This is a genomic window from Corynebacterium hylobatis (assembly GCF_003955685.1).
Taxonomy (GTDB): domain Bacteria; phylum Actinomycetota; class Actinomycetes; order Mycobacteriales; family Mycobacteriaceae; genus Corynebacterium; species Corynebacterium hylobatis.
Genome location: NZ_RXHJ01000002.1, coordinates 1 through 57671, shown reverse-complemented (window position 1 = coordinate 57671; position 57671 = coordinate 1). Strand labels below are relative to the sequence as shown.

The window sequence follows — 57671 nt, the reverse complement described above, 5'->3', positions numbered from 1 at the left end:
CAGGGGTCCTCCGGGGAGGTCGACGGGTTCGGCCGGGTCCGGGTCCTGCGGGCGCATGTCCAGGATCTCGGTGATCCGGTCGAGGGAGGCCAGGCCCATCTGGAAGGTGACGATCATCGAGGAGAGCATCCCGACGATCTGCGTCAGCGAGGTCAGGTAGACGGAGAAGGCGAAGAAGGTGCCCACGGTGATCTCCCCGCGCAGCACCAGCCAGCCGCCGAGCAGGATGTTGATCACCAGCGCGACCTGGGGCAGGTTGCGCAGCAGCGGCTGGAAGCGGGACTGCAGTTTCGCGGCCCGCATCTTCGCGGCGTAGAGGGTCCGGCCCAGGCCGTCCAGGTGGTCGGTCTCGCGTTCCTCCTGGGCGAAGGCCTTGACCACCCGCACCCCGGTGACGGTCTGCTCGACGTGCGTGGCCAGGTCGGCGGTGGCCTGCTGTGCCACCCACGTCGCGGCGTACATGGAGCGCCGGGAGGCCACCGCCACGCCGACGATGACGGGCATGAAGGCCAGGGCGATGACGGTGAGCAGCGGGGAGACCCACAGCATGACGCCGATGGTGATCAGCAGCTGCACCAGCATGCCCAGGGCCCAGGGACCCATGGCGATCATGCCCTGGGTGGCGTTGAGGTCGGAGATTGAGCGGGAGACCACCTGGCCGGTGACGATGCGGTCCTGGCCTGGGCCGTCGAGAAGCTGGAGCCGGTCGAGGATACGCACCCGCAGTGTGTGCTGGGTGTCGATGGACAACCGGCCCGCGAGATACCGGCGCAGGAACTGGGTGAGGTAGCGCGCCACCGCCACCCCGATGAGCACCGCGATGATGGCGTACAGGGGCTCGAACTGCGGCAGCACCCGGGTGGCGGGGGATTCTGTCGCCGCCCCGGTGGCCACGTCCACCGCGGAACCGGTCAGCAGCGGGATGAGCACCTCGAAGACGACGGCCGCGACGGTGGTGAGCAGGGTGACGGCGGTGATGCCGCGGCGCTCCCGCAGCGCGGCGGTCAGTTCGCGGACGCCGGAGTGGCCCGCCACCTACTTCACCGGGTCGGTGAACCGGGCGGGTACCACCCCGAGGGATTCGCGCACGTTGGCGATGACGGACTTCGCCAACTTCCGGTTGGCCACCGTGCCGGCGATCGCACCGATGCCCAGCGGCAGGATCTTGCCGAACCACGCGCGCCGGAACTTCCGGGTCATGTACTTCAGGGCCGTGCGGATGAGGCGGTTGTTCATCTCGGTGAGCTTCGGGGCGGTGAAACGGGCGACGGTGGTCATCGTGGGCACTCCCTTCGTCGCACCGACATCGCCCACGAACGTGTCGACGACCGCGGAGCCCTTTGCCCCGAGCAGTGCCACGAGGATGAGTGTCTTGCGCCGGTTCTCATCGGTGATGTCGATGCCGCGCAGTTGTGCGCTGGCCAGGGTGTACCAGGCGGCGGCGTCGAGGAAGACGAGGGATTCTGCGCCGATGGCCGCGGCCCCGAGGAAGAAACCGATGCCCGGGATGGTGGCGGCCGCTCCGGCACCCGCGCCGGAGCTGGTGGTCAGGCGCAGGAAGTGCTGGTCGATGGTCTCCTGGATCTCCCGGGGGGAGGCCTCCGGCCGCCTCTTGCGCAGGTGCTCGACATAGGCGGCGATGGCCGCGGACTGCACGGAGACGGCCTTCTCCAGCGCGGAGATGAACAGGCGCCCGGCGGGGCCGATGTTGGTCTCCAGCACCGAAGGGTCGGAGCCCAGGCCGTCGAGGATGACCTGCTGCCCCGAATCACCCCGGGAATTGATGGACTTGGCGAGGGCCATGGCTGCTCCTTTCAACTACTCCAGAATAAACGACCCGGAGCTGCGGATGGTTCCCTCCCCGCCGCTGTCCTCAGTCCAGGTTGGCGTAGGCCTCGGCCGCCTCGACCTGCTTTTGCGTGGGGCGCACCCCGGTGTAGAGGATGAACTGTTCGGCGGCCTGGAGTGCCACCACTTCGCCGCCGTTGATGGTGGGCACCCCCAGTCGCTCGGCCGCTTCGATCAGCGGGGTGCGCACGGGATAGGCCACGACATCGAAGACGAGCTCGGCCGCTGCGATCGAGTCATCGGCGAAGGCCTGCGCGCGTTCCTCGGAGCCGCGCATGCCCAGTGGGGTGACGTTGACCAGCAGGCGGGCCCCGGCGGGCACCTCCGCGGAATAGGCCCAGTCATGGCGCTCGGCCAGGGCCGGGCCGGTCTCGGCGTTGCGGGCGACGATGGTGCCTGTCATGCCGTGGTCGGCCAGAGCCGCGACCACCGCACCGGCCATCCCACCGGAACCGCGCACCGCGACCGGCAGATCCGGGTCCACCCCATGGCTCTTCAGGAGGGCGGCCACCGCCACGTAGTCGGTGTTGTATCCGACGAGTTCACCGTCGGTGTTGACGATCGTGTTCACCGCCTGGATACGCTCGGCGGAGGGGTCGAGCTCGTCGATCAGGGGGATGACATCCTGCTTATAGGGCATGGACACACCCGCCCCCCGGATCCCCAGCCCCCGGATGCCGGCGACGGCCGCCGTGATGTCGGTCGGGGCAACCGCCTTGTAGAGGTAGTTGAGGCCGAGCTCGTGGTACAGCCAGTTGTGGAACCGCACCCCGTGGTTGCTGGGCCGGGCGGCCAGCGAGATACACAGTATGGTTTCGCGGTCGACGTAGTTCACCATAGCTCACTACCGTAGTGGGTATGGGCACGTCTGACATCCCCGGACCTCAGGTCCGCACCACCGCCGGGGTGGTGCGGGGGCTGGTGGACCAGCAGCTGGGAATCCGGACCTGGCGCGGAGTGCCCTTCGGCGCGAGCACCGGCGGTGACAACCGCTTCCGCGCCCCCCGCCGCCCCCGGCACTGGCGCGGCGTGCGCGACGCGACGAATTTCGGTCCCGTCGCCCCGCAGCCGACCTACTCGTGGACCGACCGGGTCATCGGTTCGGAGAACTGCCTCCACCTGGACATCGTGCGCCCCGACACCGACGAGGAACTGCCCGTGGTGGTCTACCTCCACGGCGGCTCCTTCATCATGGGTTCCTCACACGAGCCGATGCTGCGCGGCTACCAGTTCGCCACGGCCGTCAACTGCGTCTACGTCTCCGTGAACTTCCGCCTCGGCGCGCTGGGCTACCTGGACCTGCGCAGCCTCGGCGAGGACTGCGTGGCCAACCCGGCCCTGCGCGACCAGCTGCTGGCGCTGCAGTGGGTGCAGGCGAACATCGCCCAGTTCGGCGGCGACCCCGGCCAGGTCACCCTCATGGGGGAATCCGCGGGTGGGGCGGCGGTGGCCACCCTCATGGCCGTACCGGCGGCCGAGGGACTCTTCCACCGGGCGATCGTCCAGTCCCCGCCGATGACCATGGTGCACTCGCGTGCCCAGGCCACCCTCTGGGCCCGGGAGCTGGTCTACCAGATGGCGCTGCCGCGGCAGACCACGCTCAAGGACCTGCGCGCCGAACACCCCCACGACCTGGTGCGCGCCGGGCAGTCGATGATGTGGCGCGGCCGGGAGCTGCAGCACCTGAACACCACCTACGCCCCCACGGTCGACGGCACGCTGCTGCTCGACCACCCGCTGAAGGTCTTCGACGCCGGCCAGCAGCTGCAGGTGCCGATGCTGGTGGGCACGAATTCGGATGAGACGAGCTTCTCCAAATTCTTCTACATGCGCACCTCCGCGCGTTCGCGCGCCGCCCTGCGCCTGCTCACCGCCTTCGACCCGGAGGAGGCCTCCTTCGTGCTCTCCGCCTACGACGGGGCCCTCGACCGCGCCCAGTTCGCCGACCTGCTTGCCGACGCCCTCTTCTGGGCACCGTCCGTACGTCTGGCCACCGACCACAACCCGCTCGCCCCGACCTGGATGTACCGCTTCGACTACGCCCCGGCCGCCCTGCGCTGGCTGGGTCTGGGGGCGATGCACTCGCTGGAGCTGTCGGTGATCTTCGGGGATCCGGGGGCGTCGAGAACCTCCGGGCTCTCCCGCTTCGGCGGGATGGAGGGCATGGCGGAGCTGACCGACGAGATGCAGCACCACTGGGGCCGGTTCATCCACCACGGCTGTCCCGGCGCGGAGTGGCCCGCCTACCGGCCCCCGACCGACACTGCCCCGGCACGGGCGACCATGGTCTTCGACTCGCCCTCGCATGTGGAGTTCGACCCGAAGGCCCGCAAGCGGCGTGCCTGGGTCGACTACGACATGACCGAATGGGGCAACGGGCGGCCGGAGCTGCTCGCGGAGCTGGGACTGCTCATCAGCGCCGAGCTGGGCCGTTAGCGTCGGCTTCTGTCCGCCAGTTCGCGCAGTGCCCGGGTGAAGACGGCGGGTTTCTCGAAGTGGATGTCATGCCCGGCTGTGACGTGGACGGTCCGGTTATCCACCAGCAGCTTCTCCACCTTTGCCAGGTCCTCCTCGTTGAGGGCGGCCAGCAGGACCCCGTCTGCGCCGTAACTGGTGCTCGCCTTGAGGAAGGTCGTGGGTGCGGTGACGGAGCGTAGTGCGGTGGCCTGATCGAAATCCTCGTGCCAGCTCCGGGAGAGGAAGAAGGCGTGCGACCACCAGCGGTCAAAAGGATGGGAGATCGACTCCCAGATCCGGTTGATCGCCGGGCCCAGGTACCAGATGTTCGGGGTGGCCTGCGGGTGCTTCCGCCGCTGGGCGATGACCTGCCCGGAGATGAACGGCCAGACGCCGCCGAAGAGTGTGCCGATGTAGGCGTGGGGCAGTGCGTAGGCGAGATAGTCAGCCTCCCCGTCCGGCTCCTCCACCTGGGCGAGGTAGCCGGCCAGCAGGTCCAGGTCCTGTCCGACGAAGGTGCCCGGCACGCGCCCGGGTTCGGTGGCGAAGAAGGGGGCGTCCTCGATGAGCACACCTGCGATGTCGTCCGGGTGCCCGGCCGCCATCTGTACGGCGATCAACCCGCCGGAGGAGTGCCCGGCGACGAGGAAGGGGGTGTCGAAAAGCTCCCGGCCGAGCAGAACGAGGTCAGCGGCGATGACGGTCGCGCAGTAGTCCGCCCTGTTCCAGGAGGAGCCGCCGTGCCCGTGGACGTCGACGGCGACGACATCGAAATCCGCGCTGAGGTCGGGCAGCACCCTGGCGTAGTCGTACCACAGCGAACCCTGCCCGGGAATGAGCAGCAGACCGGGCCTGCCGGTGCCGCTGGTGCGGGCGTAGTGGAGGACGGTGCCCGGGCGGATCTCCCGGCGGTGGGTGGCCACGCCGGCGGCGTATGCCTTGTTGACCGGCCCCCGGTAATAGTTGCGGGTGGTGCGGTGGAGGCGCGCGGCGGCCAGGCCACCCGCCAACAGCAGTAGTCCAGTGGCGGTGGGCAGCATGGCGTCTCCGGGGCAGGCGGAAGGGGGTCTGTGGGGCCAGTATGCCTGATCCGGCCGGGCCGGCAGCGGGAATTCGGGCGGGGCCGGGGGCGGGTCGTCGGCATGTCACCGGTCACGGGGCTAGGCTGGTTGCGGATTGCCTGCCGTTGGCGGTCGTCGATAAGAGAACCGGGTTCACATGGAAGGACACCTAACACTCATGAGCTTCTTCGAGGACATTGCCACCGCCCTGGACACTGAGGGAATCGAGTCGCGGGTACACGATGACACCATGTCCGTGCCCATCACCTCTGACCTGGAGATTCAGTTCCAGGAGATCGATCCCCACATGCCGGCCGCGAATGTCTACATCGCCGCCGCCGACGTCGACGAGGATGACGAGAACTTCGAGGCCGTGCTCGTCTCCGTGGTGTTCTCCGCTGAGGATGCCGTGGCCACCGTGGCCCGCCACGTCGCCACCGACCAGGTGGTCACCGTGCTGCGCGACCTCCTGGAGGGCACCGACGAGCGCATCGGCGACCTGGAGTTCTACCAGGACGCCGTCAACGCCAACCTGGTGTGCGCCGAAGTCGGCCAGAACTCCGAGCTGCAGGTCCTCGTCGAGGTCCTCGACGGCGTGCCCAGCGCACTCGTCCAGTTCGTCGCCGCCGGAGACTCCTTCGAGGACCTCATCGACGAGGCCATCGACGAACTGTGGGAATCGGACGGGGAAGCCCAGCTGAGTGAGGAGGACCGCCAGCGCATGTTCGCCGACATCTCCGCCGACGTGGAGTTCGCCAACGAGGAGGTCCTCGACCTCGGTGTGTTCACCGACTTCGACCGCCTCTTCGACGTCATCTCGCTCGCCGCCGACCATGCCGAGGACTGGGAGGAGCAGCTCGCCCCCTTCGATGAGGACGAGTTCGAGGAGCCTGACGTCTACGACCTCTACGGCGCGGACGACGACTCTGAGGACGACCTGGACGACGAGGATGACTTGGACGACCTCGATGAAGATGAGGACGACGACGTCCGCGACGAGTGACTGACACCGCAGATGGTGCTGTCCCGGGTCCGGGAGCGTGTCTCCCGGCTACGTGAGAGGCCGCCGTTGGCGGAACGCCTGGCGGCGATGGACGAGAAGGTCGACCAGCTGCCGAGGCTGGGTGAGGTCGCCGTGACGCTCGAGAGTGCCGACGGCACGCTGCGCCACACCCACACCACCGGTGCACTCGACCCCGATGCGCGTTTCGCCGCGGGTTCGGTGAGCAAGCTGTTCACCCACGCCATCATCTTCCATCTCATCGATGCCGGCCGGCTGAGCTACGACAGTCTCATCGCCTCCCGGGTGGCCTCAGGTTCGCTGGCGGGACTGCACGTCATCCGGGGTGAGGACTACAGCGCCGACCTGACGGTCCGGCACCTCATCGACCACACCTCGGGCCTGGCCAGCTGGGAGGACACCCGGGACCCCGGTGGACGCAGCCTGCTGGAGCAGATCGTGGACTGGGACCGGGTGGTCACCGTCGACGAACAGATGGAGATCGCCGCCCGCGCCGGTGCGAAGTTCCCACCCGGGCAGGGCCGGCGGGCGCACTACTCCGACCTCAACGCTGAGCTGCTGTCCCAGGTGGCGCAGCACACCACGGGCCGGACCTTCCAGGAGCTGGCCAACCGCTACATCATCACCCCGCTCGGCCTGGAGCACACGACCTTCGTGGTGCCCGGGATCCGCGACTACGCGGAGGTGCACACCCGGAAGCACCCGGTGTGGTCCTCGCGCTACCTGTCCAGCTCACCGGCCTCCGGTGGGGTGGTGTCCACCGCGCAGGACCTGATGACCTTCATCCGGGCCTTCCACACCGGGGAGATCTTCGACCTGGCGCATATTCAGGACCCGGTGCTGCGCCGGATCCAGCACCGGCCGCTGCGCTATGGCGCCGGGATGATGGCGATGGGGATGACCCGGCCATGGAGCCCACTGGTGCCGGCCCCGCTGATCCTCGGGCACACCGGTGTCCACGGGGCCTTCGCCTTCTTCTGCCCTGTGCGTTCGGCGTTCATCGCCGGTTCGGTCAATTCGATGGACGCGTCCCCTTTCGAAGTGATCTACCGGTACCTAGCCGCGCTGTAGTTTCTGTTGCCGGTCCCGTTGATCCCACCCAGCCCGCCGGGAACCCGCGATCAGAACCCCGTGAGGGCAAACCTGTGCTCACCCCCGGAAAAGACTGGAAACCCTGCGAGGAGTCCTGAAATCAGGGTCGTCGCAGGGTTGGCCTCACAGGTTCGTCCGCGCAGGGTTTCTCAGGCCGCCTGCGTGAAGCCGACGAACAGGGAGGCAGGGGAGGGGATGGGGACGAAGTGGCGGTCGACGAGCCAGACGAAGGTGGCGGCGTGCCCGCTGGGGACCTCGTGGACGGAGTCGATGAGCTCATCGTCGACCAACGCCCGGACCCAGCCCTCCGCGAGCACAGGGTCGACCGCGCGGTGTTGGTCGGTGATGCGGAGCGTGATCAGGTAGACGGGTTCGCGTTCCCCGCCGTAACCGAGGACCCGGGCCTTGGCGCGCTCGCCCACGCGGCGGCGGGTGAGCGTCATGGTCAGGTCCCCGCCCGGCAGTGCCTTGCTCGGTGGCCGCCAGTTGGCGGTCGGCCGGGCCAGGGAACGGGGGTGATGGAGAATGGAGTGGAGATCACGCAGCGTCTCGGCCTCCCGGGTGCGCAGGGTGGCGGCGACGGCGGGCGGGGTGTTCAGGTGGTTGATGTTCATGGGCTACAACCTAGGACTCGGGAACGACACATCTGTTCGATAACTCGAACAAGTATACGATAATGGCTGTTTGCCGGGGGAACAGATAGTCTCTATGGCGATATGACAGATCAACAAAAGGTGCAGCACAGGATCCCCACGGAGATCTGGGTCCTGGTGTCGGCCGCCTTCATCATTGCCCTGGGATACGGGCTCGTGGCGCCGATCATCCCGCAGTTCGCCGTCAGCTTCGACGTCTCCATGGCCGCTGCCAGTGCGGTCATCTCCATCTTCGCCGCCTCCCGGCTGCTGTTCGCGCCGGTCTCCGGCCGACTCATCGACAAGCTCGGCTCGCGCCGGGTCTATCTCACCGGCCTGATCACGGTCGCGGTGACCACCGCCGCCGTCGCCGCTGCCCAGGAATACTGGCACATCCTGCTGCTGCGCGGCATCGCCGGCATCGGCTCGACGATGTTCACCGTCTCGGCCATGGGCCTCATCATCCGGCTCGCCCCGCCGGAGATCCGCGGCCGGGCCTCCGCGGTCTACGGCACCGCTTTCCTCGTGGGCAACATCATCGGCCCCGTCGTCGGCGCCGCGCTGTCCATGATCGGAATGCGCGCGCCTTTCGTCATCTACGGCATTTCCGTGGGCCTGGCCGCCTTCGTGGTGTGGTGGAAGATGCCGCGCCAGGACGATATCTCCCGCCGCAAGTCCGAGGAACCGCCGATGCGTTTCGGCGAGGCCTTCCGCGACAGCGCCTACCGTTCGGCCCTGGTCTCCGGTTTCGCCTTCGGCTGGATCAACTTCGGTGTCCGGGTGGCCACTCTGCCGCTCTTCGCGGCCGTCGTCTTCGAGCACGGCGGTGCCATCGCCGGCCTGGCCATGGCGACTTTCGCCGCCGGCAACGCCGTGGTGCTGCAGTTCTCCGGCCGCCTGGCCGACACGGTGGGACGCAAACCCCTCATCATCACCGGCCTGGTGGTCAACGCGATCTTCACCGGCTCGATGGGCTTCGCCGACAGTTTCTGGCTGTTGCTGGTCGTCTCCGCGCTGGCGGGTGCGGGTGCTGGCATGCTCAACCCGGCGCAGCAGGCGGTGCTCGCGGATGTCGTGGGTAACCAGCGCTCCGGCGGCAAGGTGCTCGCCAACTTCCAGATGGCCCAGGACTTCGGCGCGATCACCGGCCCCATCCTCATCGGTGCGGTCGCCGAGACCTACGGCTTCACCACCGGCTTCCTCATCTGCGGCGGCATCGGCCTGGCCGCTGCCGTGGTGTGGGCCTTCGGCCGCGAGACGCTTGCTGACACCCGCCCCACCCTCCGCGAGGCAGCGCAGACGCAGGAGACCGCCAGGTGACGGAGAAAGCCCCAGGAACTCAGGCGCAGACACCCATCCCGGAGAAGCGGGCGTGGTGGGCCCTGTCGGCGCTGAGCATCGGACTCTTCGTCACCCTGCTCGACCAGTCCCTGGTGGCGGTGTCCCTGCCGCGCATCCGGGAGGAGCTCGACGCCAGCATCAACCAGGTCGTCTGGGTCTCCGCGGTCTATCTGCTCACCTTCGCCGTCCCGCTGCTGATCACCGGCCGGCTGGGTGACCGTTTCGGACAGCGCAACGTCTACCTGGTGGGCATGGCGATCTTCACGCTGGCCGCCCTGGCCTGTTCCATGGCCCCGACCATCGAGTGGCTCATCTTCCTGCGCGCCGTCCAGGGGTTGGGTGGATCGCTGATCAACCCGCAGCCGCTGAGTATCATCCACCGCATCTTCGCCCGCGACCGGCGCGGTGCCGCCACCGGCATCTGGAGCGCGGTGGCCAGCTCCGCGGGGCTCTTCGGTCCCGTCATCGGCGGCGTGGTCGTGGGCACGGTCGGCTGGCGCTGGGTCTTCTTCCTCTATGTCCCCCTCGGCCTGATCTCCCTGCTCATGGTGGCCCGCTTCGTGCCGCGTCTGCCCACCGGCGCCAGCCGCATCGACCTGCTCAGTGGACTTGTCTCCCTCATCGCGGTGCTCGGCGTGGTCTTCTCCCTGCAGCAGGGTCCGGAACTGGGCTGGACCTGGTGGCTGTGGCTCATCCTCGCCGGTGGCCTGGTGGCCCTGTGGCTGTTCATCCGCCTGCAGCGCACCGCCACTGCCCGCGGCACCGACGCTCTCGTCCCGCTCGAGCTCTTCCGCCACCGCAACTTCGCCCTCGGCATCACCGCCGTGGCCACCCTCGGTTTCACCGTCTACTCGGTCAACCTGCCGATCATGCTCTACCTGCAGGTCGGCCAGGGCATGCCCTCCGAACTCGCCGGGCTCATGCTCGTGCCCATGGGTGTGATCTCCGTGTTCATGGCGCCCGTGATCGGCCGGATGACCGACCGGGTGGAACCGGGACGCATCTCGAAGATCGGCTTCCTGTCCATGATCGCCGCGATGACGCTCTTCGGCGTGTTCATGCACCTGGATCTGAACCCCTGGTGGATGCTGCTGCCTGTGGTCGCGCTCGGCTTCGCCAACTCCATGTGCTGGGCCCCGAACTCCACCATCTCCCTGCGCGATCTGCCCGCGGATCTGGTGGGGGCGGGTTCCGGCGTGTACAACACCTCCCGCCAGGTCGGTGCCGTGCTTGGCGCCGCGGCCCTGGGCGCGGTCATGCAGATGGGTACCCAGAACCTCAGCTTCGGGGCGGCGATGGGCAACGCCCTGCTCCTGCCGGTGGTCTTCCTGGTCATCGGCCTGCTGGCGGTGTCGAGGTTCCGGTCGGGGACGCAGAGCAGCAGCCACTGACCAGAGCGACCTGATCGCCTTCCACCAGCCCTCATTGCCCCATTTCAGAGAGGCAGACAGCAGATCGGTCGCCAGTTCATCATTGTGGAACCGGCGGAACATGGTCGAACCCTGCCTCATCAGCCGGACGTTGAGCCGGTAGGCGCACTCCACCAGCAGGTCGAGATGAGGGAACTCGATTTCTCCCCGGAGGATTAACTCAAGATTCTCTCGTGGAAAATGCCAGGTGGTCACGTCCGTGAGGGAATAGCGGCCCTTCTCCACCCACCACATCCGATTCGGGTCCTGAAGTGGGGCGATATCATCGATGACATCGGTGTTGATGAAGATGTCATCCATCCATTGACCATCTTCTTTGCCCTGGTAAGCGACGAGTACCTCAAGATTTCCTGCGTTAACGACGAGCAACCGCCTGTGGTATCTGTTTTTGTTTGTGCTCGGCAGGCAGGTGCTCGTCCAGAGCTGACGGACCGTGTTGACCGGGTCGGGGATGGTCTCATAGAGGTACCAACCCACGAGGTCACGGAGGACCTCGTACTCCACGGTGCAGGCCAGCTCCGTGAATTTTCCGGCGCTGCTGGTGGCGGGTTCCTGGTCCGGTCGCACCCGGGCCTCCCTCTCCCAGGGCAGGGCGACGCTGAGCCCCTGCTCGGTGATGATCTCCAGCGGGGCATGGCCGTGGGGCCTGCGAGTATCCCGGATATTACGGACGCCGGCCGAAGCCTCTGTCCAGGTGATCAACTGCCGTTCGGGACCGTCAAGATCCCCCGTGGGCAGGGGGAAGAACTCAAAGGTGACGATGTCGTCCCAACGCTTTCGGTGACCGACGAACCTGGTGATGACGTTGACGGACTGGCCGACATAGGCTTCTCCGTCGTCGAAGCTCAAACGGTAGAGGCCGCGGGAGGTCTCCGCGTCGCTCAGCAGGATGGCGATCGAGTCCAGGTCCCTGACGTCGTAGATGCTGCCGCGTAGTTCGCGCAGGAATGGGGGAGAGGATGTCATCTTCACTTCTTTCCACAGAAACGGATTACCTTATTCTGGCAAATTTTCAATTCCTCCATTTCGGAACACGGTTTCTCCGTAGCGGTGGAAGGAGATTGACTGTCCGGCCGTCTACGCCGCCCGTGATCTTTCCTTGTGTCAACGGTGACTCAACTGATCCTCCAACTCCTCTGACAGGCCGATATCCGCGCGTAACCTCGGAGTCAAGTGCAGATCAAGCGCAGTCCGTGGGCAGTGGAGGCACCGGTGGAACAGTCGTACATCCTGTGGTTCGAGGACATCAGTCTGGGAGATCTTCCCCGGGTGGGCGGTAAGAACGCCTCGCTGGGCGAGATGATCGGCCAGCTCTCGGAGAGGGGGGTGCGGGTTCCCGGTGGTTTCGCGCTGACGGCTGACGCCTACCGGCTCTTCGTGGAGGAAAACGGTCTTGAGCACAGAATCCGGGACACGTTGCGCGGGTTCCGGGAGGAGGGCACACCCCTGGAGAAGGCGGGGCAGACCCTGCGGCGTGAGTTTCTCGAGGCCTCCCTCCCCGCCCCCGTCGAGCAGGCCGTCACCGAGGCCTACCGGGAACTTGCCCGACGCAGCAGTGGGGAGGCACCGGCTGTGGCAGTACGCAGCAGTGCGACGGCGGAGGACCTGCCGGAGGCGAGTTTCGCCGGGCAGCAGGAGACCTTCCTCAACGTGGTAGGGGAGGCGGCGCTGCTGCAGGCCTGCCGGGACTGTTTCGCCTCCTTGTTCACGGACCGGGCGATCACCTACCGGGCGCTGAAGGGTTTCGATGATCTCCAGGTGGCGCTGTCCGTCGGGGTGCAGCTGATGGTGCGTTCCGATGTGGGGGCCTCCGGGGTGATGTTCACCCTGGACACGGAGAGCGGTTTCCCGGACACCACGGTCATCAGCGCCACCTGGGGGCTGGGGGAGACGGTGGTGCAGGGCACGGTGGACCCGGATAAATACGTCGTCTACAAGCCCCTGCTCGCCGACGAATCCCTGGCCCCGATCATCGAGCGCACCGTCGGTGCCAAGAAGATCAAACTGGTCTATGACTCGGGTGGCGGGGCCGGCACGGAGCTGGTGGACACCGACGAAGGCGAACGCACCGCGCTGGTGCTCGATGATGCCGAGATGCTCGAACTCGCCCGCTGGTCCGTGATCCTCGAGGAACACTACGGCCGGCCGCTGGACATCGAGTGGGCCCGGGACGGGCTGAGCGGGGAGCTGTTCGTCGTGCAGGCGCGCCCGGAGACAGTGCAGTCGCGGCGCAGCGCCACGGAGTTCACCCTCTACCACCTGGAGGAGACGGGGAAGCGGCTCCTCTCCGGGTCGGCGATCGGGGACGCCGTCACCGCCGGTGAGGTGTGCGTGATCCGCAGTGTGGCGGACATCGGCAATTTCCGCGACGGAGCGATCCTCGTGGCGGAGATGACCGACCCGGACTGGGGGCCGGTGATGAAACGGGCCGCGGGCATCATCACTGATCACGGCGGGCCGACCAGCCATGCCGCGATCATCAGCCGCGAGCTGGGGGTGCCGGCCATCGTCGGGGCGGGCACCGCGACGAAGGAGCTTGTCGACGGCCAGCAGATCACCCTGTCCTGCGCCGAGGGCGAGCAGGGCCATGTCTACGAGGGGAAGCTGCGCTGGAGCACGGAGCAGGTGGATCTGGAGGCCCTGCCGGAGACCCGCACCCACGTGATGGTCAACGTGGCCAGCCCGGCGGCGGCCTTCCGCTGGTGGCGCCTGCCCGTGGCCGGGGTGGGTCTGGCCCGGCTGGAGTTCCTCATCGCGGATGTGATCAAGGTCCACCCCATGGCGCTGGTACACCCGGACCGGGTGGAGTCTGCGGAGGAGCTGGCGCAGGTCCGGGAGCTGACCGCCGGTTATGCGGATCCGCGAGAGTACTTCATCGACCGGCTGGCCACCGGGCTGGGCAAACTCTGCGCGCCGTATTATCCGCGCCCGGTGATCGTCCGTCTCAGTGATTTCAAGACCAACGAGTACGCCCACCTGCTCGGCGGGCGCGCCTTCGAGCCGGTGGAGGAGAACCCGATGCTGGGCTTCCGCGGCGCCTCCCGCTACGACGATGACCGCTACCGCGACGGCTTCGAGCTGGAGTGCCTGGCGCTGAAACGGGTGCGGGAGAAGCTGGGCTTCACCAACCTGGCGGTGATGGTGCCGTTCGTGCGCACCGTGCCGGAGGCCGAGCGGGTGCTCGCGGCGATGGCTGCCCACGGACTGGTCCGCGGGGAGAACGGCCTGCAGCTGTACATGATGTGCGAGGTGCCCTCCAATGTCATCCTCGCCGAGGACTTCGCCCCGCTTTTCGACGGCTTCTCCATCGGCTCCAACGACCTGACCCAGCTCACCCTCGGGGTGGACCGGGACTCGGAGATCCTCGCATCCAGCTTCGATGAACGCGACCCGGCGGTGACCCGCATGATCGCGGACGTCATCGCCCGGGCCCACACGGCGGGCATCACCGTCGGACTGTGCGGGCAGGGCCCGAGCAACTACCCGGATTTCGCGGCCTTCCTCGTGGAACAGGGCATCGACTCGATGTCGCTGAACCCGGATTCGGTGCTGAAGACCGTGCCGGTCATCGCAGAGGCGGAGGACGCAGGAGCGGGTGGATAAGCTGGGCAGCCATGACCCCTGTCCTCATCGACTGTGACCCCGGCATCGACGACACCCTCGCGCTGATCTACCTCGGTGCCCTGCACCACCTGGGGGAGATCGAACTCGTCGGGGTGACCACCACCGCCGGCAACACCACCGCCACCCAGGCGGCGGGCAACGCCCGGTGGGTGCTGGACCAGCTGGGCATCGACGTGCCTGTCGTGGCCGGCGAGTCCGGCCCGCGCCAGGTGGCGCTGACCACCACCCCGGAGACCCACGGGCCCACGGGCCTGGGCTACCTCGAGGTGCCGGAGGCGCCGGGCGGGGACTGGGAGGAGGTGTGGCGGGAGGGTGTCGATAAGCACGCGGACCTGCGGCTGATTGTCACTGGCCCGCTGACCGACCTCGACGCCTTCCGGCGCAGCCACCCGGAGCATTATGCGCGGCTGCGGCATGTCACGGTGATGGGCGGTGCCGTGAACTACCGCGGCAACACCACGCCCACAGCGGAGTGGAATTTCTGGGTCGATCCGCATGCGGCGGCGCAGGTCTTCGACAACCCGCCCGGCGCGCGCATCCGGTTGTGCTCACTCGAGGTCACCGAGCAGTTCCTGGTGGACCCGGACAGGTTGCTGCTGCTTATCGACGCCCTCGGAGACTCGCCCGTCGCCGCCCGGCTCGAGGACATCCTGCGTTTCTATTTCGAATTCCACCACGCACAGGGGGAGGGTTACCAGGCGCAGATCCATGACCTGCTCACCTGCATGATCGCGCTGGGGAAGATCGGCTTCGAGGATGTGGCGACGACCATCGCGGTGGAGGCGGACAGCCCGCTCATGCGGGGCACCTCGGTGGCGGATCTGCGCGGGCACTGGCACCGCCCGCAGAACGCGCGGCTGGTCACCGCCGCGGACATCGGTACAGCCCACGGGGAGCTTGACCGTGCCGCGCGTGCTTTGGCCGGGCCCGGGGCGGTCCATTAGACTCGGCCACGCTTGAGGCCTGCCCGAGGTGACATAGGGCGGGCGATCGTGTCCATCCTGAATGCCCCTAGAGGACCCATCCCCATGTCACAGCTGCCCATGACCCCCGCCCGCCGCGGCCTGGCCATCGCCGGAGCGGCCCTGGTCGCCGCCACCTGGCTCTGGCTGGTGCTCACCCGCCCCGCCGACTGGGATTCGGTCGGGGGATCCACCGAGGCCCTGATCACCCTCGCCGGTTATGTCGGCGGTGCCGTGCTCCTGCTGGCCGCGACCCTGCCCGCCCTGCCCGCACGCACCATCGCGGTGATTCCGGTGGCGCTGGTGCTCAACATCCTCATCGGCCAGATCGTCGGCTCGGTGGGTCTGCCCCTCTACCTGGATGCGGTGGGCACCGTGCTCGTCGCCGCCCTGGCGGGCCCGGTCGCCGGCCTGGCCACCGGCACGCTGAGCTCCGTGGTCTGGGGCCTGCTCAACCCGGCGGCCCTGCCCTTTGCGGCGGTGGCCGGGGCCACCGGTTGGCTGGCCGGCTGGCTCATCCGCGCCGGGGCCTTCCGGAAGATCTGGAGGCTGGTGGTCTCCGGGGTGGCGCTCGGTGTGATCTGCGGCGCGCTGGCCGCCCCGGTCGCCGCCTTCGTCTACGGCGGCACCGCCGGGGTGGGTACCGGCGCGGTGGTCTCGCTCTTCCGCGAACTGGGCAACTCCCTGCTGGCCTCGGTGACCTTCCAGTCCTTCATCTCTGATCCGCTGGACAAGCTCGTGGTCCTGGTTGTGGTCTACGCCGCGGTCAAGGCCCTGCCCGAGCGCACCCTGCGCTCCTTCCGGCCCGCGCCGGAACCTGCCGCGGAACCGACCCCGGCGCCGGTGGGCTGATGGGCAGCGCGCGGGTCACGGTCCACCCCTTCAGCGCTCTGGTGGCCGGGGCGAGTGCGTGGATCCTGGTCCTGGGGATCAACACCTGGCAGTTCTCCCTGGCCGTGACGGCCACGGCCTGGGCGCTGGGGACCTGGCACACGCGCAATGCCTCGGTGATCGCCACGACCGTGCTGCTCGCGGCACCGACGGGGCTGTCCATGCTGCTGGTCCACGCCCCCTACGGCACGCAGCGGTTGGCACCGCTGCTGACGCTGGACGGGCTGGGCACCGCCGGGACGCTCACCGCGCGTTTCACCGCTCTCATGGCCGCCTTCCTCACCGCCGCCGCCTGCATCCGGGTCACCGAGCTGGCCAAGGCCCTGCAGGTCAGTCCCCTGGGCGTGCGGCTGGCCTATGTCGTCACCGCCGCCCTGCAGCTGCTGCCCCAGGCCCGGCGCACCGTCACCCAGGTCCGCGACGCCAACCGCCTGGCCGGGCGCCGCATCCACGTAGGCACCGTCCTCCCGGCCGTGGTGGTGCCGGTGATGACGCACCTGCTCACGGCAAACGTGCAGAAATCCGCGGTCCTGGAGACCACCGGGCTGGACCTGCCCGGCCGGCGCACTCTCCTGCGGCCCGTCCCGGACAGCCGCACTCAGCAGGCCTTCCGGGTGCTGATGCCACTGCTCGCCGTGGTGGGGGTGCTCCTGTGAGGCCGCCCCTGCACGCCGGGGAGGTGGTGCAGGTGACCGGTGAATCCGGGCAGGGTCTGTCGCGTCTCGCCGAACAGCTGCACCGGGAACACCGGGACGTCGGCGTGGTCGGCCAGGACGCCGCCGCGCACATCAGCATGCTGCGCGCGACCGTCGCGGAGGAGGTGGCCTTCGGCCTGGAGCAGCGGGGTGTCGAACGGCCGGAGATGCAGCGCAGGGTGGAGCACATCCTGCACCTGCTGGGCCTGGCCGAGCTCGCCGAGGCAGATCCCGCGGAGCTGTCCGGCGGGCAGACCCGCCGTCTGGCCGTGGCCACCGTCGCGGTGCTCGAACCTGCCGTGCTGGTGCTCGACGGCCCTTTCGCCGGGCTGGACGAGGACTCCACCGACCGCCTGGTCACCCTGTGCACCTCCCTGCCGGACACGGCCGTGGTGGTGCTGGGTCACCAGGCCCACCCACAGCTGCCCGGCGAGGTTCACCCGCTTGTCGACGCCCCTCCCACCGACGCCCCGATCCAGCTGCCCGACCCCGTCAGCCCCGGTGCTGAACCGGTGCAGCTGGGCGAGGTGACCGGACACCGGGGCGGGCAGCGGCGCCGCTGGTGGCAGTTCCGCAGACCCACAGTCCGGGAATTCACCGTCGGACCCGTGGATCTCACCGTGGTCCCCGGTGGGGTGCTATGGCTGCACGGACCCAATGGCTCCGGCAAGACCACCCTGCTGCGCGCACTCGCCGGTCTCGACGGCGCGCCGGGCACCGGCGTGGGTGTTTCGCTGATGCTGCAGCGCGCCGCGGACCAGGTGGTGGACACGACCGTGCGGGGCTTCGTCGGCACGCAGGTGCCCGGCCTGGACCCGGAAACCCATCCCCTGGACCTGGGTGCCACGGATCTGCTGCTGGCCCAGTTCCGTGCCGTGGCCGGACTCGGCCGGCCCGTCATACTCGCCGATGAGCCCGACGTCGGCCTCGACCGGCGGGGCCGCCAGGAGATGCACCACCTCATCGCCGGGCAGTTGCGCGCCGGGACTGCGCTGGTGCTGACCTGCCACGACGCTGCTTTCATCGCGGAGGTCGCCCGGTATGCCCGGGTGCGGGAGTTTAAACTGGGGTGATGACCCGCCTCCACGGCCTTGATCTCGCCCGTGCACTCGCGCTCATCGGGATGATGGCCGCACACCTCGGACCCGGTTATCCCGTCACCGGCGGCTACCCCTCCGTGCTCTTCGCCGTGCTCGCGGGCGTGTCCATGGGCATCATCTCGGCCCGGGCACCCGGAGAGCTGCCTGACACCCGCTTCCGGCTCCTGCTGCGCGGGGTGATCCTGGTGGGGCTCGGGCTCATGCTGTCCCTGGCACAGACCGGGATCGTGGAGGTGCTCACCGCGATCGGACTGAGCTATGTGCTGCTCATCCCCGTGGTGGCCTGGTCGGCCCGCCGCCTGGCCATCCTGCTGGCGGTACTGGTGCTGACCGGACCCCTGCTCATCGCAGCCGATACGTACTACGTGATCAACTGGGGCGACCACGCCGTGGCGGACCTGCTCACCGGCACCTACCCGCTCCTGGCCTGGCTGGCCTACCTCACGGTGGGACTGCTCATCCACCGCCTGGTGGTCACCCGGGGGACAACCGCCCGGCAGGTGTGGCTGGCGGGCACCGGCCTGCTCCTGCTCGCTGCCGTACAGCTGATCATCGAACTCACCGACTTCCGGGTCGGCCCCGGGGACATCCTCAACCCGGTCGGCGCCTACCTGCAGGGCGAACCGCACACCGGTGGCCTGTTCGATGTCGTGGGTTCGGCCGGTGCGGCAATGATGGTCACCGGACTGTGTGTGCTGCTCTGCCGCGTGGAGGCGGTGGTGTGGGTCAGCTACCCGCTCCGGGCGCTGGGGTCGATGTCGCTGACCGTCTACGTCGCCCACCTGATCACCACCGGCTGGAGCCGGGACAACCTCATCAGCCTGGACACCGCCTACGACGGTCAGTTCCGCCCGCTGCCTGAGGGGGACTTCGGCTGGACCATGTACACGCCCCAGGAAACACTGGCGGTCGCACCCGTCACCATGGAGCCGACCTGGCTGTGGATGTTCGGTGCCCAGCTGGTGGTCCTGCTCCTCTTCGCCTCGCTGTGGCGCTGGCGCTTCCGCCGCGGCCCACTGGAGTGGGGCGTGCACCGGGTCATCGAGAACTCAGTCGAGAACTCGGTGGGGAGTTCTCCTAGAGCTGGGAACTGAAGCCCAGGTCGGTCAACTGGAGATCCTGTTCGATCTCCCTTTTCGCCGCCATGATGAGATCCAGCAGGGAGGCGCGGATCTGCCCGCTGAAACGGGCGGTCTGCGTGGACACGGTCAACGCCCCGATGCCGCGCTGTTCCCCGTCGTGGAGGACCACTCCCACAGCGGCCACCCCGCGCTCCGTCTCCTCGAAGTTGACCGCGAAACCGCGCTCCCGGATGGTGGCCAGCTGCTCCCGGAGGACAGCGAACTCCGCCTCATCCAGATAGTTGGTGTTCTCACCCAGCAGCGGATCCCGGTAGAGCTTCTCCAGCTCCCCATCGGACAGTTCCGCCAGCAGAGCTTTGCCACCCGAGGAAGCACGCGCGGGCATGACGATGCCGGTGCGGTCGTTGGTGGCGTGCTTTGTCGACGCCCGCGTCGTCTGCAGGAATCGGACGTTGCCACCGACCCGGATCATGAGGTTCGCCGATTCGTTGCTCCGCCGGGCGAGCACCTCCATGTGCGGTTCGCAGATCCGGCGGAACTCGCCGATCCAGGCGCGCCGGGCGGGACTGGCGTCCAGGGCACTGCCCGGATAGTAGACGTGGTCATCACCCTGGGTGGCGAATCCCCGGAAGACCAGGGTCTGCAGGAGACGGTGTGCACTGGAACGGGACACCCCCAGTTGGGCGGCGGCGTCTGTGACACGGAGACTTCCATAGTCCCTGATCACCTGCAGCAGCTGCAGCCCGCGGTCGAGGGATCCCACCGCCCCCTGGGGGCGTTCCGGCAGAGGTTTGTTGCGCATGGCGGAATCGTATTGAGTACTGGTACACAAAGGCAATACCTTCGTGGCATGGCTCACACAAAGAACGCAGACAAAGAAAACGCCCTTGTCGTAGGCGGCGGCATCGGCGGACTCGCCACCGCCCTGGCACTGTCCAAGGTAGGCTACGAGACCACCGTGGCCGAACAGGCGGAGGCCTTCGGTGAGGTCGGTGCCGGACTGCAGCTCGGCCCGAACGCCATCCGGATCCTGGACAGCTGGGGACTGCTGGACAAGGTCTCCCAGATCGGCTTCCATCCCGAGAACATCATCATGAAGGACGCTCTCACCGGCGAAGAGATCACCCGCATGCCCCTGGGTGAGGAGTTCCAGGAACGTTACGGCGCGCCCTACATCGTCATCCACCGCACCGACCTGCACGCCATCCTTCTCGACGCCTGCCGCGCGGCCGGCACCCGACTGCTCACCGACACCCGCATCGAGGAGGTCACCGAGGGGCCGGAGGGGGCCGTCGCACAGGCTGCGGACGGCCGCCGTTTCGAGGCGGACGTCGTCATCGGCGCCGACGGCCTGCACTCCAACCTCCGCAAGGAGTTCGTGGGCGACGAGGTCGTCGCCTCCGGATACGTTGCGTATCGCGGAACGATCCCGGCCGATGCCATCGAGGACGAGCAGGATCTCAACGACGTCGTCGTCTGGGCAGGCCCCGGCTGCCACCTCGTGCAGTACCGTCTGCGCGCAGGCGCGGTCCTCAACATCGTCGCCGTCTTCGAATCGCAGAAATTCCTGCGCGGCGAGGAGAACTTCGGTGACGTCGAGGAACTCGACGCCATCTTCGCCGACTGCCATCCCCGCGTCCGCCACTCGGTCGAGCACATCGGCCGCCAGCGCCGGTGGCCGCTCTTCGACCGCGAGCCGGCCGACTTCTGGGGCGAGGGACGCGTCGTCCTTCTCGGCGATGCCGCACACCCGATGCTCCAGTACCTGGCGCAGGGCTGCTGCCAGGCACTCGAGGATGCCAAGACCCTGGAGGTCCTGGCTGGCCGCCACAGCACCGGCTCCGCCACCCCGTGGCCCCAGGTGATCTCCGATTTCACCGAGATCCGTGTGCCCCGCACCGGAGAGGTCCAGACCCGCGCGCGTCTGTTCGGCGAGATCTGCCACGCCGACGGCGGCTCCCGTCTGATGCGCAACGAGCTGCTCAAGCGCGAGGACCTCAACCTCTTCAACTACGCCGACTGGATCTACCTCGACCGCATCCAGCCCCTCATCGACGAAGACACCAGGACCCACCAGGCCGCCTACGCCTGATCCCGACCCACCCCGCACCACCAGCACCACATCACCATTTCACGAAAGGCACACAATGAAGATCGCAGCAACGAAGGACAACCGGGCCCTGGTCATCGTGGCGGACCGCGCATATGACGTCACCGGCGCACTCCCGCTTCCCCCGGCCCGCCACGGCGGCCCCTGGCTGCCGCTGTTCGAGGAGGAGATGATCGACTCCTTCCTGGATTCCCTTCAGCTGGATCAGTTCGAGCAGGTCGACCTCGCCTCGACCCCGCTGGCTGCGCCGATCGCCCGACCGGGCAAGATCATCGCCGCCCCGGTCAACTACATCGACCACAAGATCGAGATGTCCGAGCAGAAGACCATCGCCGAGTACGGCGTCTTCCTCAAGGCGAACACCTCCGTGATCGGCGAGGGCGACACCGTGGAGATCCCCTACCACGACAAGCGCACCGACCAGGAGGGCGAGCTGGCCGTGGTCATCGGCCGCGGCGGCCGCCACATCTCCCGGGAGGACGCCCTCGACCACGTCTTCGGCTACACCGCCTCCCTGGACATGACCGTGCGTTCCACCGAGGACCGCTCCACGCGCAAGTCCTACGACACCTTCACCCCGATCGGCCCCTGGATCGTGCGCACCGACGAGCTGCCCGACGCCGGCAACCTGGCCCTCCAGAGCCACGTCGACGGCGAGCTGCGCCAGGACACCAACACCTCCGAGCTCATCTTCGACGTGCCCCAGCTGATCGCCTACGCCAGCTCCGTCATGACGCTGTGCCCGGGCGATGTCATCGTCACCGGCACCCCGGCGGGTGTCGGACCCATCAAGGACGGCTCCCCAGTCAGCGTGACCATCGAGGGCATCGGCACCCTCTCCGTCGTGGCCTCCGCCAGCAACGCCATCGCCTACGCCGACCGACCCGGCGCCCAGGTTCTCATCGAGACGACGAAGTAGGGACACCATGGACCTGAGAAACCGCATTGACACGGCCCCGATGTCCCGGGCCCAGCTCTGGATCATCGGCGTCTGCGTCGCCCTGAACATGTCGGACGGCTTCGACGTCCTGGCCATGGCCTTCAGCGCCAGCTCCATCAGCAACGAGTGGGACCTGTCCGGCGCCCAGCTGGGCCTGCTGCTCAGCGCCGCGCTCTTCGGCATGGCCGCCGGCTCGATCTTCGTCTCGCAGATCGCCGACATCGTCGGCCGCCGCGCCACCATCCTCTGGTGCACCGTCTTCATCGCCGTGGGCATGGGTCTGGCGGCGATGTCCACCAGCTACGAGATGCTGCTGATCCTGCGCATCCTCACCGGCGTGGCCATCGGTACCCTCCAGGCCTGCCTGAACGTGGTCGTCGCGGAGTACTCCTCTGCGAAGCGTCGACCCATCTCCCTCAGTCTCTACACTGCAGGCCAGCCCATCGGCGGCGTCCTCGGTGGTCTCGTGGCAGCCCTGCTGCTCAGCGAGTTCGGCTGGCGCGCCATCTTCCTGCTGGGCGCAGTGATCAACATCGCGCTCGTCCCCTTCATCCTGCGCTACGTGCCCGAGTCCATCGACTACCTTGTCACCCGCCGCCCCAACCACGCACTGGCGAAGATCAACAGCATCCTGGCCCGGATCGGGCAGTCCGCCATCCCGGAGCTGCCCACCGCCCGGACCGCCATCTCTGTCGCCGGCCGTTGGGGCCAGATCTTCACCGGTCGCTCCGGCCTGATCACCATCCTCATCAGCACCGCGTTCTTCATGCTCATGGCAGGCTTCTACTTCGCCAACTCCTGGACCCCACGCCTGATCGTGGTCAGCGGCTTCTCCGATGAGAACGGCGTGCTGGCCGGCACGATGTTCAGCCTCGGCGGCATCTTCGGTGCGGTCCTCTTCGGTCCCGTCGCCGCCCGCTTCACGGTCCAGCGGAGCCTCATCGTCGCCTTCCTGCTCGCCGGCGCAGGCTTCGTGGCCTTCGCCTCCAGCCTGTTCTCCCTGTCCACCGCGATCACGGCCGCAGCTTTTCTCGGCTTCATCACCAGCGCCTGCATGGCCGGACTGTTCGCCCTCGGCCCGCAGTTCTACGCCGCGGAGGTCCGGGCCGCCGCCGTCGGCTTCGTCATCGGCGCCGGCCGTATCGGTGCCATCCTCTCTCCGATCATCGTCGGCGCGCTTCTTGACGGCGGCTGGACCGCGGATTCCCTCTACTACCTCTTCCTCGTCCCGATGATCATCGCGGCCGGTGTCATCGTCCCCCTGGGCAACCGCCGGTTCACGGGAAAGGTTGAGACCACGACCACGACCACGGTCACCGAGCAGTCCGAGCCCGCCCAGCCCGTTGCCACCAAGGCCTAGCACCCCCAACAGCCACAAGGAGCACCTCCATGTCGAACCAGTCCACCGTGATCACCTCCGCGCCCAACCAGCCGGAACCGAGCCCGGAACTCGACGCCCTCTACGCCGACTTCGAGGCCAACTCGACGGCACCCCTGTGGACGCAGACGAGTGACCTCATGCCCGAGCACCCGAAGCCCTCGGCTGTGCCGCATGTGTGGGAGTGGGCGAAGCTGAAGAAGATCGCGCAGCGCTCCGGGGAACTGGTCCCGGTGGGCCGCGGCGGCGAACGCCGGGCCATCGGCCTCAAGAACCCGGGCCTGGCGCCCACGGCCTACGCCACCCCGACCCTGTGGGCTGCGATCCAGTGGCTGGGCCCCGGCGAAACCGCACCCGAGCACCGTCACTCCCAGAACGCCTTCCGCTTCGTCGTGGAGGGCGAGGGGGTGTGGACCGTGGTCAACGGGGACCCGGTGGCGATGCGCCGCGGAGACCTGCTGCTCACTCCGGGCTGGTGCTTCCACGGCCACCACAATGACACCGGCCACCCGATGGCCTGGATCGACGGCCTGGACGCCCCCTTCGTCCACGACATGGACTTCGGCTTCTTCGAGTACGGCTCCGAGCGGGTCACGGATGAGGCGACACCCGCGACCTCCCGGGCCGAGCGCATGTGGGCACACCCCGGCCTGACCCCGCTCTCGCACCAGGAGTCCACCGTGGCGACCCCGGTCGCGGCCTACCGCTGGGAGTACACCGACCAGGCTCTGACCGACCAGCTCGCCCTGGAGGACGAGGGCTACCCGGCCACCGTGGAACCCGGCCATGCCGCCATCAAGTACACCAACCCCACCAACGGCGGAGACGTCCTGCCGACGATCCGCTGTGAGTTCCACCGCCTGCGCCCGGAAACCCGCACCGCCCCGCGCCGGGAGGTCGGATCCTCGGTCTGGCAGGTCTTCGAGGGCACCGGTGAGGTGGAACTCGATGGCGAGGTCACCCGCCTGACCAAGGGCGATCTCTTCGTCGTCCCCTCCTGGACCTCTTGGTCGCTGCGTTCAGAGTCCCAGCTGGATCTGTTCCGCTTCTCGGATGCCCCGATCGTGGAACGCCTGCAGTTCCAGCGGGTCTACCTCCCGGAGACCGGGCACTACCTGCCGGGTAGCAGAGGCTGATCCAGTATGGCTGAGCGTCTGGATCGGGCGACCGATCCGCGGATCCGGGGGGATCTGCACCTGGCCCGCCGGGCCACCGCCAACTTCCTCCGTGTCCTCCACCAGATGCGGACGGGGGACTACCCGACAGTGACCATCCTGCCGGGTGTCAGCCGGGCGGAGGTGATCTCACTGCTGGGCCACCAGGCCCGGGAGTTCGCGGAACTGTGCGCCCGACTCCGTGGGGGAGAGGGGCCGGATGCGCAGCTGCGCACCGTTCCAGCAGAGGTCATCCGGTACGGGGCCACCCTGCCGCCGCAGGCGCTGCACAACCTCTTCCAGCATTCTGCGGTGCACCTGGACGTGGAATGGCGGGATCTGCCGGAACACCTGTGGTCCACTCCGGTCCACACGGAAAACCGCAGCGAGACCACACCGGCCCAGCTGCTGGGGGACCGTGCGGTGGATCTGTGGCGGGCGACAGTGCTCCTGGATCTCGGGGAGTCGGAGAGCTTCATTCCGGAGCAGCTGCGGGGCCGACGTGCCGGGGAGCTGGAGCGTCTGCTCCTGCGTTGAGAGGGAAACCGTCCGCCGAGTGCCACCGGGTGCGCCGGGAACCCTCCCTGCAAATGCTGTCAAGTCCCCAACACGTTAAATTTTGGGGAACATCTCTGTTCGCTCAATCTGCCCTCTGAACAGGCTTTTTGATTGATATGCATGCAAGCCTCAACCTTTCACATTCATCGGGGAAAGTGCGCATTCGTGAATTATGTGTTAAGCTTTTGACCTGGGTGTGGCCCGGTTCAGAGTTTTCGGTTATTAATGGTGGCTGTCGCAGACCTCGTTTCAGGTGCGGCGGCCCCTCTGAATTCTCCCGGCAGGACGTGCATTGTAGGTACGCCCCGAAGGCCACGTTGATGAGTAGATAACTTGATGAGGAAGTCGCCGCGTACAGCGCGGCTCGGCGCCCCTGGCATGCCTGCCAGTGGGCCCTTGCCCCGGAACGCGACGCATTAACCGTGGCCCGAGGGATCGGGTCGGAAAGGCATGCTTGACTAAGCGTATTGCAATCATTGGGGCAGGTCCGAGCGGAATGGCGCAGCTGCGCGCATTCGAGTCCGCAGCGAAGAAGGGCCACGAGATGCCCGAGATCGTCTGCTACGAGAAGCAGGATGACTGGGGTGGCCAGTGGAACTTCACCTGGCGCACCGGCACTGACCAGTACGGCGAGCCCGTGCACACCTCGATGTACCGCAATCTCTGGTCGAACGGCCCGAAGGAGGGCCTGGAGTTTGCGGAGTACACCTTCGATGAGCACTTCGGTCGCCCCGTCTCCTCCTACCCGCCGCGTGAGGCCCTCTGGGACTACATCGCCGGCCGCGCGGAGAAGTCCGACGTCAAGAAGTTCGTGAAGTTCGCCCACGCCGTGCGCTGGGTCGACTTCGACGAGAACACCAGGACCTTCACCGTGAACGTGGAGAACCTGCGCACCGGTGAGACCGAGGCCAATGAGTTCGACCACGTGATCGTGGCCTCCGGTCACTTCACCTTCCCGAACGTCCCGCACTTCGAGGGCATCGACACCTTCCCGGGTCAGATCGTCCACGCCCACGAGTTCCGTGGTGCCGAGGCCCTGGCCGACAAGGATGTCCTGCTCATCGGCGCGAGCTACTCCGCCGAGGACATCGGCACCCAGGCCTTCAAGATGGGTGCCCGCTCCGTGACCTTCTCCTACCGCAGCGCCCCGATGGGCTTCGACTGGCCGGAGGGCATGGAGGAGCAGCCGCTCGTCGAGAAGTTCGACGGCAACACCGCACACTTCTCCAACGGACTGCAGCGCAAGTTCGACGCCGTGGTCCTGTGCACCGGCTACATCCACCACTACCCGTTCCTCCCGGAGTCCCTGTCGCTGGATTCCCCGAACAACGTCTACCCGGACAACCTGTACCGCGGTGTCGTGTGGGAGAAGAACAACCAGATGTTCTACCTGGGTGCCCAGGACCAGTGGTTCACCTTCAACATGTTCGACGCCCAGGCCTGGTACGTCCGCGACGTCATCCTCGGTGAGCGCGAGCTGCCGAGCAAGGAGGAGCAGCGCAAGAGCATCGACGCGTGGCTGGAGCGCTTCGACAAGCTGGACTCCATGGAGGACCAGGTCGACTTCCAGGGTGCTTATGTCCGTGACCTGATCGAGCAGACCGACTACCCGATGTTCGACCTGGACACCGTGTGCGGCATCTTCAAGGAGTGGATCCAGTCCAAGCGCGATGACATCCTCAACTACCGCGACGTCACCTACACCTCGGTGATGACCGGTACCAGGGCTGCCCAGCACCACACCCCGTGGATGCTGGAGCTGGATGACTCGCTCGAGCGTTACCTCTCCACCCCGGAGCGCGACGACGCCCGCGACGTCTTCGAGGGCCGCGAGCCCGCCACCAAGCGCAACTAAGCCGCTTATCGACGCCTGCCTCCCGCCCGGCCCTTCATCAGGGTCCGAGCGGGAGGTTTCGTCGTTTTCAGCCGGAAACAAGTTCAGTAGTTTTGCGGTATCGGATGTGGGGCATCTCTCAATATGGTGATCAGTGTTCAGCAGGCAACCCTTCAAGGAAGGCACTTCACATGAGCACCAAGCGCAAGGTCGGATATCTCTGGGACACCCTGTACGGCTGGGTGGACACAGGCAGCGGCGGTTTCACGCCAGCTGATCCCGGGGCGGGTCTGCAGCCGATCGGACACCATGTCGCCCATGCCGACACCAAGCGTCGTTTTCATGAGGCAGTGCAGGTCTCCCCGCTGCGCGATGAGCTGACCGTCCTGCAGGCCGAGTACGCCACCAGGGAGGACATCCTCCGCGTGCACACCCCGGAGATGGTGGACTCGATCGAGTCCCAGTCGGAGACGGACAAGGGTGGTGACGCCGGCGACGGTGCGACCCCCTTCGGCAAGGGCGGATACGACATCGCCCGGCTGGCGGCAGGTGGCGTGAAACGCGCGGTCCGGGCGGTGCTGGAGGGTGAGGTCGACACGGCCTACGCCCTGGTAAACCCGCCCGGCCACCACGCCGAGCGGGCCCGCGGCATGGGCTTCTGCCTGTTCAACAACTGCTCTGTCGCCGCGGCCTACGCCCGCGAGGAACTGGGTATCAGTCGTGTGGCCATCGTCGACTGGGATGTCCACCACGGCAACGGAACCCAGGACATCTGGTGGGACAATCCGGAGGTACTCACCGTCTCCCTCCACCAGAACAAGTGCTACCCGCCGGAATCCGGCTTCCGCGAGCACAACGGCGAGGGTGCCGGTGAAGGTGCGGCGCTGAACATCCCGCTTCCGCCCGGCAGCGGCAACGCCGTCTACGAGGCGGCGATGCGGGATGTCGTGGTGCCGGCGCTGGAGAAGTTCCAGCCGGAGCTGATTATCGTGGCCAGCGGTTTCGATGCTTCCGTGATGGATCCACTGGCACGTCAGATGGTCACCCAGCAGGGCTTCAAGAACATGACGGAGCTGATCCTCGAGGCCGCCGATGAGATCTGCGACGGCAGGATCGTCTTCGCACAGGAAGGTGGCTACAGCCCCTATTACCTGCCCGTCTGCGGTCTCGGGGTGCTGGAGGTCCTCACCGGCGTGGAGACCGGTTTCGGGGATCCCTTCCAGGTCCTGTTCTCCACCCAGGGGGTCGACGACTACTTCGACCACCAGAAGCATGAGGTGGCGGAAGCCGCCAAACTGGTGGACAAGGTCCCGGCGGCTGACCGGGTGTCCGTCAGCTAGACGGCACCGCTGTCGGGTAGGCGCCCCCGCGCGATCTGGCGCAGGGGCGCCCACCGGGGATGCGGCACATAGATGCCTGCCCCCAGGGCGATGACCACGGCCTCGAGCCGACTCTCCGCTCCCAGTTTCCGGCGTAGCGAGCCCACATGGGACTGGACGGTACGGACACTCAGGTGCAGGCGGGCCGCGATCTCCGCATCCGAGACGCCACAGCACAGGATGCTCAGGACCTGGACCTCCTGCCGGGAGAGGCCTGCCGTTTCCACTGCGGTGGCCACCCGCACCTCGGCGTGTCCGGGCTGCACGAGGCCCACGTAGACCAGTTGCGTGTCCAGCCACCAGAGGTGTTCCACGAAGGCAAGGGGGGACTTCTGGAACTCCCGCACATGCTCCTGGAATTCCTCATCCTGCTCGAGGGTCTCTTTGAGGGAGGCGTCCACCGTCACCGGCCAGTCAGGGGAGTCGCTCTCCGGCACCATGTCCACCAGGTGGCCGAGCAGCCCGGAGACCGCGAGTGCGGCCTTCCGGGGAGCGCCTTCAAAGGCACGTGGGGTGCGGCTGGAGAAATGCGCCATCCCGATCGGGCCGGAGTCAGTGTAGAGCTCCAGTGTCATGCCCTCGGCGTATCCTTCCGCCCCCAGATAATCGCGGAACAGTTCCGAGCGGGTGAACTCACCCCGGATCGTCGCGGTGGAGATCGTCGGCGGCAGGGGAGCGTCGGCGCTGGCCAGCTGGGTGAATCCTCCCGGGTATTTCACCGGGAACATGTGCGCCAGGGCCCAGGCGGCGTTGGAGGAGTATCCGGTGCGGAACACCTCCTGCGGCCGTTTGCCCTGCTGCAACCGGAGAAGCTGGGCCGCATCAAAGGGGATAAGTTCTCTCAACAGTGAAAACGAGGCTGCAAAATCACGGGGCATGACAGTCCTCCTCCAAGCGTCCAGGATAGTTCCTCCCGGGGGCGAACATGCCGGAAATTCCGGTGAACCTCCCGGTTTAGAACTCTTCGTCGAGGTACTCCACCAGCTTGATCGCGGAGAAGTAGTCCAGGCGGAAGAATTCCGGGGCCAGGCCGTAGACGCGGTCCTCGGCGACGGCGGTGTTCTCGGCCAGTGCCGGGTTGGTGCGGACGGTCTCCTCGGCCGGGGTGCCGCCGGCGGTGTTGAGCGCGAAGACCGTTTCACCTGCGAGTGCCGGGGCGATGTTCTCCGGGTTCACACCCTTGATGTCGCCACGGTCGGTGCCCTGGGCGGTGGTGCCCACGAGGTCCTCGGCGGGGACGAGGACATCGAAGCCGAGTTCCTCGAAGAGCTGGCCCTGGGCGGATTCGGTGGTGAAGAAGTTCATTCCGCCCTCACGTCCCAGCGAGATGATGTTCACCGGCTGCGGCGGCAGGGTGATGGACTCGGCCGCCTCGGTGACCTTGTCCTCGAAGCCAGCGATGAGCTCGGTGGCCTCCTCCTCGCGGCCGGTGGCCTCGCCGAGGTAGGTGGTCACCTCCTGCCAGCTCTGGTTGGAGTAGTCGATGACCAGAACCGGGACGACCTCGGCAAGCTGCTCGTAGACGGCGGTCGCCGAGTCCTGGCCGACGTTGGACATGACCACCAGGTCCGGGTCCTGCGCGAGGATGGCCTCGACGTTCGGCTCGATCTGGTACAGCGGCTCGACGTCGCGCTCCAGGGCAAGGTCCGCCCACTGGATGCCGAAGCCCTCCTCGTCGGTGAAGATCGGGGAGGAGCCCTGCCCACCGCCGGAGCCCACCACGGGGGCGTCGAGTGCGAGCAGGGAACCGGTGAGGGTGACGGAGGCGGAGACGATCCGCTCCGGTGCCGACTCGAGGGTGACCTCGGTGTCGTTGCCCTCGCCGTCGACCGTTTCGATGGTGCGGGGCCAGGCGGCGTCATCGGCTGCCGCGGTGCTCGTCGACTCGGTCGTGGTGGTGCTGGCATTGTCCCCGGACTCCGCGCAGGCGGTCAGGCCGCCGAGGGCGATGGCGGCGGCGCTGACCGCGGCCAGCGGACGGTGGAGGCGAGAAGAGGAGATGCGGGGGAGGTTCATGAGGGCTCCGGTGTTGGTCGGGAACGGTTGCGATAGGAGAGCCTAACCTAAGGAATGGGTGCGGCGAGGCTCAACGGGGGATGACCAGGGGACCGCCACTGACGGGATCCTCGCTGACCAGCGCTGATAGTCTGAAAGCTTTCGCCAGGTTCGCCTCCGTCAACACCTGTCCGGGGGTGCCCGTGGCGGCGATCCGGCCGTCCGGACCGACGATGATCAGGTGGTCGGAGAAACGCGCGGCCAGGTTGAGGTCGTGGAGCACCATGACGATGGTGCGCCCGGCCGTGGCCTGGAGTTCGGTGACCAGCTCCAGGACCTTGAGGCTGTGGGCGAGGTCGAGGTAGGTGGTGGGTTCGTCGAGAAGCACCGTCGCGGTGTCCTGGGCGAGCACCATGGCGATCCACACGCGCTGGCGTTGGCCACCGGAGAGCGTGCCGACGCCGCGGTCCACCAGCTCCTCCAGTCCCGCGGCGCGCACCGCCTCGTCTACGGCCTGCTCGTCGGCGGCCGACCAGCGCTGCAGCCAGGACTGGTGGGGGTGGCGTCCCCGGGCGATGAGCTGGCGTACCGTCAGCCCCTCCGGGGCGGTGGGGGTCTGTGGCAGCATGGTCAGCAGGCGGGCGCGTTCGCGGCGGGGATAGGTGTGGAGGGGGCGGGCGTCGAGAAGAATCTCCCCGCTGTGCTCGAGCAGCCCGCACATCGATTTGAGCAGGGTGGATTTCCCGCAGCCGTTCGGGCCGATGAGCGTGGTCACGGCACCGGCCGGGATGTCCAGGGTGACGTCGTGGATGACCTGGCGCGGGCCGTAGCCGACGGAGACGTCCCGCAGGGCGAGTTTGGCGGCAGACACGGTGGCCCTCACCTGACTTTCCGGTTGTTCGAGATGATCAGATACAGCAGCACGGGCGCGCCGAAGAAGGCGGTGACCACACCGACTGGTAGTTCCCACGGCACCACCGTGCGGGTGAACAGATCGGCGCCGGTGAGCAGCGCCGCCCCGCAGAAAGCGGAGAGCACCAGCGGGGGAGTGGCGGTGCCGGCCAGCCGGCGCGCGATCTGCGGGGTGACGAAGGCGATGAAACCGATGGGACCCGCCGCAGACACCGCCACCGCCGCGAGGATGACCGCGGTGAGCAGCTGAATCATCTGGGTGATCCTCACGTTGTGGCCCAGCACGTGCGCGGTGGCCTCGCCGAGGGAGAGTGCGGCGAGCTGGAAGGCCAGCCAGCCGGCGGCGGCGATGGCCAGCAGGGAGACCACCAGCGGAGCCCAGGCGTGGTTGAGGTCGCGGCCGTTGAGGCTGCCCGTCAGCCACATGCGGGCCTCCGCCGCCCGGTCCAGCTCCGCCCAGGCCAGCAGCCAGGTGGTCAGCGCGGAGAGCAGGATGGAGCAGCCGACGCCGATGAGGACCAGGCTCATCATGTCGCCACGCACGGGGCCCGCGATGAACCAGATGAGCGCGGCGATGAGCAACGCACCGACCACGGCTGTGCCCGGCACGCCGAGGGAGGAGACCATCGCTTCCGCGCCGACACTGAGGGTGCCGCCCGCCCCGGCCCCGCCGAGGATGAGCGCGGCGACCGCGGCCAGGGAGGCCCCGTTGGTGATGCCGAGGATGTCCGGGCTGGCCAGCGGGTTGCGCGCCACCGTCTGGGTCAGCGCCCCGGAGAAGGCCAGGCAGGCCCCCACGGCGGCGCCGACAACCGCGCGGCCCAGCCGCAGGTCCAGGACCACCTTCTGCTCGATGGCGGTACCTCCACCGGCGAAGACAGTGAGCACCTCGGTGAGCGTGAGGGGGTAGTCACCCAGGGTGATACCCAGCGCCATGAACAGGACGGTGGCCACGGCGGTGAGCACCAGCCAGCAGGCCAGGCGCAGGTTCCACTGCCAGGAGACCAGCCCGGTGCGCAGTGCGGCGGGTTTATGGACGGTGGTGCTCACAGTGCGCCCCGCAGCCTGCCGCGCCGGATGAGCATGATGAAGAAGGGCACGCCGATCAACGCCAGCACGATACCCATGGGCAGTTCCCCGGGGCGGGCGATGAGCCGTCCGAGGATGTCTGCGACCAGCGCGAGCAGCGCTCCCAGGCCGATGGACAGTGGGATGATTGCCCGGTGGTCAGGGCCGGTGACCGCGCGGACCATGTGCGGGGCGGCCAGGCCGATGAACATCACCGGTCCGGCGCACGCCACCGCGACCGCACCGAGCACCGCGACGGTGGACATGCCCACCAGGCGGGAGACAGTGACGTTGATGCCGAGGGCAGCGGCGAGCTCATCGCCGAGGCTCAGCAGGTTGAGGGTGCGCCCCAGCAGCAGCGCGGCGATGAGCCCGAGAATGAGCAGCGGCAGCACCGCCTTGACCACGCTGAAATCCCGGTTGGCCACGGAACCGGTGGCCCACAGGCGCAGGGCGTCGAGGATCGCGGCATCTTTGAGCATCAGTGCGTTGACCACCGACATGAGCAGGGCGCTGAGCGCCATGCCTGCCAGGATGTAGCCGAGCGGGCTGTCGGCGATGGGGCCGGCGGAGGCCAGGACAAAGACCACCAGTGTGGCGGCGCTGGCGCCGATCAGTGCCGGCCAGACGAAGTGGTCGGGGGAGGAGACGACACCCAACGCCAGGGAGACCGCCACCGCAGCGGCGGCACCGGCGTTGATGCCCAGGATGCCGGGATCGGCCAGCGGGTTGCGGGTGAAACCCTGGATGAGCGCTCCGGCGGCACCGAGCGCAGCCCCGGCGATCAGAGCCAGGAAGGTCCGCGGCACCCGCATGCCGCCGACGAGGATGACCAGGTCATGGAAGGGCATCGTCGCGGCAAAGGCGGGATCCATGGCATAGCGCAGGGACTGCGGGATCACCGCCAGTACCTCCGCGGAGTTGGTGGCACGTGCCCCGACCAACAGGCTGAGCACCATCAGGCCGATCATCGCCACTGCGATGATCGCCGCCAGCCCGAGGGAACGGATCCAGGTGTTCGGCTCCGGCCGGAGCCGGGACCGGGTAGGTGGCGCGGGGGCGACAGAGATGGACGGGGAGGACATCGTGGGGCTCTTTCCGGGCGGGTTCCTTCACAGGAATGGCGGGAATGACAACCACCACATTATTGAGGTGAGGCTTACCTATCGCAATCGGAGGTGGTGGAGGAGGTCCCAGGGGCCTCAGCCCGCGAAGATCCGCTCCAGATCATCGATCAGCGCCATGCGCCACCACGCGAAATCGTGTCCGCCGTCGTAGACGTTGAGACCTACATCCCAACGGAAGTAGCGCATGGTCTGCTCCATCAGGTGGACATGGGGCACGCTCAACCCCTCGCGGACGCCGACGCTGAGCAGTACTTTGGTCTCGATCTCCGGATCCTTGCTGGTCCCGAACTGTTCGGTGAGCCAGTCGACGGAGCGGTCACCCAAGTCAGCGGGTGCGCGCTTCTCGCCGGGCTCCCACCAGAGGGAGGGGGAGGCCGCGATGGCCCACCGGTAGCGCTGCGGCTCACGCAGGGCGGAAACTAGAGCGGAGAGCCCGCCCAAGCTCTGGCCGGCGATGATCTGGCCCTCCGGCCCGGCAAGCGTGACCCCACGGGAGGCGGCATGGGTGACGGCCCAGATGGTGGCGGTACCGGAGACATCCGCGAGGAACTCCTCGTTGGCGCTCAGGGAGGCGACCCGATCCGCCCGGTCCACATTGGACACGCCCAGCACCGCCATCGGCGGTATCTTCCCTTCGGCGGCGGCCTTCTCCAGCGCGACGGGCAGGTGCAGGCGCCCGAACCAGATCTCCGCGTCAAACAGCGTCATCAACGGCAGCGGCTCGTCGCCGGTTTCGGCGGGCAGGTAGAGCCAGAGGCGCCGCAGAGCACCACCAACCTGGACCTCCTCGCTGAACAGGGTGCCGGCGATGTCCCCGGCATCGAAGTGCCACTCCCGCCGGAAGCGGTTGAAGGGCCCCTCGAACAAGGACAGCCCGTTGATGCCGTCACGCACCAGCGCGCGGGGGTTGTGGGTGTCCAGATACGTGGGGTAGTGGTCATGCGGTGGCGGGCCCTTCGGGCGCTCCCCATTCTGGGCGGCCGACTGGAAGCCGTAGGAGGCAGTGAGGGTGGAGGCGAGCTCCAGGGTGAGGACATGGATGTCCGCGCCCGGCACCTGCTTCATCCGGCCGACGTCGTAGTTCTGTTTGTCGGTGATCCGGTTCATGTACAGGTGCATCGGGGTATTCTCGCCCAGGTCCCGCCACACGAAGGTGGTGCGCACGCCGTTGAGTTCCCGCATCGGGGTGCCGAACCGGCTGACGAGGTCCCAGAAGCGGTCCAGCGCCTCCTTGTCGGCATTGCTGTAGTTCTCGATGATCTGATCCTCGGTGAGGAAGAAGGTCCTGGTCATTGTGCGTTCGCTGCCACCTTTCGGGCTCCGAGTCACTGGCTGTTGTCACCGACGTTACTGAAAAGCGTCGGGTGCATTGCTTATTCGGGGCCCGCTTCCCCGTCTTCCGGTTCCGTGCAATAATTTGAGGAACGGATGGATCGTGCGAAGGAGACGTTATGGAATCGCTCTTCCAGGTAAGCGACCTCCCGCAGATCGTCGGGCCCGAGGAGGCGGAGGGATACCTCGCGCACATGGGTATAGACACCGCCGCCGTGCGGGATGCCCTGGGCAGCGGTGAGCTTGCGGCACGCAACCTCACCCCCTTCTTCCCGGTCACCGCGCCGGGTTTCAGCCGCTGGTCCTATACCGTGGGCACCCTGCGGGAGGAACTGCAGGACACGGGGCACTGGCGTTCCGAGGACAGATCTAACCGCCCCTACCTGCGTCATCTCAGCCGCAGCTACACGCTCTCTGTGCTCGGCGGGAACACCGAGACCGGTTCTGAGTCGCCGACAGCCTGCCCCAACGTACAGAAGCGCAAGGGCAGGGCCACCGAGGAATTCGTCCTGGGCGGCCAACTGGCATTTCCCGAGATCGTCGAATATCTGTCCGACAAAACCGACCCCGATGCCCCGCCACCGGGGACCTGGTTCCTAATCTATTACCGGGACGACGGTGAACTACGCTCCGAGATCTCCCTTCCTGAGGGGATCAAGGGCGGCAGGTTCACCGGCTGGCGGATCAGGGTGATCCTGCCGGCCATTGACTACAAGACGACGATGAGGCGACCACTGGATGCGGGAGAACACGATGTCGAGTTCACGGTTGAGGAGCGGGGACGCACCGCCTAGCCGTTTCCTCTCCCCGAGCCGGATCGCCATCGCCCGCCAACGCCGCGGACTGACCAAGACCGATCTGGCACGCCAGCTCGGCGTGAGCCCGCGGACGGTGAACACCTACGAGAACAACGGCGCACCGCTGTCCCGGGCAGGCGATCTCTCCGGGGCCCTCAGCTTTCCCGTCGGCTTCTTTCACCTGGCCGACTGCACCGATCTTTCCGACGCCGAGGTCAACTTCCGCGCCGGTCGTACCACCACCGCGATCCAGCGGAAGGCTGCGAAGGCCGCCGGCGCCATCGCCATGGATATCGCCGGCTGGATCGCCCAACGCTTCAGCCTGCGGGCTCCGAACCTGCCGGACCTCAGCGGCCACGACCCCCGCACCGCGGCACGAATGCTCCGCGAGGCGTGGGGACTGGGAACCGGGCCGCTGCCCAACCTGGTGCAGCTCTCCGAATTCCACGGCATCCGGGTGTTCAGCCTGCCGGCCCTGGCCGAGGAAGTCGACGCCTACTCCGTCTGGCAGGGGGAAACCCCCTTCATTTTCCTGGCACGGCGCAAGACCCCGGAGCGCAGCCGCTTCGACGTGGCGCACGAGCTGGGACACCTGACGCTGCACCGGAATGAGGATGTGGCGGCGGCCCACGAGCGAGAGGCCGACATCTTCGCCTCCGAGTTCCTCATGCCCCACACCGCGATCATCGAGCACCTCCCGCAGAACCCTTCCGTGGACGAGCTGATGGAATTCAAGACCATTTTTCGTGTTTCCGCGATGGCCGCCACCTACACGTCCCATAAGGTCGGCTGGCTCAGTGACTGGGCCTACCGGCAGAACTGCGCTGAACTGGAGCGCCGTGGTTACCGGCACGGGGAACCCGAAGGGATGTCGGTCCACGAGACTTCCCGAGTGTTCCCCCAGGTTTTCGGTTCGAAGCACTATTTGGTTGCCGACGCTGCAGTGGAGCTGTGCCTTCCTGCCGGTGAGGTACACGCGTTGACCTTCTCTACGGCGCTACGCATGGTGGGGGGGAGCAGTGTGGAGCCGATGGTGAACGTGGCTGCGCGGCCGGTGAAGTTGAGGTTGGTATGAGGCCGAGTCAAACGGGAGGGGAGACGCTGGACAACTGCTGCATACTGAGGAAGGAATTAGCGTCTGTTCAATGGGCCTGCTGTGGAGAGGGGAATGTGATTATCAGGCAGAATGGAGGCATGTCTGGACCTATCCCCGTCCCGAAACTGGGGGATAGGCCTGCACCACTCAATATTCATGTGCGGAATCAGATGCGGAACATGCCGCGTGCCGGTTCCCTGATTGAGCGGGCCGTACGGTCCGAACTCCATCGGAGGGGGCTGAGATTCCGGGTCAACTTCCGCGGAGTACCCGGCACGCCCGATATCGCCTTCACACGGGCAAAGATAGCTGTCTTCATCGATGGTTGTTTCTGGCACGCCTGCCCGCTGCACGGGACCATGCCGTTTAACAACCGAGAGTGGTGGAAGGCTAAACTCTTACGGAATCAGGAACGTGATCGCGAGAAGGATGCTGCCCTCGAAGCCTTGGGTTGGCTTCCACTCCACTACTGGGAGCACGACGATCCGGAAGAGATAGCCGACGAGATCGAGTGGGTGTGGAGAGACATCAGCTCATCAGGTCGATAGTCAGTTCGAATATTTCATATTTCGGAAAGGTTTGTGTCGGAGGCCCCCGGTACATTGCTCAAGTGAAAAAAGTAGACGAGTACGCAGTTAGCCAGGTTCGTGGCCCCTATGTGAAACTACCCCCTCACCCGCAATACTGCAGGACGGTGGAAGAACTTACCTCCTACGCGGCTGAGAGGAGGAAGGCGGGAGCTATCCTCGGAGCTGACCTTTTCGCTGGAGCAGGAGGTCTGAGCCAGGGACTGGTGAACGCGGGTATTGAGGTCATTTTCGGAGTCGACCATTATGACTACGCAGTGGAGACTCATTCCGCGCGTTTCCCTGGAATGTCCGTTGATTGGGACTTGGCTACGACGGAGAATGTTGAGCGCGTCGCACAGGTCATGCTTGACGCCAACATTGAGGTCCTTGCCGGAGGCCCTCCCTGTCAACCTTTCTCCAAGGCAGGAAGATCCGGCATCCGGCACCTGGTGGAGAAGGGTGAACGCGATCCAGAGGACCAGCGGCGCAACCTCTGGCGTGCCTATCTTGAGGTGGTCTACCTGGCACGACCGAAGATTGTCATCATGGAGAACGTTCCTGACATGGCACTCGACAACGAGATGTTCATCCTGCGGAGCATGATAGAGGAGCTGGAGCAGATCGGTTACAGCGTCGAGGAGAAAGTGGTGGATACCTGGCGCTATGGAGTTCCTCAGTTCCGCCAGCGTCTGATTCTGGTGGCTATGCGGGACAACATCAAGTTCGACTGGCCCGAAGAGACCACGAAGAAGGTCACGGTCTGGAATGCAATCGGGGACATGCCTGAGGTGGAGGGCGGCTGGCGTCCTCCGGGAGGCGCCGACGGTTGGGCAGAGTACAGGGGTCCGGTCACGGATTTCCAGAAGTACATCCGGAGGAATGTTCCTGCCGGAGAATCCAACAGGCTATACGACCACATCACCCGTCCGGTCCGTGAAGACGACCGTGAGGCCTTCGAGCTCATGACTGCCGAAACGAAGTACTCGGAGCTTCCGGAGCGCCTGCGTCGCTATCGTTCCGACATTTTCAATGACAAGTACAAGCGTCTGGATGAGAACGACCTCTCACGCACCATCACGGCACATATCGCCAAGGATGGCTACGGCTTCATCCACCCGCGGCAGTCGCGTACCCTCACTGTCCGGGAAGCTGCCCGTCTGCAGACTTTCCCGGATGATTTCCGATTCAGTGGTCCTCCCAGCGCCGCCTTCCGCCAGATCGGAAACGCCGTCCCTGTCCGACTGGGTGAGGCTATTGGTGCAGCCGCACTTGATGCACTCCAGCGGGGCAGCAAAAAGGGGGTGCAGGCCCGTGAGATCTCGATGGTCCTCGCAGACTGGTACCGGAATCTTCCCGAAGATGCCCTTCTTCAACCCTGGCTGCGCACTGGTGACCGCTGGAAGGTCCTCATCTGTGAGATCTTCCTGGAGAGGGCTTCCCGCGAAGAACTACGTATGATCTGGCCTCTCATCAAGGAACTTCCCGGTCCTGTCCCGGGACAGCCGGTCCCAGAGGAATCTGTGAAGGTCCTAAGGTCAGTCTTCACCGGGAAGCGGTTCGAGAAGCGCATCATGCGTCTGGAGAAGCTCGCGGACGAGATCCGACGGGATACCAGCGCACTGTGGGAACCGCGTATCAGCAGGGAAAAGCTACCCTCCGTCAATCCCGCTCTCATCGATTTACTGGAGCTCTCTGCTCCGACTGCTGATGCAGAGGGAAACAAGAGCGAGGAACCGGTCATCGTCGCCAAGGGCATTCTCCGGATCACCACCAGGTTCCAGGGAATGGACATGGAGAGTCGGAACAAGCTCTCAGAAGGACGTCTGAGTATCGCCCGCATGCTCGGAATGAACGAGCACGCGCGAGCTGTTCACCTCGCACTCTTCGAGCTGAGCAGGACCGTGTGCACCATTGAGAATCCGGCCTGCGATATCTGCCCGCTGCGCCGCAAGTGCCAGAAGTTCGGCGTAGCAGGGGACAACGGGCAGAAGGAACTCTTCTAGTCGAAGCCGAGGTGTCGGGCGAGTTCCGGCATCTCGGTCTTGATGAGCGTGGAGATTGCCTCCAATGCCTCAAAGTTCCCGGTGCGGGCTGCGGCGGTACGCAGCGCAAGTCCGATGGCTGCCCCTGATTCATCACCACTCGGAGCAAAAGGCTTCTTGGGGGCTGCCAGGTCTTCTGTGACCGTCCGCTGATTGTTCCGACGGTAGGCTGCATCCGCAGCGATGCACAGTTCGTTGACTGGGCGGGACATCATCTTGCGGAGCTGTCCCGGGAGGTTGACCCGCATTTTGGCGACGTTGATGTTGAACGCCTCATCGAGGGTCGTGCCGAAATCTAGGGACGCACGCGCGGATTTGGTGTGCTCGTCAATCGTGCGGATGCCGGCCCACCCTCCCCACTGCACCAGACGATTGGCTCTGTAGATGTAGAGCCCCTGCTGGCGGTTCCATTTTTCCGGGCCAGAAGCATGTTCAAAGGCTTCCCGAGAGGAGTAGTCCTTGCGCGAGGGCAGAAGATAGCGGCGAAGGGTGACCGTGTCGGAGACGTCCCCGTGCTCAATCTCGAACTCGTCCACGTCCAGAGCCTGGGTGGCGGCCTCATCTCTGCCGAAAGGGTCCCAGGGTTCCAGTTCGGTTCCATTCACGGAAATACTGATTCGCGAACCGGATTCGCCGGAGAGGAAGCGGTGGAAGACCATCGACAGATGGGCCTCGAGTTTGGGTGCCAGGCCTTCAATGCGGCGTCTGGCCCAGCCCCCTTCCGGAGACTTTGCGGGCAGGAGCCTGTCCAGCTTCCTCCACACCACGACTGAACCGCTGTCCCCGGTGATGAGCGAAGCTGATACCAGTGCCTCGGCCTCCTCAGAGATATCGAGGGTGACCCAGTCGTCAACCGCCTGAATGAAATCAAGGTCAATCGCCCGGGCGACCGGGGAAGAAAGTCGGTTGCCCCTGCTCACAACTTCAAGTCGTCGGCACTGGGAGAGCGAAGCGGTCTTGAGCCCGAGACCGTAGCGACCGAGATCGCCGTCCTCATACTCCCTGCGGCTGCCAAAGCGCATGGCCTCGTTGATCTGTTCCTCGTGCATGCCGGCACCGTTGTCGATGATAGTGAGGTAGGAACCTCGCCCTTCAAAATGGATCTCGATGACGATCCTGTCAGCACCTGCGGCCACGCTGTTGTCCACCAGATCTGCGACAGCGGACTCGAAGCTGTATCCGATGTCACGGAGCGATTTGGTGAGACGGCGTGCCGAGGGCGCGACAGAGAGACGGTTGGGCATGTCCCTTACTTTCCTGTGTGAGAACTGGCCGGGTGATTTCTGGCGAGGAGTGAAACGATCAGCTGTCGATCGTGGTCTCGAACTTGTCTGCGGTGGCGCGGTACGTGTTGTCGACAAGCTTAGTGATCTCGCCTTCCGGTAAGGAATCGAGGTTGACGATCGACGAGAGCTTGCCGAGCTGAACCATCACCAGCCTCAGGAGCTCAGATCGCGCGAGGCTATAGTGGCTGCTGAATTCGTTGTGGGCACGCGCGATCGCCCGTGCGAGGGTCGGGTTCAACCCGAAGGTCGGGCGCTCCATGATGTTGACCCCCTCGTCCTCACCCAGGGTGGCGTTGAGGTCGGGCCCCAGACAGTACGCACGCCACCAGGCCTTCCGAAACACGTTGCGTGGACGACCAAGCCAACGGTCGTACTCGGGATTCTTCGTCTTGTTCTGGAAACGCCAAGCTGCGACGTCTGGGAGCAGAACCAACGACAGGAAGTTCCACGTCTCCTCCATTCCGGCATCGGCGGGAGAAATAGCCAGCGAATTGAGAAGGAAGTTCCCTACCTTGACATCAAACGCGGACAGTGTTATGTCTTTAGTTTTCTTCCTGTGAGGGAAGCCGTGCTCTTCGGCAATGGACAGTACTCCGGACCGTACGTCCCTCAGGAAACCCGCTGTGGGGAGCTGGGCCACCAGTGGAGGGGGATACGCCTTCGGGTGAGTGACTGTCGCTAATGAAGCACACTGCTCGACATCCAGTACAACCATTTCTGAGATGACACGCACTGCGTCACTTCTCTCCAGTCGGTAATGGGAAAGATACTTTCCGGTCACTTGCCCATCCTCCGATTCGGATTGAAGATGCTTGCCTGCACAGTAGCGGTCACGAAGCTCGGGTCCGCAAGGTATAGCTCACGTGTTGAGTGGATCGACACGTTCGAGAAGTAAACATCGTGCATCTGCTTGAGGGTTTCCGCGAGTGTACCCTCCTCTGCCGAATCTTCCTCCAACTGGGCAAGATCCGAGTTGAGCGCAAAGGTGAGCATCTGCACGACTGTGTCAGCACGGAGAAACTGCTGGAACTCCGCCTGTGTCTTTCCATTCGGATCCAAGAGGTACTCCGCAACACGCGGATGACCGGAGTTCAGCTTGAGACGCACTGCAGACGAGATGTGGGACTCGAGAGCCGAGTCAATGTCGATCCTCCACATCGCATGAGTGGGGGAGTACCCCGCCTTTTCGAAATCGAACGCGCTCGTCGGGAATTGAGAGCCGGCACCCTCCAGCTGCACCCGGATTGAATTCTCCCAGAGCCTGGAGCCGGTCATCGTCGGCCCTAGATCGTCGGGAGTTGCCCCCGGATTCTCCAGCAGGATGACACTGGCACGGAGGTTGAGGTCACCACCCAGCGTGGAGCCGTCAAGACTGAGGTTCACGGTGTTGATGCCGTCCACAAGCGTGACGGGCGCTGAGGCACCGTGCAAGCCGGTACGTGACGATTTCCAGTTGATCACTGTTCCCAGGACCGCGCCACCTGCAGAACCCGAGGAAACTGGGAAGGACTGTCTGAGCACTTCCTCGAGGTCCACCTCCAGTTCGAAATAAGCGGTGACGGTGGACTGATCAGACCACGTGGCTGACGAGGATTGAGCATCATCAACCAGTATCGACACGCCGTCAACAGAGATGTCGTAGCTCAGCAAAGAGATGGTGTCGTCCGCTGGGACGTTGTAACCCAGGCTGGTTGTGGCCATTACTGGTCATCTCCCTCTGCCTGAACAGTGACGACCACATCCGCGGAGATGGCCGAATTGATGGGCTGAATGACCGCGTAGTAGCTCTCCCAGGAGGGAGAGCGCATGATCCGGTGGAGATCCTGATCGCTTGCGTTCCTACCGACGATCCCCTCTAGGCTTTTCTCCAACTCATGGGGTGCAACCCAACCCAGGGGGGTCGGCATGACGAGGCCGTCCTTGGCCTCGAGCTGACGTTTTCCGTCGACGAGCACGGCTGACTCCACTTCCACCCGTACTTCGTTCTCCAGTGCCTTCGGACTGGAGTCGACACCCACCTTGAACAGGGCGAGAGTTCCTCTGGAAGTGGCGTGCAGTGAAGCCAGGGAGATGGATGAACGAACACCGTGGTGGCTCTTGACTGGCTTCTGCCGGGTGAGCCGACCGGGTTGAGGACGGGTGATCCGTCGACTCGATCCTGCGGCACTAGGCATGACCGAACCCAGGGAGCTGGAAATTGTGCTCAATGCCGAGGCGTCTCCCGTCGAGTCATTCTCCACCTTCGAAGAGGTCTCGTTCTTCAGGGAATCACGCAGGCGATTCATCGCGATACGTACAGGGTTCGACCTTCTCGGTTTGCCATTCCTGTGAAATCGGGCGTCCTTGAGGTTCACTGTTGTCGGATTCCACTCATCGTGTGCCGGTGGCTCACTGGCGGCGAACAACGAATCGAGATGCTCCGCGGCTTGAAAGATACCGGCGTAACAGTCCTCTGCTGAGGCGCGGGGTCCCTGCCAGTAGTTGACGATCATCCTGGGCCCACGCATCAGAGCCACGTGGTGGTTCATCCCGTCATCGAGGACAGAAGGCTGCGGGTTGTTTTCCGCCGGGGTCGATTGGACGGCCAGTCTGCCGAGATACTCCACCGGATTGCCTGAGACGATATCCATCCACTTCCGGGGGCCGGACTTCTGGAATTCCGTCACAAAGGAATTCGGATCAAGGTGTTCCGGTTCCTTGATGGCAAGACGATAAGCGCGGACAAACGGCCGCAGAAGAGGATCCTTGAGAGGATCGGGAATCGGAATCTCACGGCCATCCACCGTCACCGAGAAGTCGATCGGGTCCATGTCCCCCGACCTGGACACCATGTGAGGCCAAGCCCACTTGGTGAGTGCATTGGAGATGGTTTCCATGACAGTATCTACCTCATCCGGATCGATACGTGGGTTGACCACTGCGACAGTGGTACCGGTGGGACGTTCCTCGGTGAAGTGGGAATCCATCTGAAAGGTGCGTGCGAGAGCATCAGCCTCGGGACCCGTAAAGGGATTCGCATAGACATTCTCCTGGACGCCGAGCTCCTTCACTCCCCACCAGTGTCGGCCCGTGTACTCATAGGAGTTCTTCGTGTAGCCGTTGCCGTTGGCCATGGCGATGAACCGTCGGGCCGGAGCACCATTTTCGTCCCTGGTCCGAGTGTAGATGAGCACAGTCTGCGAGTCACTTATGTTGAAGAAGACACCCTTGCCGAACCCATAGGTTCCTCCACGGAGCTCCTTCTCGGCGCGTCGACCGATGTTCCTCACGAAGGAGACGAAGTCGTCGCGCCCTGCACAGTGCTGGGCCGCCGACGTCGGTCCCTGGAGACCCGAGGTGCCGGTATCGCTGACCAGGAGGACCGGCAGTGGAGTTTCCCGCGGCTCTGCGAGGAATCCTGCCAAGGCCGGCAGGCCTTCAGTTCCGGTGCCGAAAAAGTTTCTGAGGGCTTCCGACCGGTGGCCGGTCAGTCGGCGGTAGTCGATCGAGAAAGTGACTCCGTCTTCGCTGCTGGACCGGTCTCGGGCGTCCCAACTGTTCTGCAGGGTCTCTCGGGTGAAAAGGTCCCAACTCTCGAGACTCGGACGTCCGATCGCCGACGTAGCCGAGTTACCGTGCATGTTTCCTGAGTCGAGGAAGAATTCCTCATGGTGAAATGCCGATGGGGTCATTAGATCAGTGAACCGTCCTTTCGATAACCTGGAATTATATCCGGCTCTGTCAGATCGATGCCGTAGTGCACTGCGGAGATCCGCTTCTCGGTGTCAGCGACGATGAGCCGAGGGAAACCTGCCCCGACCTCGAAAACATACCTGCCCACCAGGCGATACCTGTTTTCCGTCTTGGGATCGACCCCAGCCATCGAGAACCTCATCTCTTCCAGCCGACTGAGCAGTTCGTCGGATGGGATCAGGTCATTCTCCAGAATCCGGCGAACAACACCACTGAGTGTGATGTCACCGTTTGGAGTGCTCTCATACTTTCGTACGGAGAGAAGCAACCGCCTGTCAGTCTCAGCGAGAAGCTGCTGGGAGCCGTTGATGGTCACGTGGAGACCATTTGAAACACGAGTGGCCTTGCACTCAATTCCGCGGTCCTCAAACCGGAAGTCGTGGGCCTGCTGGTCAGGACCGGTCCACCGGTAAAAAGCTAGGGCACCGTCCGTGGCGAGCAGAAGCTGCATCTCCTGCAGTTCGCAGATGATGCCGATCTCCTCAGTGTCGCTGAGAGAGTTGGGAGGGACGGGAGTGAACAGCGAACGCCAGCGTTTGAGCTGGGCCTGTGCGATCGTGGCAGCACGCTCTCTGTCGTTTCGGAAACTCTTGAAGAAAGTATCCACGAAGACGTGAAATACATTCTCGAGTGCGGGATTCTCCAGTTGCAGCTGGACGACGCTCCGCGCATTCCTCTGCACGGTACGCAGAGTGATGTAGCGGCTGCGGATATCTGGTGGGATGCTCGTGGGATCCTCCGCGCCGAGGGGAATAAACAATCCTATGCGGCCGTCGAGCTCCTGGAAAATACGCACCGCACCAGAAGTGTTAGCGAGCTTTGTGACGAGATCATTCCCGTGGCGGGAAGATGGTGGAGCGGCCTCCGTTGCGGCACGTAGCTCGTTGAACAACTCAATCGATGGAGTCATCAGTCTCACTCCTCATAGCAGCTTCGTCCTTTTCATTGAGGGCTCTCACTTCCTCTGCAGCGGCGCGGTACTCCTCGATGAGTTCCTTGTCAGGTTCCGGGGCGGTCATGTAATCGACAGCGGAGTCGGGGGCTGAGGACGTGGGGAAGAACAATCCGAGACCGAGGACATCGGCGACGGCATTCAGACTGGTACGGTGCTGCCCCCTCTTCTTGGTGGAAACCGAGTCAGAAGATACCCCGTTATTGCTTGATGAGCTCCGCGGATCAGACTTGGCCTGAATCGGGTAGATGGCGAGATGCCCGATGCCCGGACCCACGTGCTTGTCGTGAAGCTCGCGGACAGGCTTTTCCTTGCTGCCTGCTTCCTTGATCTTCTCTTCGACTTCCAGACGGAAAGCAGCGCGGTCTTCCTCGGCGTCTCGGATGACGTCATTCAGACGATCCTGAGTCGTCACGAGGGCCTTGATGTTCGCCTCACCTTCCTGACTGGTCACAAGCTTCGAGCGCTTGAGGAGCGGGATCTCCGTCTGCAGACCCAAGTCTATGGTGCCAAGCTCAGAGTTACTCTGCGTCATGAAGGAGACGTTCCAACTGCGGAACCGACGGTTCTCGGACTCCTTCCTGATGTACTTCTTGAGTAGGGCGGCATTGTCCTTACCGAGCCGGGTGTCCGGATGAATCGAGTATTGGTCGAGGAAATCAATGATGAGCTGGGGAGGAACTCCAATGAAGACCGGTGAACCGTATACGCCGGTCTGCTCGTTGATCCCGCGATTCTGTATTTCCCGGACGAGTTGCTTCACTGCATTCTCGTTGGAAGTCAGCCAATCAAGGTCCGTTTCCTTGAACTTGATTGTCTGTTCCTTTTTGCCCTGGAAACTGACCTGCGCCTTCACCGCATCCTGCATCTTGGCGCGACTCGTGATCATCATGTCCGGATGCATCCGGATACGCGCCTGAATTTCAATCGGGGAAACCTGTTCCTGCACATAGACATCGAGCTCTTCCCGAAGCTCCGCTTCCACGGTCGACAGGTCATTGAACCACCGGTTGAGCTCCTCTGGCATCCAGATTCTCGGCAAATCCTGATATCCGTTTCGGAATCCGAACCAGCGGCCCATCTGAAGCAGGGTGTCATAGGCGGACGCACGACGAACAAAATAGGAAGAGACCAAGCCTTCCAGAGTAAGACCGCGGGAGAGGGTATTACCACCGATGGCTATGACCGAGACAGGACCCTGCGTGTAGTTGAGTCGTTCGGTGGACGTGCCATTGTCGACGATCAGCCTGGTTTCGCGGAGGACATCGGGAATGAAGGACGAAAGGTCATCGAATGAGACCGGCTTTAGGCCGAAGGTCTCTGCAGGTATCCGCCCGGATTCCTCGTCCCACTGTTCACACCATTCTCGGGGGATGTCGGATTCGGACTTGATCGCCGCACGCAATCCCGAAAGCTCGTGATCAACCTGGAATCTCAGGTCTTCGTGGTCTGCCGTGAGCATCGAGGTGTGGATCAGCATTGAAGAATGCTTATTTCCTTGCCCTCGGACTCTGCGTGCCGCTGTCGCCATGAGGAACCAGCGGATCGCAGCACTCAGACCCTCACCGCCTTGCACAGACTTGTCAGGGTCGTTCTTGCCTCCCGGTCGGATGCCTTCGACTTCTGCTTCCGAGATGATACGGATCATGTCATAACCGTCAGGATCCACATCGCCCGAATCTTCGCCATTGAGGGGGGCGCGGCCGAAGAGTGCGCGGGATCCGAAATACCCTCTGGGCTCTGGGAGTGTCACTATGAAGTCAGAGGGATAGAGATCATCCGTCTTGCTGGGATCGATCAGGATGTTCGCGAAGGGCGTGGCGGAGTAGGCCACGTAGGCGGTGATGTCGTGGTCAAGCAGATGATTGATCTGACGGTTGATCGCTGAACGCTCGGATTTCGTCTGCGGTGAAACGTCGATGGAAGCTTGGTCGGATTCGTCATCGATCACAAGGATCGGGCACTGGTGCACGATATCCGCGGCACTATTGAGCCATTCGTTCAGCCTCCTCAGTCGCGCCGAGTTCTTTTTGACAACTGCGATGAATCGTTCGTTGTGATTGGCGAGCTTGGCGGCATTGTCATCGATCCCCGAGAAATCATGCTCGACACTCGTCAGCCGGTGCCAGCGGGATCGCTGGGGGTTTATGAGCTGCTCGTCGATTCGTTCCTGCGTCTGCTGGCGCAGGTTTTCAGTGATTCCCGTGAGAACGATAACCAGACGAAAGCCCGCGTCGGCAGCCTTGGCGATCACTGACAGGAAGTTGGTCGTCTTTCCACTCTGCACATAACCGAGCACCAGACCCTTGATGTTCTGAAGCTCCTGATGCGGACGGAGACCGTTCACGACAGCTGTGGAGGAATCGTCGATGCTGTCAACTGCCTCGCCGAGGTCGTTTTCAATGATCGTCCGCAGTGGCGGCCAGAAAACATCGACATTCAAATCGGGGCGGTACCAGTGCTCGCCGCGCTTCTCCCGCTTGTATGCTCCAATCTGATGCCGCCGGTTGGCGAAACCCAGGGCCTGGCGTTGCCTTTCATAGGCTTCCTCGATCTCTGCCGCCGAATCGGGGTAGCGACGGAGAAACTTCTTCTTCGTGGCATCCAGGTCACGTCCGAGCCGTGACTGGTCGTTGAAGTCCTCCACATAGTCGAGGACCAAGTCTTCGTCGAGCTGTTGTTCCGACATGAGTTCCCTTTCGTCACTGTGTGAACTGGCCGAGAAAACTTCAGCCGTTCGCCCTTTGGGAACAACATTATCGGGAACGCACGACAGGGCGAGAAGATGATGTCGAATCGCTGAGCAAGACAAGCGGTGGGTGCTGGAGGAGAGTTAGACTCTGTAGAGGGAACCTTCCTGTCCATCCGATTGTGAAACTCGTCAACTAAGCCTCGGATATATCGCTGACCAGCCACGCAGCAATGCGTGCCGTGCGGTTGTCATAGTCGAAGGAGGGGTTGAACTCGATGACGTCGACAAGCGAAAGTCAGTCGGTACGGGCCAGAGCGAGCGACACTGCGCGAATAATAGGCCAGTTAGATGCTCACTGCAGCGGAAGCGCTGCCCCCCGGCATCCGCAGCCGGAAGAGCATCAAGTTCGATGCTGACGTGGATGTGCGAGCGATCAGCCGTGAGCTCAAGTGCGAGGTCAGAGCGGAACGGATGGCGGGGCCCTGCAGCGGCACCGAGTCGGCCGCTGTTGCGGCGCACGCTCTCCTCAGAAGCGAAGCCCAGCAGAGCCACCCCGGGGGTGTCCGTGACTGGGCCGATGACGGAATGCCAGCGCGCGTGCCCTGGGCCCGGTCCATCATCGCGGCCGGTCCAGGCCTCGGCGGGGAAATCTCTGTTGATGGAGGTCATGCCCCGCAGGATACGAGGGGATGGGCTGATCCGACACCGCCCACGCCATCGACCTGGCCTACCGGCCGGGCATGCCGCTGAGCTGGCGCACCTACCGGGGTGCGGAGAGGGTCACCTGAGGCGCAGCCTTCAGCGCCCCCGAATACAGGTTGAAACGCTCACCCCGCGTGAAACCGGTCAGTGTCATCCCGGCCTCCCGGGCCAGCTCCACAGCCAGGGAGCTGGCCGCGGAGACCGCCACCAGGGCGGGGAAACCGGCCATCACGGCCTTCTGCACCAGCTCGAAGGAGGCGCGGCTGCTCATCACCAGGATCAGCTCCTCGGCGGGCAGGCGGTCGGCCAGCAGAAGGGAACCGATGACCTTGTCGGCGGCGTTGTGCCGGCCGATGTCCTCGCGGATGACCACCGGCTCGCCCTCGAGGGTGAAGGCGCCGGCGGCGTGGATGCCGCCGGTGCGTCGAAAAGCTTTCTGCCTCGCGCGGAGTTTCTCTGGCAGGGAGATGACCACGTTGGGGTCGAGTTCGATCGGGGTGATCGGGTGGGTTTGCTTGCCCATGATCTGCTTGATGGAGCTGGAACCGCACACCCCGCAGGCCGAGGTGGTGGTCACCGCCCGGACGAACTCCGGTCCCGGGGTCGCCACCCCGCGGGCGAGTTCCACCTCCAGCAGGTTGTAGGTGTTCTGCCCGGAGGCGTCCGTGCCGGAGCAGTAGCGGGCCTCCGCCACGTCAGTGCGCCCGTGGATGAGCCCCTCGCCGTGGAGGAAGCCGTGGATGAGCTCGATGTCGTGGCCCGGGGTGCGCATCGTCGTGGTCAGCGTCGTGCCGTTGACCTGCAGCTCCAGCGGTTCCTCCCCGGCGACGGTGTCGGCACGCGTGTCGGTGAACCAGCTGCCGTCCTCCGCCACGTGCACGCGGGTGACCGCGAAGTCGCGGGTGATCCGCCCCATCTACTTCGCCTCCGCCTTCTCCGAGACGTGGTCCTCGGCCCGCGTGCCCAGCGGCTCCAGGCGCACGATCACGGACTTGGACACCGGGGTATTGGACAGCTCGGCCACGGAATCCATCGGCACGAGCACGTTGGCCTCGGGGAAGTAGGTGGTCACGCAGTCGCGGGCGGAGGGGTACTCCACGACCCGGAAGTTCGGGGCGCGGCGTTCCTCGCCCCGGAAGACGGAGACGATGTCGACCAGGTCGCCGTCGCGCAGGCCGCGCTCGCGGGCGTCCTCGGGGTTGACGAAGACCACCCGGCGGCCGTTCTTCACGCCGCGGTAGCGGTCGTCCAGGCCGTAGATGGTGGAGTTGTACTGGTCATGCGAACGCACGGTCTGCAGCAGCAGATGGCCTTCGGGCAGTTCGATGACCTCGGTCTGGTTGACGGTCAGCTGCGCCTTGCCGGTCGCGGTGTGGAAGATCCGCTCGCGGGGGCCGTTGGGCAGGGCGAAACCACCGGGGATCTCGATGCGGCGGTTGTAGTCCTCGAAGCCGGGGATGGTGGCCTCGATGTGATCGCGGACCACGCCGTAGTCATCGACCATGGGCAGCCAGAAATCATCGCCGAAGGTGTGGTGGCCGATTTTCCCGATGATCTCCGGCTCGGCCTGCAGGTCCAGGTCCTTGTTGGCGCGTCGCTTGCCCACCGAGGCGGAGACGATGCCCACGGAGTTCTCCACGGTGATCTGCTGGCGGCCGGCAGCCTGGACGTCCTCGTCCGTGCGTGCCCGGACCGGCAGGATCAGCGACTTCTCACCCGGCCAGGCATGGGAGCCGTTGGGCTTGGTGGACAGGTGCACGGTCAGTTCCTGCTGGCTCATGGCCGATTCCAGGCGGGTGGTGTCCGAGGCGACGCGCACCAGGTTGCCGCCCAGCGACATGAAGAACTTCGTCTTGCCCTCCCACATGGCGCGCAGGGCATCGACGGTGTCGAGGCCGTCCTCGCGCGGGACGTCGAAACCGAAACGGTCCTCCAGTGCCTGCAGGAAACGGTCCGGCATCTTCTCCCAGATGCCCACGGTGCGGTTGCCCTGGACGTTGGAGTGGCCGCGCAGGGGAGCGGTACCGGCACCTGGCTTACCGATGTTGCCCGTAAGCAGCAGGAAGTTGACCATCTCCCGGATGGTGTAGACGGCGTTCTTGTGCTGGGTCACCCCCAGCGTCCAGGTGACGATCACGCTGCTGGACTCCTCGACGATGTCCGCGGCCTTCTGAATCTCCGCCATGCTCAGCCCACAGCCGCGCAGCAGCTCCGCATCATCGAGGCTGTTGAGGTGCTCGATCGTCTCCTCCACGCCGGAGCAGAACTTGTCCAGGAACTCGTGGTCGATGGCGTCGCGGCGGATCAGCTCGCGGTTGAGGGCCTGGAAGAAGGCGCGGTCGCCGTCGAGGCGGATCTGCAGGTACTCATCGGCCAGCTTCTCCGAGATGCCGAGTGCACCCTTGACGGACTGCGGCTCGGAGAAGGCCATGAGGCCGGTCTCCGGGATCGGGTTGATCGCCAGGATCTTCCCGCCGTTCTCCTTGCACTTCTGGAAGGCGGTCAGCGCGCGCGGGTGGTTCGTGCCCGGGTTCTGGCCCACGGAGATCATCAGGTCGGTGATGTAGAAGTCGTTCATGGTCACCGAGCCCTTGCCCAGGCCGAGCGTCTCACCGAGGGCGGAACCGGTGGACTCGTGGCACATGTTGCCGCAGTCGGGCAGGTTGTTGCTGCCGTGGCGCCGGGCCAGCAGGCCGAACATGTAGGCCGCCTCGTTGGAGGCACGCCCCGAGGTGTACCAGATGGCCTCCTCCGGCTCCGTCTCCTGCAGCTGCTCCGCGATGATCCGGTAGGCCTCGTCCCAGCTGACCGGGCGGTAGTGCTCATCCCCGCTGCTGCGGTCATAGAGCATAGGGGCGGTGATACGTCCCTGCTTGCCCAGCCAGTGGTCGGTCTTCGCCCGCAGGTCCTGCACAGTGTGCTGCGCCCAGAAATCCACGCCCGCCCGGTCCGGGGTGGTTTCCTCCGCGATGGCCTTCGCGCCGTTCTCGCAGAACTCCACCACCCCGATATCCCCCTGGGCAGGTTCCGGCCAGGCACAACCCGGGCAGTCCACGCCGCCGTGCTTGTTCATTGTCAGCAGGGGCAGCAGGCCGCGCGCCGGGATGGCGTGCTGCATCGCGTGGTAGACACCCGGCAATCCGGCGGCGGACTTCGACCGCTTCGTGACCTTCGGGTTGTCGAATTCGTTGGCGACCGGGTTGACGGCGGAGACCTGATGCGGAGTGACCATGAATCCATGGTAGCCGCCGAATGGGTCTATGTAGAGAGGTTGTCCAGCAGGTCGAGGACCCGGGTGATGTTCTCGCGGGACTTATCCACGGCCCCCTCATCCGGCATGTCCGCGGTCAGCGCGCGGCCGCTGGCCAGGCCCACGAGGAAGGCGGTCAGCGGTGCGGCCGGTCGGGAGGGACCGTGAGCCACATCGCGGGTGAGATCCAGCAGGTCATGGAGCAGTTCCTCGATGATCTCCGGTGCCAGACCGAGTTCCCCGGAGACCTGCTCCAGCCAGGCCTTCGCCTCGCTCAGGTCCTGGCCGGACTTCTCCGCACTCATACGGCCGCCCCCTGCACCTTGGGCCGGCCGGTGGCGTAGTAGAGCGCGGTCATGAGGATGAGGAAGCCGACACCCACACCCAGTGCCAGGTGGTACTGGTCCAGCCAGATCATGATGCCGAAGGTGAAGATGATGAAGGCGATGGCGAAGAACTGCCCGTAGGGCCAGAGGGGCACGGGGAACTTCAGTTCGGCTACCTCGGTGGGGGACATGCGGCGTCGAGAAGCAACCTGCGCCAGCAGGATCATCAGCCACACGTAGATGGTGGCGAAGGTGGCCAGGGCGGCCACGATCTCGAAGACCCGCTCCGGCAGGATGGCGTTGAGCGCGGTGCCCACGATGAGGGTGAGCAGGAGGATGACGGTGGTCATCACGGGGATGCCGCGCACCGTCTTCGCCATGATCTTCGGGGCGAGGTTCTGCTTCGCCAGGCCGGTGAGGACGCGGCCCGCGCCGAAGAGATCGGCGTTGATGGCCGAGAGCGCCGCGGTGATGACCACGACGTTGAGCAGTGCGGCGGCCCAGTTCACGCCGAGGGTGGAGAAGATCTGCACGAAGGGCGATTCCTCACCGGTGATGGTGGCCCACGGGTTCAGCGCCAGGATGACCAGGATCGCACCGACGTAGAAGAGCAGGATGCGCGCGGGCACGGTGTTCACGGCCTTCGGGATCGCCCGCTCCGGGTCCTCCGCTTCGGTGCCGGCCACGCCGATGATCTCGGTGCCGCCGAAAGCGAAGAGGACGAGGATGAAGGCGGCGATCATGCCCTCGAAACCGTTGGGGAAGAAGCCGCCGTCATTGACCAGGTTGTCCAGGCCGACGTTGTGCGCGGAATCGCCCAACCCGAAGGCGAGGATGGCGGCGCCACCGATGATCATGCCCACCACGGCCGTGACCTTGATGATGGTGAAGATGAACTCCAGCTCACCGAAGCTGCGCACACTCGCCAGGTTCGCCGCGCCCACGATGAGCAGGGTGGCCGCCACCCAGATCCACTGCTGGGTGTCCGGGAACCAGAAGCGCATGTAGATGGCGATGGCCGTGAGGTCCGCCAGACACACGATCATCATCTCGAAGGCGAACATCCAGCCGGTGATGTAACCGGCCCAGCCGCCCAGGTGGGCGCGGGTGTACTCGGCGAAAGAACCGGTGACGGGCATGCGCACGGCCATCTCGCCGAGGGCGCGGAGCATGAAGTACACCACCGCGCCGCCGAGCAGGTAGACCAGCAGCACGGAGGGACCGGCAGCCTGTATCGCGCCGGCCGAGCCGTAGAACAGGCCCGTGCCGATGGCCGAACCCAGCGCGATGAAGTGGATGTGCCGGGCCTTGAGGCCGGGCCGCTTGACGACGGTCGTGGACGTCGCCGTCGGAGTTTCGGTCATGGACGGATCCTTTGCCGGACGGGGGGAAGATGTGGAAAAGCCAGGTAACACCTTAGACCTGGGGAGGATGGAAGAGAATCCGCCTGGACTGCAGGCCTCGTATCCCTGGCCGTCCTCCTCTTCGAGATCACCTCTTCGAGAAGACCGTCCCTGGGGCCCGCGAAGAGGCTCCTCTCGAAAGGCTGTTCTCGAAGAGGCGGCATTGACTTTGGGGACCGTCCCGCTGCGTCGCCCGCCGGCCCCCGGTAGTACATCCTCGCCGGGGCCTTCACCTGAAGGTAGTCTGGATCACATTTCGGACGGAAGGAACCCCATGGTGAAGATGCAGCGCCAGATACCCCAGCCCAGCGAGCTCTTCCAGCTGCTGAAATTCCGGCGCCCCTCCCTCCGGGTGGGGCAGACCCGCCTGCGCAACGCCCAGTCCATCGAGGACCTCCGGGACCTGGCCAGGTGGCGCACCCCGGCGGCCGCCTTCGACTACACCGATGGTGCCGCCGATGAGGAGATCTCCATGGCCCGGTCCCGCCAGGCCTTCCAGGACATCGAATTCCACCCCTCGATCCTGCGGGACGTCTCCCGGGTGGACACCAGCTGCGAGGTCTTCGGCGGTCCCTCCGCCCTGCCTTTCGGCATCGCACCCACCGGATTCACCCGTCTGATGCAGACGGAGGGGGAGCGGGCCGGTGCCGCAGCCGCAGGCCGCGCGGGAATCCCCTTCTGCCTCTCGACGCTGGGCACCACCTCCATCGAGGACGTCCGCGCCGCCAACCCGCAGGGCCGGAACTTCTTCCAGCTCTATGTGATGCGCGAGCGTGAGATCTCCTTCGGCCTGGTGGAACGGGCCGCCCAGGCAGGCTTTGACACCCTGCTGTTCACCGTGGACGCCCCGGTGGCCGGTGCCCGCCTGCGGGACAAGCGCAACGGTTTCTCCATCCCGCCGCAGATCTCCCTGGGCACCGTGCTCGATGCCGTCCCGCGGCCCTGGTGGTGGTGGGATTTCCTGACCACCCCGCCGTTGAGCTTCGCCTCCCTGTCGTCGACCGGCGGCACGGTGGGCGAACTGCTCAACTCGGCGATGGACCCCTCGATCCAGTTCTCCGACCTGGCGGAGATCCGTGCCCTGTGGCCCGGGAAACTGGTGGTCAAGGGTGTGCAGACACTGGAGGACGCGAAGCAGCTCACCGACCTGGGTGTGGACGGCATCGTCCTGTCCAATCACGGGGGCCGTCAGCTCGACCGGGCACCCGTGCCCTTCCACCTGCTGCCGGCGGTGGCCCGTGAAGTGGGTGATGACATCGACGTCACCATGGACACCGGCATCATGCACGGCGCCGACATCGTCGCGGCCATCGCCCTGGGGGCGAAATTCACGTTCATCGGCCGGGCCTACCTCTACGGCCTCATGGCCGGCGGTGAGGCCGGGGTGGAACGGGCCATCGACATCCTCAGCGAACAGATCCGTCGGACCATGCAGCTGCTCCAGGTCTCGGAACTGGCGGAACTGGGGCCCCGGCACGTCACTCAGCTGAGCAGGCTGGTGCCGCGGGGCTCTGCTCCTGCGTCTCTCTCCCGGGAAGAGCACCGCAGTTAGCCCTCTGGTATTTCCTTTCGGCGCGGTGATCGTGGCAGGGCCCCGGCGGCGTCGATAGGCGGCTGTGGTGAGCGGACATGTCCCCAGCCGCTTATGCGACGAAGAACACCCCACATGAAATGGTTTTTTGCTTTTCATTCGACTACGCTGGGCAGGCAATGAGCATTACCGATAACGCCACCGGCGGCGTGAACGAGCCGGATGACATGAATCTGTCGGAATCTCAGGAAAACCCGCAAGGTGACGCAGCGCAGGCTGCATCCGCCTCCACCGGGCCGCTGACTGTCGAGGATGTAGTTAATCCCGACGCACCGGCCAAGGCGGATCAGGACACCAGGGACGCGGATAATTCTGAGGCTGCCGACTCCGGGACCGACATCGAGGTCCCGGACAACGCTGACAACGAAAAGACTGCTGACGCAGATAACAAAGAAGCCTCAGAGGAGAAGGGGGAGGGCAACGGGTTCGCGAACCTGGGCCTCCCCGACGCTGTCCTCCGTGCGGTGAAGAAGGTGGGTTTCGAAACCCCCTCCGCCATTCAGGCTCAAACCATTCCTGTCCTCATGGAGGGCAACGATGTGGTCGGTCTCGCCCAGACCGGTACCGGCAAGACGGCGGCTTTCGCGCTGCCCGTCCTGGCACGCATCGACATCGAGGACCGTTCGCCGCAGGCGCTGGTCCTGGCACCGACCCGTGAGCTCGCGCTCCAGGTCGCGGATTCCTTCCAGTCCTTCGCCGACCACCTGGGCCGGATCAACGTCCTGCCGATTTACGGTGGCCAGGCCTACGGCATCCAGCTCTCCGGTCTCCGCCGTGGCGCCCAGATCATCGTGGGCACCCCGGGTCGAGTCATCGACCACCTGGAGAAGGGCTCCCTGGACATCTCCCGTCTGCGCTTCCTCGTCCTCGACGAGGCAGACGAGATGCTCAACATGGGCTTCCAGGAGGATGTCGAGCGCATTCTCCGGGACACCCCGGACGAGAAGCAGGTCGCACTGTTCTCCGCGACGATGCCCAACGGTATCCGGCGCATCTCCAAGCAGTACCTGAACGACCCGCAGGAGATCACGGTCAAGTCCGAGACCCGGACCGCAACCAACATCACCCAGCGCTACCTCAACGTTGCACACCGCAACAAGCTGGATGCGATCACCCGCATCCTCGAGGTCACCGAGTTCGAGGCCATGATCGTCTTCGTGCGCACCCGCCATGAGACCGAGGAGATCGCCGAGAAGCTGCGCGCCCGCGGATTCTCCGCTGCCGCCATCAACGGCGACATCGCCCAGGCCCAGCGTGAGCGCACGGTCGATCAGCTCAAGGACGGCCGACTGGACATCCTGGTTGCCACCGACGTCGCCGCCCGCGGCCTGGACGTCGAGCGCATCAGCCACGTGTTCAACTTCGACATCCCGAACGACACCGAGTCCTACGTCCACCGCATCGGCCGCACCGGCCGTGCAGGGCGTACCGGCGAGGCGATCCTCTTCGTCACCCCGCGTGAGCGTCGCATGCTCAGCGCCATCGAGCGTGCCACCAAGGCACCGCTCACCGAGATGGAGCTGCCCTCGGTCGATGACGTCAACGAGGCCCGCAAGGCCAAGTTTGCCGACACCATCACCGAGGCCCTCGAGTCTGATCAGCTGGACGTGTTCCGCAAGATGATCAAGCGTTATGCCGAAGAGAAGGACGTTCCGCTCGAGGACGTCGCCGCAGCCCTGGCCGCCCAGGCCCAGGCTGGCGCCGACTTCCTGATGAAGGAGCTGCCGCCGGAGCGTCGCCGCGAGCGCAATGACCGACAGGACCGCGGCGACCGCCGGGACCGCTTCGACCGCGACGACCGTCGTGGTGGACGTTCCGAGGATCGCGGCTCCCGCTTCGAGCGCGACGGTGACTTCACCACCTACCGCCTCGCGGTGGGCAAGCGTCAGCACGTCCGTCCGGGTGCCATCGTCGGTGCCCTGGCCAACGAGGGTGGCCTGTCCAGCAAGGACTTCGGTCGCATCACCATCGCCATCGACCACACTCTGGTCGAGCTGCCGAAAAACATGGACCCGGGGGTTCTGGACCGCCTGTCCGATACCCGCATCTCCGGCCAGCTGATCAACATTGAGCCGGACACCGGTGGCCGTCCGCCGCGTCGCGATGATCGCGGCGGCGACCGTGGCGGTTACCGTGGCGGGCGTGACCGTGACGACCGTGGCGGTTTCCGCGGTGGCCGTGACCGCGATGACCGTGGCGGCAGCCGCGGT

At 65.4% G+C, this 57671-nt stretch carries 47 protein-coding genes and 1 pseudogene (1 of these 48 running past the window's edge); 25 read left to right on the top strand and 23 right to left on the bottom strand.

The features are described 5' to 3' along the window. The 3 genes from EAH68_RS01505 to EAH68_RS01495 form a co-directional block, all read right to left on the bottom strand. Window positions 1–1035, bottom strand: partial view of an ABC transporter ATP-binding protein gene (locus tag EAH68_RS01505; RefSeq protein WP_126119558.1) — the 5' portion only. Its footprint begins 2688 nt before the window's first position; only the first 1035 of its 3723 coding nucleotides appear in the window; the start codon lies at window positions 1033–1035; its stop codon lies off the left edge, out of view. Next, entirely contained in the window at window positions 1036–1803 is a 768-nt protein-coding gene (locus EAH68_RS01500) for a hypothetical protein (RefSeq protein WP_126119557.1), read from the bottom strand. It abuts the gene before it with no gap. Window positions 1804–1873: 70 nt separating this feature from the next. Then, entirely contained in the window at window positions 1874–2686 is an 813-nt protein-coding gene (locus EAH68_RS01495; protein WP_126119556.1) for a shikimate 5-dehydrogenase, read from the bottom strand. 20 nt (window positions 2687–2706) lie between these two features. On the opposite strand from EAH68_RS01495, the gene EAH68_RS01490 reads away from it, so the two are divergent. After that, window positions 2707–4284 (top strand): carboxylesterase/lipase family protein, encoded by a 1578-nt coding sequence (locus tag EAH68_RS01490; RefSeq protein ID WP_126119555.1) that lies wholly within the window; start codon window positions 2707–2709, stop codon window positions 4282–4284. Here the strand turns inward: EAH68_RS01490 and EAH68_RS01485 are convergent. After that, a complete protein-coding gene (locus EAH68_RS01485; protein WP_126119554.1) occupies window positions 4281–5345 on the bottom strand; it encodes an alpha/beta fold hydrolase in 1065 nt (354 codons plus the stop codon). The genes EAH68_RS01490 and EAH68_RS01485 overlap by 4 nt on opposite strands. A gap of 199 nt (window positions 5346–5544) precedes the next feature. Between EAH68_RS01485 and EAH68_RS01480 the strand changes: the two genes are divergently transcribed. Both EAH68_RS01480 and EAH68_RS01475 read left to right on the top strand, forming a co-directional pair. Beyond that, a complete protein-coding gene (locus EAH68_RS01480) occupies window positions 5545–6369 on the top strand; it encodes a hypothetical protein (protein WP_126119553.1) in 825 nt (274 codons plus the stop codon). Window positions 6370–6381: 12 nt separating this feature from the next. Next, window positions 6382–7458, top strand: a complete 1077-nt coding sequence (locus tag EAH68_RS01475) for a serine hydrolase domain-containing protein (protein ID WP_126119552.1) — start codon at window positions 6382–6384, stop codon at window positions 7456–7458. Window positions 7459–7628: 170 nt separating this feature from the next. On the opposite strand, the gene EAH68_RS01470 is transcribed toward EAH68_RS01475, so the two are convergent. Then, window positions 7629–8093 carry a hypothetical protein gene (locus EAH68_RS01470; RefSeq protein ID WP_126119551.1) on the bottom strand — a complete coding sequence of 155 codons (465 nt, stop codon included), beginning with the start codon at window positions 8091–8093 and terminating at the stop codon, window positions 7629–7631. A 102-nt stretch (window positions 8094–8195) separates the two neighbouring features. On the opposite strand from EAH68_RS01470, the gene EAH68_RS01465 reads away from it, so the two are divergent. The 9 genes from EAH68_RS01465 (at window position 8196) to EAH68_RS01425 (ending at window position 19248) form a co-directional block, all read left to right on the top strand. Next, the gene (locus EAH68_RS01465) at window positions 8196–9431 is read left to right on the top strand and encodes an MFS transporter (RefSeq protein ID WP_126119550.1); all 1236 of its coding nucleotides are present in this window, start codon (window positions 8196–8198) and stop codon (window positions 9429–9431) included. Beyond that, window positions 9428–10843, top strand: coding sequence for a DHA2 family efflux MFS transporter permease subunit (locus tag EAH68_RS01460; protein WP_126119549.1), 1416 nt, complete (start codon window positions 9428–9430; stop codon window positions 10841–10843). The genes EAH68_RS01465 and EAH68_RS01460 overlap by 4 nt, the downstream gene beginning before the upstream one ends. A 219-nt stretch (window positions 10844–11062) precedes the next feature. After that, window positions 11063–11818 carry a hypothetical protein gene (locus EAH68_RS14680; RefSeq protein WP_164546369.1) on the top strand — a complete coding sequence of 252 codons (756 nt, stop codon included), beginning with the start codon at window positions 11063–11065 and terminating at the stop codon, window positions 11816–11818. Window positions 11819–12094: 276 nt separating this feature from the next. Further along, a complete protein-coding gene (ppsA, locus tag EAH68_RS01450) occupies window positions 12095–14485 on the top strand; it encodes a phosphoenolpyruvate synthase (protein WP_126119548.1) in 2391 nt (796 codons plus the stop codon). Between the two features lie 11 nt (window positions 14486–14496). After that, window positions 14497–15450 carry a nucleoside hydrolase gene (locus EAH68_RS01445; protein WP_126119547.1) on the top strand — a complete coding sequence of 318 codons (954 nt, stop codon included), beginning with the start codon at window positions 14497–14499 and terminating at the stop codon, window positions 15448–15450. 84 nt (window positions 15451–15534) lie between these two features. Then, on the top strand, window positions 15535–16320 hold the full coding sequence (locus EAH68_RS01440; protein ID WP_126119546.1) for an ECF transporter S component: 786 nt from the start codon (window positions 15535–15537) through the stop codon (window positions 16318–16320). Continuing rightward, window positions 16320–17015 carry an energy-coupling factor transporter transmembrane component T family protein gene (locus EAH68_RS01435; RefSeq protein ID WP_126119545.1) on the top strand — a complete coding sequence of 232 codons (696 nt, stop codon included), beginning with the start codon at window positions 16320–16322 and terminating at the stop codon, window positions 17013–17015. The genes EAH68_RS01440 and EAH68_RS01435 overlap by 1 nt, the downstream gene beginning before the upstream one ends. Continuing rightward, window positions 17012–18127: an ATP-binding cassette domain-containing protein gene (locus EAH68_RS01430; RefSeq protein ID WP_241228231.1), complete on the top strand. Its 1116-nt coding sequence runs from the start codon at window positions 17012–17014 to the stop codon at window positions 18125–18127. The genes EAH68_RS01435 and EAH68_RS01430 overlap by 4 nt, the downstream gene beginning before the upstream one ends. Next, window positions 18127–19248, top strand: coding sequence for a DUF418 domain-containing protein (locus EAH68_RS01425; RefSeq protein WP_126119544.1), 1122 nt, complete (start codon window positions 18127–18129; stop codon window positions 19246–19248). The genes EAH68_RS01430 and EAH68_RS01425 overlap by 1 nt, the downstream gene beginning before the upstream one ends. Here the strand turns inward: EAH68_RS01425 and EAH68_RS01420 are convergent. Then, window positions 19232–20038 carry an IclR family transcriptional regulator gene (locus EAH68_RS01420; protein WP_126119543.1) on the bottom strand — a complete coding sequence of 269 codons (807 nt, stop codon included), beginning with the start codon at window positions 20036–20038 and terminating at the stop codon, window positions 19232–19234. The two genes, EAH68_RS01425 and EAH68_RS01420, sit on opposite strands and share 17 nt — an antisense overlap. Window positions 20039–20086: 48 nt before the next feature. Here EAH68_RS01420 and EAH68_RS01415 point away from each other — a divergent pair, with 48 nt between their 5' ends. From EAH68_RS01415 to EAH68_RS01385, 7 genes are all read left to right on the top strand, one after another. Continuing rightward, window positions 20087–21328: an FAD-dependent monooxygenase gene (locus EAH68_RS01415; RefSeq protein ID WP_126119542.1), complete on the top strand. Its 1242-nt coding sequence runs from the start codon at window positions 20087–20089 to the stop codon at window positions 21326–21328. A 55-nt stretch (window positions 21329–21383) separates the two neighbouring features. Continuing rightward, window positions 21384–22265, top strand: a complete 882-nt coding sequence (locus EAH68_RS01410) for a fumarylacetoacetate hydrolase family protein (RefSeq protein WP_126119541.1) — start codon at window positions 21384–21386, stop codon at window positions 22263–22265. A gap of 7 nt (window positions 22266–22272) precedes the next feature. Beyond that, the gene (locus tag EAH68_RS01405) at window positions 22273–23646 is read left to right on the top strand and encodes an MFS transporter (protein ID WP_126119540.1); all 1374 of its coding nucleotides are present in this window, start codon (window positions 22273–22275) and stop codon (window positions 23644–23646) included. A gap of 29 nt (window positions 23647–23675) precedes the next feature. Then, the gene (locus EAH68_RS01400) at window positions 23676–24800 is read left to right on the top strand and encodes a cupin domain-containing protein (RefSeq protein ID WP_126119539.1); all 1125 of its coding nucleotides are present in this window, start codon (window positions 23676–23678) and stop codon (window positions 24798–24800) included. A gap of 6 nt (window positions 24801–24806) precedes the next feature. Continuing rightward, the gene (locus EAH68_RS01395; protein ID WP_126119538.1) at window positions 24807–25355 is read left to right on the top strand and encodes a maleylpyruvate isomerase N-terminal domain-containing protein; all 549 of its coding nucleotides are present in this window, start codon (window positions 24807–24809) and stop codon (window positions 25353–25355) included. 517 nt (window positions 25356–25872) lie between these two features. After that, a complete protein-coding gene (locus EAH68_RS01390) occupies window positions 25873–27231 on the top strand; it encodes a trimethylamine monooxygenase (protein ID WP_126119537.1) in 1359 nt (452 codons plus the stop codon). A gap of 170 nt (window positions 27232–27401) precedes the next feature. Next, the gene (locus EAH68_RS01385; protein WP_126119536.1) at window positions 27402–28550 is read left to right on the top strand and encodes a class II histone deacetylase; all 1149 of its coding nucleotides are present in this window, start codon (window positions 27402–27404) and stop codon (window positions 28548–28550) included. Here EAH68_RS01385 and EAH68_RS01380 read toward each other — a convergent pair. From EAH68_RS01380 to EAH68_RS01355, 6 genes are all read right to left on the bottom strand, one after another. Next, window positions 28547–29467 (bottom strand): response regulator transcription factor, encoded by a 921-nt coding sequence (locus EAH68_RS01380; protein WP_126119535.1) that lies wholly within the window; start codon window positions 29465–29467, stop codon window positions 28547–28549. The two genes, EAH68_RS01385 and EAH68_RS01380, sit on opposite strands and share 4 nt — an antisense overlap. A 76-nt stretch (window positions 29468–29543) precedes the next feature. Then, complete coding sequence (fepB, locus tag EAH68_RS01375) at window positions 29544–30605, bottom strand: Fe2+-enterobactin ABC transporter substrate-binding protein (protein WP_126119534.1); 1062 nt, start codon at window positions 30603–30605, stop codon at window positions 29544–29546. A 70-nt stretch (window positions 30606–30675) separates the two neighbouring features. Continuing rightward, entirely contained in the window at window positions 30676–31455 is a 780-nt protein-coding gene (locus tag EAH68_RS01370) for an ABC transporter ATP-binding protein (RefSeq protein ID WP_126119533.1), read from the bottom strand. A gap of 8 nt (window positions 31456–31463) precedes the next feature. Next, window positions 31464–32546 carry a FecCD family ABC transporter permease gene (locus EAH68_RS01365; RefSeq protein ID WP_241228230.1) on the bottom strand — a complete coding sequence of 361 codons (1083 nt, stop codon included), beginning with the start codon at window positions 32544–32546 and terminating at the stop codon, window positions 31464–31466. Continuing rightward, complete coding sequence (locus EAH68_RS01360) at window positions 32543–33649, bottom strand: FecCD family ABC transporter permease (protein ID WP_126119532.1); 1107 nt, start codon at window positions 33647–33649, stop codon at window positions 32543–32545. The genes EAH68_RS01365 and EAH68_RS01360 overlap by 4 nt, the downstream gene beginning before the upstream one ends. Window positions 33650–33766: 117 nt before the next feature. Continuing rightward, complete coding sequence (locus tag EAH68_RS01355) at window positions 33767–34984, bottom strand: alpha/beta hydrolase-fold protein (protein ID WP_126119531.1); 1218 nt, start codon at window positions 34982–34984, stop codon at window positions 33767–33769. Between the two features lie 158 nt (window positions 34985–35142). Here EAH68_RS01355 and EAH68_RS01350 point away from each other — a divergent pair, with 158 nt between their 5' ends. The 4 genes from EAH68_RS01350 (at window position 35143) to EAH68_RS01335 (ending at window position 39488) form a co-directional block, all read left to right on the top strand. Beyond that, entirely contained in the window at window positions 35143–35817 is a 675-nt protein-coding gene (locus EAH68_RS01350) for a hypothetical protein (protein WP_126119530.1), read from the top strand. After that, window positions 35762–36895, top strand: coding sequence for an XRE family transcriptional regulator (locus EAH68_RS01345; RefSeq protein ID WP_126119529.1), 1134 nt, complete (start codon window positions 35762–35764; stop codon window positions 36893–36895). Before EAH68_RS01350 ends, EAH68_RS01345 begins: the two co-directional genes overlap by 56 nt. Window positions 36896–37014: 119 nt before the next feature. Beyond that, the gene (locus tag EAH68_RS01340; RefSeq protein WP_126119528.1) at window positions 37015–37464 is read left to right on the top strand and encodes a very short patch repair endonuclease; all 450 of its coding nucleotides are present in this window, start codon (window positions 37015–37017) and stop codon (window positions 37462–37464) included. A 62-nt stretch (window positions 37465–37526) separates the two neighbouring features. Next, entirely contained in the window at window positions 37527–39488 is a 1962-nt protein-coding gene (locus EAH68_RS01335; RefSeq protein ID WP_126119527.1) for a DNA cytosine methyltransferase, read from the top strand. Here the strand turns inward: EAH68_RS01335 and EAH68_RS01330 are convergent. The 11 genes and pseudogenes from EAH68_RS01330 to EAH68_RS01280 all read right to left on the bottom strand — a co-directional run bounded on the left by EAH68_RS01330 (window position 39485) and on the right by EAH68_RS01280 (window position 53831). Then, window positions 39485–40771: an ATP-binding protein gene (locus tag EAH68_RS01330; protein WP_126119526.1), complete on the bottom strand. Its 1287-nt coding sequence runs from the start codon at window positions 40769–40771 to the stop codon at window positions 39485–39487. The genes EAH68_RS01335 and EAH68_RS01330 overlap by 4 nt on opposite strands. A gap of 58 nt (window positions 40772–40829) precedes the next feature. Next, window positions 40830–41594 carry a DUF6339 family protein gene (locus tag EAH68_RS14675; RefSeq protein ID WP_164546366.1) on the bottom strand — a complete coding sequence of 255 codons (765 nt, stop codon included), beginning with the start codon at window positions 41592–41594 and terminating at the stop codon, window positions 40830–40832. Beyond that, window positions 41591–42514, bottom strand: a complete 924-nt coding sequence (locus EAH68_RS01320; RefSeq protein ID WP_126119525.1) for a hypothetical protein — start codon at window positions 42512–42514, stop codon at window positions 41591–41593. The genes EAH68_RS14675 and EAH68_RS01320 overlap by 4 nt, the downstream gene beginning before the upstream one ends. Further along, entirely contained in the window at window positions 42514–44433 is a 1920-nt protein-coding gene (locus tag EAH68_RS01315) for a hypothetical protein (protein ID WP_126119524.1), read from the bottom strand. The genes EAH68_RS01320 and EAH68_RS01315 overlap by 1 nt, the downstream gene beginning before the upstream one ends. A 50-nt stretch (window positions 44434–44483) precedes the next feature. Beyond that, a complete protein-coding gene (locus tag EAH68_RS01310) occupies window positions 44484–45455 on the bottom strand; it encodes a PD-(D/E)XK motif protein (protein WP_126119523.1) in 972 nt (323 codons plus the stop codon). Next, window positions 45439–48186, bottom strand: coding sequence for a Z1 domain-containing protein (locus EAH68_RS01305; protein ID WP_126119522.1), 2748 nt, complete (start codon window positions 48184–48186; stop codon window positions 45439–45441). Before EAH68_RS01305 ends, EAH68_RS01310 begins: the two co-directional genes overlap by 17 nt. Window positions 48187–48641: 455 nt before the next feature. Then, window positions 48642–48858: pseudogene (locus EAH68_RS15160) on the bottom strand (formimidoylglutamase); the annotation flags it as partial. A 91-nt stretch (window positions 48859–48949) separates the two neighbouring features. Then, a complete protein-coding gene (gene fdhD / locus EAH68_RS01295) occupies window positions 48950–49807 on the bottom strand; it encodes a formate dehydrogenase accessory sulfurtransferase FdhD (RefSeq protein ID WP_126119521.1) in 858 nt (285 codons plus the stop codon). After that, complete coding sequence (locus tag EAH68_RS01290) at window positions 49808–52123, bottom strand: FdhF/YdeP family oxidoreductase (protein ID WP_126119520.1); 2316 nt, start codon at window positions 52121–52123, stop codon at window positions 49808–49810. Between the two features lie 26 nt (window positions 52124–52149). Further along, window positions 52150–52446 (bottom strand): DUF6457 domain-containing protein, encoded by a 297-nt coding sequence (locus EAH68_RS01285; protein ID WP_126119519.1) that lies wholly within the window; start codon window positions 52444–52446, stop codon window positions 52150–52152. Beyond that, window positions 52443–53831, bottom strand: coding sequence for an amino acid permease (locus EAH68_RS01280; protein ID WP_126119518.1), 1389 nt, complete (start codon window positions 53829–53831; stop codon window positions 52443–52445). The genes EAH68_RS01285 and EAH68_RS01280 overlap by 4 nt, the downstream gene beginning before the upstream one ends. Window positions 53832–54144: 313 nt before the next feature. Here EAH68_RS01280 and EAH68_RS01275 point away from each other — a divergent pair, with 313 nt between their 5' ends. Both EAH68_RS01275 and EAH68_RS01270 read left to right on the top strand, forming a co-directional pair. Beyond that, window positions 54145–55422, top strand: a complete 1278-nt coding sequence (locus EAH68_RS01275; RefSeq protein WP_126119517.1) for an alpha-hydroxy acid oxidase — start codon at window positions 54145–54147, stop codon at window positions 55420–55422. 158 nt (window positions 55423–55580) lie between these two features. Then, window positions 55581–57671, top strand: a 2091-nt coding sequence (locus EAH68_RS01270; RefSeq protein ID WP_126119516.1) for a DEAD/DEAH box helicase, incomplete at its 3' end; no start/stop codon positions are given.

Excerpts from the sequence above, each read along its gene's own strand:
- EAH68_RS01500 (WP_126119557.1), bottom strand. The coding sequence starts at position 1,803 with ATGGCCCTCGCCAAGTCCATCAATTCCCGGGGTGATTCGGGGCAGCAG.
- EAH68_RS01495 (WP_126119556.1), bottom strand. The coding sequence starts at position 2,686 with ATGGTGAACTACGTCGACCGCGAAACCATACTGTGTATCTCGCTGGCC.
- EAH68_RS01490 (WP_126119555.1), top strand. The coding sequence starts at position 2,707 with ATGGGCACGTCTGACATCCCCGGACCTCAGGTCCGCACCACCGCCGGG.
- EAH68_RS01485 (WP_126119554.1), bottom strand. The coding sequence starts at position 5,345 with ATGCTGCCCACCGCCACTGGACTACTGCTGTTGGCGGGTGGCCTGGCC.
- EAH68_RS01480 (WP_126119553.1), top strand. The coding sequence starts at position 5,545 with ATGAGCTTCTTCGAGGACATTGCCACCGCCCTGGACACTGAGGGAATC.
- EAH68_RS01475 (WP_126119552.1), top strand. The coding sequence starts at position 6,382 with ATGGTGCTGTCCCGGGTCCGGGAGCGTGTCTCCCGGCTACGTGAGAGG.
- EAH68_RS01470 (WP_126119551.1), bottom strand. The coding sequence starts at position 8,093 with ATGAACATCAACCACCTGAACACCCCGCCCGCCGTCGCCGCCACCCTG.
- EAH68_RS01465 (WP_126119550.1), top strand. The coding sequence starts at position 8,196 with ATGACAGATCAACAAAAGGTGCAGCACAGGATCCCCACGGAGATCTGG.
- EAH68_RS14680 (WP_164546369.1), top strand. The coding sequence starts at position 11,063 with ATGCCAGGTGGTCACGTCCGTGAGGGAATAGCGGCCCTTCTCCACCCA.
- EAH68_RS01445 (WP_126119547.1), top strand. The coding sequence starts at position 14,497 with ATGACCCCTGTCCTCATCGACTGTGACCCCGGCATCGACGACACCCTC.
- EAH68_RS01440 (WP_126119546.1), top strand. The coding sequence starts at position 15,535 with ATGTCACAGCTGCCCATGACCCCCGCCCGCCGCGGCCTGGCCATCGCC.
- EAH68_RS01435 (WP_126119545.1), top strand. The coding sequence starts at position 16,320 with ATGGGCAGCGCGCGGGTCACGGTCCACCCCTTCAGCGCTCTGGTGGCC.
- EAH68_RS01425 (WP_126119544.1), top strand. The coding sequence starts at position 18,127 with ATGACCCGCCTCCACGGCCTTGATCTCGCCCGTGCACTCGCGCTCATC.
- EAH68_RS01420 (WP_126119543.1), bottom strand. The coding sequence starts at position 20,038 with ATGCGCAACAAACCTCTGCCGGAACGCCCCCAGGGGGCGGTGGGATCC.
- EAH68_RS01415 (WP_126119542.1), top strand. The coding sequence starts at position 20,087 with ATGGCTCACACAAAGAACGCAGACAAAGAAAACGCCCTTGTCGTAGGC.
- EAH68_RS01410 (WP_126119541.1), top strand. The coding sequence starts at position 21,384 with ATGAAGATCGCAGCAACGAAGGACAACCGGGCCCTGGTCATCGTGGCG.
- EAH68_RS01405 (WP_126119540.1), top strand. The coding sequence starts at position 22,273 with ATGGACCTGAGAAACCGCATTGACACGGCCCCGATGTCCCGGGCCCAG.
- EAH68_RS01400 (WP_126119539.1), top strand. The coding sequence starts at position 23,676 with ATGTCGAACCAGTCCACCGTGATCACCTCCGCGCCCAACCAGCCGGAA.
- EAH68_RS01395 (WP_126119538.1), top strand. The coding sequence starts at position 24,807 with ATGGCTGAGCGTCTGGATCGGGCGACCGATCCGCGGATCCGGGGGGAT.
- EAH68_RS01390 (WP_126119537.1), top strand. The coding sequence starts at position 25,873 with ATGGCGCAGCTGCGCGCATTCGAGTCCGCAGCGAAGAAGGGCCACGAG.
- EAH68_RS01385 (WP_126119536.1), top strand. The coding sequence starts at position 27,402 with ATGAGCACCAAGCGCAAGGTCGGATATCTCTGGGACACCCTGTACGGC.
- EAH68_RS01380 (WP_126119535.1), bottom strand. The coding sequence starts at position 29,467 with ATGCCCCGTGATTTTGCAGCCTCGTTTTCACTGTTGAGAGAACTTATC.
- fepB (WP_126119534.1), bottom strand. The coding sequence starts at position 30,605 with ATGAACCTCCCCCGCATCTCCTCTTCTCGCCTCCACCGTCCGCTGGCC.
- EAH68_RS01360 (WP_126119532.1), bottom strand. The coding sequence starts at position 33,649 with ATGTCCTCCCCGTCCATCTCTGTCGCCCCCGCGCCACCTACCCGGTCC.
- EAH68_RS01355 (WP_126119531.1), bottom strand. The coding sequence starts at position 34,984 with ATGACCAGGACCTTCTTCCTCACCGAGGATCAGATCATCGAGAACTAC.
- EAH68_RS01350 (WP_126119530.1), top strand. The coding sequence starts at position 35,143 with ATGGAATCGCTCTTCCAGGTAAGCGACCTCCCGCAGATCGTCGGGCCC.
- EAH68_RS01345 (WP_126119529.1), top strand. The coding sequence starts at position 35,762 with ATGCGGGAGAACACGATGTCGAGTTCACGGTTGAGGAGCGGGGACGCA.
- EAH68_RS01340 (WP_126119528.1), top strand. The coding sequence starts at position 37,015 with ATGTCTGGACCTATCCCCGTCCCGAAACTGGGGGATAGGCCTGCACCA.
- EAH68_RS01330 (WP_126119526.1), bottom strand. The coding sequence starts at position 40,771 with ATGCCCAACCGTCTCTCTGTCGCGCCCTCGGCACGCCGTCTCACCAAA.
- EAH68_RS01320 (WP_126119525.1), bottom strand. The coding sequence starts at position 42,514 with ATGGCCACAACCAGCCTGGGTTACAACGTCCCAGCGGACGACACCATC.
- EAH68_RS01315 (WP_126119524.1), bottom strand. The coding sequence starts at position 44,433 with ATGCACGGTAACTCGGCTACGTCGGCGATCGGACGTCCGAGTCTCGAG.
- EAH68_RS01310 (WP_126119523.1), bottom strand. The coding sequence starts at position 45,455 with ATGACTCCATCGATTGAGTTGTTCAACGAGCTACGTGCCGCAACGGAG.
- EAH68_RS01305 (WP_126119522.1), bottom strand. The coding sequence starts at position 48,186 with ATGTCGGAACAACAGCTCGACGAAGACTTGGTCCTCGACTATGTGGAG.
- fdhD (WP_126119521.1), bottom strand. The coding sequence starts at position 49,807 with ATGGGGCGGATCACCCGCGACTTCGCGGTCACCCGCGTGCACGTGGCG.
- EAH68_RS01290 (WP_126119520.1), bottom strand. The coding sequence starts at position 52,123 with ATGGTCACTCCGCATCAGGTCTCCGCCGTCAACCCGGTCGCCAACGAA.
- EAH68_RS01285 (WP_126119519.1), bottom strand. The coding sequence starts at position 52,446 with ATGAGTGCGGAGAAGTCCGGCCAGGACCTGAGCGAGGCGAAGGCCTGG.
- EAH68_RS01280 (WP_126119518.1), bottom strand. The coding sequence starts at position 53,831 with ATGACCGAAACTCCGACGGCGACGTCCACGACCGTCGTCAAGCGGCCC.
- EAH68_RS01275 (WP_126119517.1), top strand. The coding sequence starts at position 54,145 with ATGGTGAAGATGCAGCGCCAGATACCCCAGCCCAGCGAGCTCTTCCAG.